The sequence below is a fragment of the Rhizobium sp. PP-F2F-G48 genome, assembly GCF_004342335.1.
Lineage (GTDB): Bacteria > Pseudomonadota > Alphaproteobacteria > Rhizobiales > Rhizobiaceae > Ferranicluibacter.
Genome location: NZ_SLVH01000002.1, coordinates 112,977 through 170,384, shown reverse-complemented (window position 1 = coordinate 170,384; position 57,408 = coordinate 112,977). Strand labels below are relative to the sequence as shown.

The window sequence follows — 57,408 nt, the reverse complement described above, 5'->3', positions numbered from 1 at the left end:
CAACCGCACGTCGCTGTCCGGCAAGCGCGGCATCGGTCTTGAAAAGGCGATGGAGGTCTTTGCCGACCTCAAGACGGAATACGGTTTCCCGGTTCTGACCGATATCCATACCGAGGAGCACTGCGCGCTGGTCGCGCCGACCATCGACATTCTGCAGATCCCGGCTTTCCTCTGCCGACAGACGGACCTGCTGGTCGCCGCCGCAAAGACCGGCCGGACCATCAACGTCAAGAAGGGCCAGTTCCTCGCGCCCTGGGACATGAAGAACGTGCTCGCCAAGTTCACCGATAGCGGCAACCCGAACGTGCTCCTCTGCGAGCGCGGCGCCTCCTTCGGCTACAACACGCTGGTCTCCGACATGCGCTCGCTGCCGATCATGGCGGGCCTCGGCGCGCCCGTGGTGTTCGATGCCACCCATTCGGTCCAGCAGCCGGGCGGGCAGGGCACATCCTCCGGCGGTCAGCGCGAATTCGTCGAGACGCTGGCGCGCGCCGCCGTCGCGGTCGGTGTTGCCGGCGTCTTCATCGAGACCCATGAGGATCCGGACAACGCCCCATCGGACGGTCCGAACACGGTCAGCCTCGACGACATGCCGCGTCTGCTCGAAACGCTGCTTGCCTTCGATTCCATCGCCAAGCGCTGAGGCGCTGCCATTGTAATTTCATGGCCGTCGATTAAGACAGGCCATCCGCCCCCCACCCAAAGACAGGGAAGAGACCATGACAACCATCATCGACATCATCGGCCGCGAAATTCTGGACAGCCGTGGCAATCCGACGGTCGAAGTCGACGTGCATCTCGAAGACGGCAGCTTCGGCCGTGCCGCCGTACCCTCCGGCGCATCGACGGGTGCCCATGAGGCGGTCGAACTGCGCGACGGTGGCTCGCGCTATCTCGGAAAGGGCGTCGAACGCGCCGTTGAGTTCGTCAACGGCGAAATCTACGAAGCCATCGGCGGCCTCGATGCCGAGAACCAGATCCAGATCGACCAGGTCATGATCGAGCTCGACGGCACCGAGAACAAGTCGCGCCTCGGCGCCAATGCCATTCTCGGTGTCTCTCTGGCCGTTGCCAAGGCCGCTGCCGAATCGGCCGGCCTGCCGCTCTACCGCTACATCGGCGGCCCGAACGCCCATTATCTGCCGGTCCCCATGATGAACATCATCAATGGCGGTGCCCATGCCGACAACCCGATCGACTTCCAGGAATTCATGATCGTTCCCGTTGGCGCCGACTCCATCCGCGACGCCGTTCGCATGGGCTCGGAAGTGTTCCATACGCTGAAGAAGCAGCTGTCGGCCGATGGCCACAACACCAATGTTGGCGATGAAGGCGGCTTCGCGCCGGGTCTCGCATCGGCTCCGGCCGCGCTCGACTTCATCATGAGCTCGATCGAAAAAGCCGGCTACAAGCCGGGCGAGGACATGTTCATCGCGCTCGACTGCGCCTCGACCGAGTTCTTCAAGGACGGCAAGTACCACCTGGAAGGCGAAGGCCGCGTGCTGGAGCCGGAAGCCATGGCGGATTACCTCGCGGAACTCGCCGCCAAGTACCCCATCTTCTCGATCGAGGACGGCATGGGCGAAGACGACTGGAACGGCTGGAAGTACCTGACCGACAAGATCGGCTCCAAGGTCCAGCTCGTCGGCGACGATCTTTTCGTCACCAACTCCAAGCGCCTGCGCGACGGTATCAAGATGGGTGTCGCCAACTCGATCCTCGTCAAGGTCAACCAGATCGGCTCGCTGTCGGAAACCCTCGACGCGGTGGAAACCGCGCACAAGGCCCGCTACTCCGCCGTGATGTCGCACCGTTCGGGCGAGACCGAAGACAGCACGATCGCCGATCTCGCCGTCGCCACCAACTGCGGCCAGATCAAGACCGGCTCGCTCGCCCGCTCCGACCGGACGGCAAAGTACAACCAGCTGATCCGCATCGAAGAGCAGCTCGGCCCGCAGGCGCAGTACATGGGTCGCTCCATCCTGCGCGGCTGATTTCCCGCCGTCGCCGTCTCGAGCCCGGGCTTCCGCAAGGAGGCCCGGGCTTTTTCGTTTTCGGGTCGCCGCGGCCCAATGTTCGGTATGGTCAACGCTCGATTAACACATGGCTGCTAGCTTGAAGTGCAATAGCGTAGCAGGGCGTCAGCGTATGTGGACCAAGCATCATCGGAAGCGGAAACTCGGGCGGTTTGCCATGCCGCTCATCACGGTCGCCTTCCTGTCCTATTTCTCCTATCATTCCATCCACGGCGATTTCGGGCTCCGGGCGACGGAAGTCTTCGACCGCCAGCGCGTCGAGCGGCAGGCGACGTTGAAGGAGCTGACCGAGAAGCGCCAGTTGCTTGAAAAGGAAGTCGCCCTGCTCAGCGACGGCTCCATGGAGCGCGACATGCTGGACGAAAAGGCCCGGTTCGGGCTCAATATGTCCCGCGCCGACGAGATCGTCATCTTCCACTGAAAGAGCGATTTAACTCGAATTCAGTTAATCACGATTTTCACAGTTCTTTCAGTCTCTTGCGCTGAATATAAGCCATGCAAATATAGCATTGCTGTTGTCACGCACTTTGCTTATGGTAGCCGCAAAACGCCAACCATAGGGAGGATCGCATGGCATCGCGTCAAAACGCGCCCGTATCCAGCCGCGGCAAATCTGCCGTCAAGGATTTCGCCAACGGCACGATCGTAGAATTCGATCGGGAGGAGGATCTCAAGGCGTATCGGGAGATGCTCCTGATCCGCCGTTTCGAAGAAAAGGCCGGCCAGCTCTACGGCATGGGCTTCATCGGCGGCTTCTGTCACCTCTACATCGGCCAGGAAGCTGTCGTCGTCGGCATGCAGCTGGCGTTGAAAGAAGGCGACCAGGTCATCACCGGTTACCGCGACCACGGCCACATGCTCGCAACCGGCATGAGCGCACGCGGCGTCATGGCCGAGCTCACGGGGCGCCAGGGCGGCTACTCCCGCGGCAAGGGCGGCTCCATGCACATGTTCTCCAAGGAAAAGAATTTCTACGGCGGCCATGGCATCGTCGGTGCGCAGGTGTCGCTCGGCACCGGTCTCGCCTTCGCCAACAGCTATCGCGGCAACGACAATGTCTCTCTCGCCTATTTCGGCGACGGCGCGGCCAACCAGGGCCAGGTCTATGAGAGCTTCAACATGGCGGCGCTCTGGAAGCTGCCGTGCATCTACATCATCGAGAACAACCGCTACGCCATGGGCACGTCCGTCGCCCGCGCGTCTGCCGGCGTCGACTTCTCGCAGCGCGGCGCCGCGATCGGCATCCCCGGCTATCAGGTCGATGGCATGGACGTCCGTGCGGTGAAGGCGGCCGGCGACGAAGCGGTTGCCCATTGCCGCGAGGGCAAGGGTCCGGTCATTCTCGAAATGCAGACCTACCGCTATCGCGGCCACTCCATGTCCGACCCGGCGAAGTATCGCTCCAAGGACGAAGTTCAGAAGATGCGGTCCGAGCACGACCCGATCGAGCAGGTCAAGGTTCGCCTGCTGGAGAAGGGCTGGGCCACCGAGGACGAACTGAAGGCGATCGACAAGGACGTCCGCGACATCGTGGCCGACAGCGCCGATTTCGCGCAGAACGATCCGGAGCCGGATGTATCCGAGCTCTACACCGATATTCTTCTGTGATCCGGGACGAGGGATTGATCCATGCCTATTGAAATTCTGATGCCCGCCCTTTCCCCGACCATGGAAGAAGGCACGCTCTCCAAATGGTTGAAGAAAGAAGGCGACACCGTCGCCTCCGGCGATGTGATCGCCGAAATCGAGACCGACAAGGCGACCATGGAAGTGGAAGCCGTCGATGAAGGCACGATCGGCAAGATCCTGATCGAAGCCGGCACCGAGAACGTCAAGGTCAACACGGCCATCGCCATCCTGCTGCAGGACGGCGAGAGCGCCGATGCTGCGGCCAGTGCGAAGCCCGCCGCCCCGAAGGCCGATGCCGACACGCCGGCCGCGACCTCGAACGACGCCGGCGGCAAGGCCCGCGAATCGGGCGACGAGCCGACAGCGAAGGCCGACAGCAAGGTTCCCGCGGCACCGAAGGTCGATGTCGCGTCCGATCCGGATATTCCGGCCGGCACGGAAATGGTGTCCACGACGGTGCGTGAAGCACTGCGCGACGCCATGGCCGAGGAAATGCGCCGCGATGGCGATGTTTTCGTCATGGGCGAAGAGGTTGCCGAATATCAGGGCGCCTACAAGATCACGCAAGGATTGCTGCAGGAATTCGGCGCACGTCGCGTCGTGGATACGCCGATCACCGAGCACGGCTTTGCCGGGGTGGGCGTCGGTGCCGCCATGGCAGGCCTGAAGCCGATCGTCGAGTTCATGACGTTCAACTTCGCCATGCAGGCGATCGACCACATCATCAACTCGGCTGCCAAGACGCTCTACATGTCCGGCGGCCAGATGGGTGCACCGATCGTCTTCCGTGGCCCGAACGGCGCGGCCGCCCGGGTCGGCGCGCAGCACAGCCAGGATTATGCAGCTTGGTACAGCCATATCCCGGGCCTCAAGGTCATCGCGCCGTACTCCGCCGCGGACGCCAAGGGTCTGCTGAAGGCTGCGATCCGCGATCCGAACCCGATCATCTTCCTTGAGAACGAGATCCTCTACGGTCAGTCCTTCGACGTTCCGAAGCTGGACGATTTCGTTCTTCCGATCGGCAAGGCCCGCATCCACAAGACCGGCAAGGACGTGACCATCGTCTCCTTCGGCATCGGCATGACCTATTCGCTGAAGGCGATTGCCGAGCTCGAGAAGGACGGCATCGATGTCGAACTGATCGACCTGCGCACGATCCGCCCGATGGATCTGCCGACGATCATCGAATCGGTCAAGAAGACCGGCCGTCTGGTCACCGTCGAGGAAGGCTATCCGCAGTCCTCCGTCGGGACCGAGATCGCGACGCGCGTCATGCAGCAGGCCTTCGATTATCTCGATGCGCCCATCCTCACGATTGCCGGCAAGGACGTTCCGATGCCCTATGCGGCAAACCTCGAAAAGCTGGCTCTGCCGAACGTCGGTGAAGTCGTCGAGGCGGTGAAGACCGTCTGCTACAAGTAAGGGAAGCGGGATCATGCCGATCAACATCACCATGCCCGCGCTTTCTCCGACCATGGAGGAAGGCAACCTTGCCAAATGGCTCGTCAAGGAAGGCGACACCGTCAAGTCCGGCGATGTCATCGCCGAGATCGAGACCGACAAGGCGACGATGGAAGTCGAAGCCGTCGATGAAGGCGTCGTCGCCAAGCTCGTCGTTCCCGCCGGCACCGAAGGCGTCAAGGTCAATGCCCTGATCGCGATCCTCGCCGCCGACGGCGAGGATGTCGGCGCGGCGGCCTCCGGCGGCGGTGCGTCCGCACCGAAGGCCGAGGCTCAGCCTGCCAAGGCCGAATCCGGAGCGTCGACGTCGGAAGCACCGGCTGCGGCAAAGGCTCCGACCGCGCCCCAGGGCCAGGCGCCGGCTGCTGCAAAGACCGATGGCGACAAGCGGGTCTTCTCCTCGCCGCTCGCCCGCCGTCTCGCCAAGGAAGCCGGTCTCGACCTCTCTGCCGTGACCGGCACGGGCCCGAAGGGTCGCGTGATCAAGAGCGACGTCGAAAAAGCCGTTGCCGGCGGGACCGGCAAGGCTGCAACGGCCCCATCGGCCGCACCGACGACGGCAGCGGCTCCCGCAGCCTCTGCACCCAAGGGCATGTCCGACGAGCAGGTTCTCAAGAACTTTGCCGACGGCTCCTACGATCTCGTGCCGCATGACGGCATGCGCAAGACGATCGCCAAGCGTCTCCAGGAGTCCAAGCAGACCATCCCGCATTTCTACGTCTCCGTGGATTGCGAGCTGGATGCGCTCCTGGCGCTGCGCGCACAGCTGAATGCCGCCGCTCCCGAGAAGGACGGCAAGCCGGTCTACAAGCTGTCGGTCAACGATATGGTCATCAAGGCACTGGCGCTCGCGCTTCGGGATGTCCCGGATGCGAACGTGTCCTGGACCGAGACCAATATGGTCAAGCACAAGCACGCCGATGTCGGCGTGGCCGTGTCGATCCCGGGCGGTCTCATCACCCCGATCGTTCGTTCCGCCGAGCTGAAGAGCCTGTCGGCCATCTCCAACGAGATGAAGGACCTCGGTGCCCGCGCCAAGGGCCGCAAGCTGAAGCCGGACGAATATCAGGGCGGGACGACTGCGGTTTCCAACATGGGCATGATGGGCGTCAAGAACTTCGCCGCCGTCGTCAACCCGCCGCATGCCACGATCCTCGCGATCGGTGCAGGCGAGGAGCGCGTCGTCGTGAAGAAGGGCGAGATGAAGATCGCCAACGTCATGACGGTGACCCTGTCCACCGACCATCGCGCGGTAGACGGAGCTTTGGGTGCCGAACTGCTGGGCGCGTTCAAGCGCTACATCGAAAACCCGATGGGCATGCTGGTGTAACCCACGCGTCTGGTCCTCCCTTCTGAGGGAGGACCTCTCATCTGTTTTGTCGTGCATGCGCGTGACATTTGGCGATGGCCTCGCCATATCAGAGCATGCTGGTACAATGGATGGGTGTGAAGGAGATCCTCGATGGCGGATGAACCGGAAAGCATGATCCTGCCTTTGTTGCGCGAGATCCGTGCAGAAATTCAGAAGCAATTCACGGAAATGCGGGAAGAATTCACCGAGGTGCGGCAGCGTCTGGACAAGCTGGAAAGCGGCCAGAAGACCATTCGGCAGGCTTTGACCGCGGATACGATGATGTCGAAATTCGTGACCGGGGATTTCGAGGAACGGATTTTCGAACTGGAACGCAAGGTCGAGAAACTGACGAACGGCCGATAGCGACCGGCGGCGGGCATGCCTGCCCTCCGGTTCAATAGGCCATGTGGCGGCGCAGGAATGACGGACGATGAGTAACACCAGAACAGTCCTCTGCTATGGCGACAGCCTCACCTGGGGTTACGATGCGGCCGCACCCGGGCGGCATGCGCTGGCGGATCGCTGGCCGACGGTGCTTGGCAACGCGCTGGGTGAGGGCGTCCATGTCATCGCCGAAGGGCTGAATGGTCGCACGACCGCCTACGACGATCATCTGGCGGATGCGGACCGCAACGGCGCCCGCATCCTGCCGACCGTGCTGCACAGCCATGATCCGATCGATCTCGTGATCCTGCTGCTCGGCACCAATGACATGAAGCCCGTGGTGCACGGGACGGCGTTTGGCGCCGTTCAGGGCATCGAGCGGCTGGTCGAGCTTGTCCGGCATCATGCCTGGTCCTTCGAGGCCGACGCGCCGGACGTTCTGATCGTTGCGCCGCCGGCAGCCTGCGAAACGGCGAATGCTGCATTTGCCGCGATGTTTGCCGGCGCGCGCGAGCAATCGGCGATGCTGGCCTCGCTCTATGCGGATCTCGCCGACGAAACGGGCTGCGGATTTTTCGACGCGGGATCGGTGGCCAAGACGACGCCGATCGACGGCATCCATCTCGATGCGGAGAATACAAGAGCCATCGGACGCGGCCTCGAGCCGATCGTCCGTGTGATGCTCGGCCTCTAACACGAACGGCAGCGCCCGGAGCGCGCCTCGAACACAGGAAACGCAAGGCATGGCTCAGAATTACGACGTGATCATCATCGGCTCCGGCCCCGGCGGCTACATTGCGGCGATCCGTGCCGCGCAGCTGGGCATGAAGGTGGCCGTCGTCGAGCGCGAGCATCTGGCCGGCATCTGCTCCAACTGGGGCTGTATTCCGACCAAGGCGCTCCTGCGCTCCGCCGACGTGCTCCACAGCGCCCAGCATGCGAAGAATTACGGGCTGAAGCTCGAAGGCACGATCTCCCCGGATCTGCAGGCGATCGTCGCCCGGTCGCGCGGCATCGCCGAGCGCATGAACGGCGGCGTCGGCTTCCTGTTCAAGAAGAACAAGGTTGATATCATCTGGGGCGAAGCGAAGCTGACGAAGGCCGGCGAAGTCGTCGTCGGCCCGATCACCAAGCCGATCGTCCAGCCGCAGGGCCCGATCCCGAAGAACACGCTGGGTGAGGGCACCTACACCGCCAAGCACATCATCATCGCCACCGGCGCGCGTCCCCGTGCGTTGCCTGGCATCGAGCCTGATGGCAAGCTGATCTGGACCTATTTCGAGGCGATGAAGCCCGAGAAGATGCCGAAGTCGCTGCTGGTCATGGGCTCCGGCGCGATCGGTATCGAGTTCGCCTCGTTCTACCGGACCATGGGCGTCGATGTGACGGTCGTGGAAGTTCTCGGCCAGGTCATGCCGGTCGAAGATGCCGAAATCTCGACCTTCGCCAAGAAGCAGTTCGACAAGCAGGGCATGAAGATCCTTCTGGAAGCCAAGGTCTCCAAGGTCGAGAAGGGTGCGGACAGCATCACCGCGCATGTCGAGAAGAAGGACGGCACGATCGAGAAGATCACGGCCGACCGCATGATCTCGGCCGTCGGCGTCGTCGGCAACATCGAGAATCTCGGTCTCGAAGCGCTGGGCGTGAAGACCGATCGCGGCTGCATCGTCATCGATGGCTACGGCAAGACCAATGTGCCCGGCCTCTATGCGATCGGCGACGTCGCCGGCCCGCCGATGCTGGCGCACAAGGCCGAGCATGAAGCCGTCATCTGCATTGAGAAGCTTGCAGGCCTGCCGAATGTCCATCCGATGGACAAGCTGAAGATCCCGGGCTGCACCTATTGCAACCCGCAGGTCGCTTCCGTCGGGCTGACCGAAGCCAAGGCCAAGGCGGAAGGCCGCGAGATCCGCGTCGGCCGCTTCCCCTTCGTGGCCAACGGCAAGGCGATCGCACTCGGCGAAGACCAGGGCATGGTAAAGACCATCTTCGACAAGAAGACCGGAGAGCTGATCGGCGCGCATCTCGTCGGCGCCGAGGTGACCGAGCTGATCCAGGGCTTCGTTGTCGCGATGAACCTCGAGACGACCGAGGAAGACTTGATGCATACCATCTTCCCGCATCCGACGATTTCGGAGACGATGAAGGAAAGCGTGCTGGACGCTTACGGCCGGGCTCTGAACGCCTGATCGTGACTTGACCTCGGATGCGCGCGGTCGCATCTGAGGGGCAGCGCATGCACGGTCTGCCGAATGCGGGCCGACACGATGAGGAGCGGGCGGTCTCGCCGGCTCTCAGGTCCTTGCAGGGCGGGCGATAAGCGCGCGGCTGCAAGGCGAGCACCAGAAGCTGATGGCTTGTCCCGCAGAAGGGCTGTCGGAAGCGGAAAGAAAGATCGGACCTATGGTCACCATTCTCGACCGGACACAGAACACGACCGACGCGCCGCGCGTGCGCCACCCGGAAAAGGCCCACAAGCCGGACACCGAGATGCTGCGCAAGCCGGAATGGATCCGTGTGAAAGCGCCGACATCGAAGGGCTATCACGAGACACGCGATCTCGTGCGCTCGCACAAGCTGGTGACGGTCTGCGAAGAGGCGGGTTGCCCGAACATCGGCGAGTGCTGGGAAAAGAAGCACGCGACCTTCATGATCATGGGCGAGATCTGCACCCGCGCCTGCGCCTTCTGCAATGTGGCCACGGGCAAGCCGAATGCGCTCGACATGGCCGAGCCGGAGAATGTCGCCAAGGCCGTCAAGCAGATGGGCCTGTCGCATGTGGTGATCACCTCGGTCGATCGCGACGATCTCGCCGATGGTGGGGCCGAACACTTCGAAAAGGTCATCTGGGCCATTCGCGCCGCTTCGCCGGAAACCACCATCGAAATCCTGACGCCGGACTTCCTGAAGAAGCCCGGCGCGCTGGAGCGTGTCGTTGCGGCGAAGCCCGACGTGTTCAATCACAATATGGAAACCGTGCCGGGCAATTATCTGACCGTCCGTCCGGGTGCCCGCTATTTCCACTCCATCCGCCTGCTGCAGCGCGTGAAGGAACTCGATCCCACCATGTTCACCAAGTCCGGCATCATGGTCGGTCTCGGCGAGGAGCGGAACGAAGTCCTCCAGCTGATGGACGACCTGCGAACCGCCGATGTCGACTTCCTGACCATCGGCCAGTACTTGCAGCCGACCCGCAAGCACCACAAGGTCGAGGCCTTCGTCACGCCGGAAGAGTTCAAGTCCTACGAGACCGTCGCCTACACCAAGGGCTTCCTGATGGTGGCGTCGAGCCCTCTCACCCGCTCGTCGCATCATGCCGGCGACGACTTTGCGCGCCTGCGGGCGGCACGGGAAAAGAAGGTTTTGCTCGCCGCCGAGTAAGGTCTGGGTCCGACCCCACACGTAACCCGGTCGGCGCTGGCGCGGTTAGGGTGGCTCGGCCGGGCCCTTGTGTCCGCGGCCGCATCAATCCCGGCAACTGGAGTTTGGCCGGCCGGCTGGTTAGACGGAAGTCTCAGGGGGCCGGCTATCCTCAGTGTCGTCATAATGCGGAAAGCGGCCGTTCCTTAAAGCTCATCAAACCACTTGGAGGCGAAGATGCCGCATGACCTCCAGACCGTCGCGGACGCTGCCGCGGTAATATCCCGCGCAAACCGCATCTGCGTCATCGGCTGCTCCGGCGGCGGCAAGACGACGCTTGCGCGAGCGCTCGGTGAGAGACTGGCTCTGCCGCATCTGTCGATGGACAAGGAATTCTTCTGGCTTCCCGGCTGGAAGAAGCGCGAAAAGGCCGAGGAGCGGGCGCTCATCGCCGAGGCTGTGACAAGGGAGCGCTGGATCATGGATGGAACGGGGTCGTCGAGCTTCCATCTGCGCATGCCGCGGACCGATGTCGTCCTCTGGCTGCGCCTGCCGCGCTGGCTCTGCCTGATCAGTATGTTTCGCCGGGTTGCCACGAGCTATGGCCGTGTTCGCCGTGATATGGCGCCGGGATGCCCGGAACAGTTTCCCGACCGCGAATTCCTGGCCTATATCTGGAACTTCGAGCGCCAGGTGGCGCCGCTCATCGAGCGGGAGATGGCGCGGCATGGGGCGAACGTGCCGATTTTCACGCTGAAAACGCGCGGGGAGGTTGCCCGCCTCCTTGATCTTGTGTCCGCCGCCAACTAACTGCGTCTTATGCCGCAGTTCGAAACCAGACGCTTGGTGAAGCACTCCCCCGATCAGATGTTCGACCTTGTTGCCGACGTCGAGTCCTATCCGCAATTCCTGCCGTTGTGCGAGGCCCTCACAGTCAGAACCCGCAAGGAGCGCGACGGCAAGGAGTTGCTGCTCGCCGACATGACGGTTGGCTACAAGGCGATCCGCGAGACCTTTACGACGCAGGTGCTTTTGAACCGGGCGGAGCATCGCATCGAAGTCAAATATATCGACGGGCCGTTCCGCTATCTCGACAACCGCTGGACATTCGAGGCGACGCCCGACGGCGGCTGCTCCGTGCATTTCTTCATCGATTACGAGTTCAAGAACCGCATTCTCGGCGCGCTGATGGGATCGATGTTCGATCGTGCATTCCGGCTCTTTGCGGAAGCGTTCGAGAAACGGGCCGACTTGGTCTATACCGGCGCAAACGCCTGATCGACGCAATCCCGAAGCAGAGCGAGTGCGGTCCGGATCGTGGATAGCCGCACCTGATCCCGGCCGATATCGCCGTAACGCATCTCGCGATGCAGGATCGTTCCCTTGCGCGTGGCGGCAGCGATATGCACCAGACCGACCGGCTTTTCCTCCGATCCGCCACCCGGTCCCGCGACACCCGTCACGGCGACCGCAACGTTCGCTTTCGAGTTTCCCAGCGCGCCGCGCGCCATCTCCAGCGCCGTCTCGCGCGAGACCGCGCCGAAGTGCTGGAGCGTGGCAGCGTCGACGCCCAGCATGTCCATCTTCGCCGCGTTCGAATAGGTGACGAAGCCGCGATCGACCCCGCGGGAAGAGCCGGGTATCTCGGTCAGGGCGCCCGCGATCATTCCGCCTGTGCAGGATTCGGCCGTGGCGATCATCCAGCCTTTTTCAGCGAAGCGCTCGAGGACCTGTTCGGCAGATTGCCGGATATCGTCGGGCCAGATGGTCATCGAAAACCGTCGGGGAAGCTGACCGTCGCCGTGGCGATCGCCGCGATGCCTTCGCGGCGGCCGACAAATCCGATCTTCTCGTTCGTCGTTGCCTTGACCGAGCAGCGGTCGAGCGAAATGCCCAGCATCTGCGACAGGGCCTGCCGCATGGCGTCCCGATGCGGACCGATCTTCGGCGCCTCTGCGATCAGGGAGATATCCGCGTTCATGACGACGCCGCCATGCCGCCGGACGATCTCGGCCGCGTGTTCCAGGAAGATCCGCGACGCGGCACCCTTCCACCTGTCGTCGGAGGGCGGAAAGTGATCGCCGATATCGCCTGCGCCGCAGGTCGCGAGCAGCGCATCCGTCAGCGCGTGGAGGGCGACATCGGCATCGGAATGCCCGAGCAGCGACTGGTCGTGGTGCATGAAGATGCCGCAGAGCGTAACGCCATCACCGGGAACGAGCTGGTGTACATCGTAGCCGTTGCCGGTGCGAACATCGATCCTGCGTCCGCTCAGTTTCTCGTCCGCCATCAGTAGATCCTGTCGGGTGGTGAGCTTCACATTGTCCGCCGAGCCCTCGACAAGGGCAACCGGGATTCCCGCCCATTCGGCGATCGAGGCGTCGTCGGTAAAGTCCGACCGCCCGGAACTCGCGGCGGCCTCATGGGCATCCAGGATCTTGGACAGGACAAAGCACTGCGGTGTCTGCGCTGCAAACAGCCTGTCGCGTGACACGGTTTCCTGCACATCGCCGATGGCAGAGGCGCGTTTCAGCGTATCCGTTACGGGGATCGTCGGAAGGACGGCTTCAAAGCCGGCGGAAAGCTTGTCGAGGCATCGGTCGAGAAGATCGGGCGTGATGAAAGGCCGAACCGCATCCTGGATCATCGCACAGTCGACGCCGTGCTCGGATAGGGCCTTGAGACCGGCAAGCACGGATGCCTGACGCGTTGCGCCGCCATGGACGATGGTGACGACAGGGCGCGGCCTGCAGGTGGCGAGCGCGGTTTCGAGCAGAGCTTCGTCGTCCGGATGGATCACGATGACGATCGGGCCGGCCTTGCCCCATGTCGCAAAGGCATCGAGGGTCCAGGCGATGACGGGCCGTCCGCCGATCCGGCGATACTGCTTCGGTCCCTCGGTCGAGGCGCCGGCCCGTTCGCCGCGGCCGGCGGCAACGATGACGACGCCGCATGAAAGTTCGCGTTCTCTCTGCATCTGCTGTAAGACGCCTCCCTGCCGGACCCGGAACTGGTGTGCGCGCTGCCGTGGATCGGCGCGCTGCCGATGACAGCGCGTTTAGCCCGCGCGGACGGGCTTTGCCAGACGAACTGGACGGCGAATGAGGAAATTTGCGGATGTCGCGCGAAAGCGCTTGGCAACGACGATATCTATGTCTAAAAATAGTGCAGAAAAATCATGTGCCTGAAAGATAATCAATTGCAGCAGCCGACATTGTCATCGCCCTTCGCGATCGAAGGGATGTCGTTTCGAAACCGCGTGGTGCTTGCGCCCATGTCCGGCGTGACCGATCTGCCGTTCCGTCAACTGGCGTGGCGCTATGGCGCCGGCCTTGTCGTGACCGAAATGGTAGCAAGTCGCGAGCTTGCTTGCAATGCAGGGGAGAGCTGGGCGCGGCTCAAAAATGCAGGCATCACGCCGCATATGGTCCAGCTGGCCGGGCGTGAAGCGCACTGGATGGCGGAGGCGGCCAAGATCGCTGCCGGAAACGGCGCCGACGTGATCGACATCAATATGGGCTGTCCGGCAAAGAAGGTCACCGGTGGCTATTCCGGATCGGCCTTGATGCGGGATCCGGATCACGCGCTGTCCCTGATCGAGGCGACGGTTCGCGCCGTCGATGTCCCGGTCACGTTGAAGATGCGGCTCGGCTGGGACGAGACGACGCTGAACGCACCCGATATCGCCCGTCGCGCCGAGGCAGCCGGGATTCGGATGGTGACGATCCATGGCCGCACGCGCATGCAGTTTTACAAGGGGCACGCAGACTGGGACGCGATCCGCGCGGTGCGCGACGCGATCTCGCTGCCGCTCGTTGCCAATGGCGACGTGACGACGCTGGACGATGCGACCGAAATTCTCAGGCGCTCTGGCGCCGATGCGGTGATGACCGGGCGCGCATGCCAGGGACGCCCATGGCATGCGGGCGTTCTCGCCGGTGCCTGTGCGGAACCGGACGGGCAGGCGCGTCTCGATGTGATCGCAGAGCATTATGCGATGATGCTCGCCTTCTATGGAATCGAGACGGGGCTTCGCCATGCGCGAAAACATCTCGGCTGGTACATCAATCGGTTCGCCGCCAATGCGCCCGGGCATCGCAAGGCATTGGTGCTGACGGCGACGGATCACAAGGCGGCGCTCTCCAGTCTCCTCGAGCTTCTTCGGGATGGCGAGACGGCGGTTGAAAGGACGATGGCGGCATGAGCGGCAAGATGAGCGACGACACCAAGGCCGCGTTGCCGATGGCGGTGCTGAACGCGATCCAAAATCCGGTGGTCCTCGTCAACGAGTCAGGGCTCGTGACCTTCGCCAACTGGGAGGCGGAAGCCTTCTTCGGCGCGAGCGCCAACCATCTCGCGCGTCACGACATCAGCACCTTCATTCCCTTCGGCAGTCCGCTCCTGACCCTGATCGAGCAGGTGCGCGAGCGCAGGGCGGCGGTCAACGAGTACCGGGTGGATCTGTCGTCGCCACGCCTCGGTGCCGACAAGCTGGTCGATCTCTACGTCGCGCCGGTCCTGTCCGAGCCGGGCAGTGTCGTCATTGTCTTTCAGGAACGCTCGATGGCCGACAAGATCGATCGGCAGCTGACGCATCGTGCGGCGGCCCGGTCGGTCACCGGTCTTGCCTCCATGCTGGCGCACGAGATCAAGAACCCGCTCTCCGGCATTCGCGGCGCGGCGCAGTTGCTGGAAAGCTCCGTCAACGACGAGGACCGGGCGCTGACGCGGCTGATCTGCGACGAAACCGACCGCATCGTGTCGCTGGTCGATCGTATGGAGGTGTTCTCCGACGAACGGCCCGTGGACCGCCATCCGGTAAACATCCACTCCATTCTCGATCACGTGAAGGCGGTGGCGAGGGCGGGCTTTGCCCGTCGCATCCGCATCACCGAAAACTACGATCCCTCGCTGCCGCCGGTCTATGCCAATCGCGACCAGCTCGTGCAGGTGTTCCTCAATCTTGTGAAGAATGCCGCCGAAGCGATCGGCGACAAGCCGGATGGCGAGATCATGCTGACGACGGCCTACCGCCCCGGCATCCGTCTCTCGGTCGCGGGCACGCGGGAGAAGATATCACTGCCGCTCGAATTCTGCGTGCATGACAACGGCCCGGGCGTGCCGTCCGACCTCGTGCCGCATCTGTTCGATCCCTTCATCACCACCAAGACCAACGGCTCCGGCCTTGGCCTCGCGCTGGTGGCAAAGATCATCGGCGGGCACGGCGGCATCGTCGAATGCGACAGCCAGACCAGCCGCACCATATTCCGCGTCCTCATGCCTGCGTCGAAGGGACCGACCGCCGAGGACCCCGAACCCATTGCTGTAAAAGGGAAGACCCGATGACTGGCGCCACGATTCTCGTTGCCGACGACGACGCAGCCATCCGCACCGTGCTCAACCAGGCGCTGAGCCGCGCCGGCTACGATGTCCGCATCACCTCGAACGCCGCGACCCTCTGGCGCTGGATCTCGGCAGGAGATGGCGATCTCGTGCTGACGGACGTCGTCATGCCCGACGAAAATGCCTTCGACCTGCTGCCACGCATCAAGAAGGCGCGCCCCGAGCTGCCCGTGCTCGTCATGAGCGCGCAGAACACGTTCATGACCGCCATCAAGGCGTCGGAAAAGGGCGCCTACGACTACCTGCCCAAACCCTTCGACCTGACCGAACTGATCGCGATCATCGGCCGGGCGCTGGCGGAGCCCAAGCGCAAGCCGGCGAAAATGGACGACGACACGCAGGACGGCATGCCGCTGGTCGGACGCTCCGCCGCCATGCAGGAAATCTACCGCGTGCTCGCCCGTCTCATGCAGACGGACCTGACCTTGATGATCACCGGCGAGTCCGGCACGGGCAAGGAACTGGTGGCGCGGGCGCTGCATGATTACGGCAAGCGTCGCAACGGCCCCTTCGTCGCCATCAACATGGCCGCCATTCCGCGCGACCTCATCGAATCGGAACTGTTCGGGCATGAAAAGGGCGCCTTCACCGGCGCGCAGAACCGCTCGACCGGCCGCTTCGAACAGGCCGAAGGCGGCACGCTGTTTCTCGACGAAATCGGCGACATGCCGATGGATGCCCAGACGAGGCTGCTTCGCGTCCTGCAGCAGGGCGAGTATACGACGGTCGGCGGACGGACGCCGATCCGCTCCGACGTCCGCATCGTCGCGGCAACCAACAAGGATCTGAAACAGTCGATCAACCAGGGCCTCTTCCGCGAGGATCTCTACTACCGCCTGAACGTCGTTCCGCTGCGCCTGCCGCCGCTGCGCGACCGGGCGGAGGATATTCCGGATCTCGTGCGCCATTTCGTTCAGATGGCCGAGAAGGAAGGCCTTGACGTCAAGCGCTTCGAGCAGGAAGCGCTTGAGCTGATGAAGTCGCATCCCTGGCCGGGCAATGTTCGCGAGCTGGAAAACGTCGTCCGCCGGCTGACGGCGCTCTATCCGCAGGAGGTCATCAGCCGGGAAATCATCGAGAGCGAGCTTCGCTCCGACATTCCCGACAGCCCGATCGAGAAGGCGAGCGCGCGCTCCGGCTCGATGTCCATCTCGCAGGCGGTCGAGGAAAACATGCGCCAGTACTTCGCTGGTTTCGGCGACGGCTTGCCGCCCTCCGGTCTCTACGACCGCGTGCTGGCCGAAATGGAGTATCCGCTGATTCTCGCAGCCCTGACGGCAACCCGCGGCAACCAGATCAAAGCCGCCGATCTTCTCGGCCTGAACCGGAACACGCTGCGCAAAAAGATCCGCGAACTCGGCGTCTCCGTCTATCGCAGCTCGCGGAATGCTTGACACCCTCTAGCGACCGTTGCATTTACGCCACATTGTGTTGCTTGGATGACACATGATGTCGACTTGGGCGAAAGCGATGAGTCGGCAGCATTGTCGTTGGGGCAGGGCCTTGGTCTCTCCGAGACCTTGGGACGAGCGGGGCCGGCTGTTGCCGGTGCCCGTCAGTGGGTGGAATACGCATGGCCGAAGGGCTGACACTGCCATTGGCGAACGACGAGACGGGCAATGGCACGGATCGCCGCGCCGCTTTCGCGCTGCCGGGCCTCGTGCTGGCCTCGGGCGCGCTCGCCTGCGCGATCATCTCGCTGCTGGTGCTGCTCGGCCTGACGCCGATCAAGCCGGAAACCAATATCGTCATCGCTTCGGCCGCGATAAACGCGCTGTTCGTCATCGGCCTGTTCTACCTGATCGGCCGCGAAATCCTGCGGCTGCTGCGCGCCCGCAACAAGGGCCGTGCCGCCGCAAGGCTGCATGTGCGCATCGTCGCGCTGTTCTCCATCGTCGCGATCACGCCGGCCATTCTCGTCGCCATCTTCGCTTCGATCACGCTCGATGTCGGGCTCGATCGCTGGTTTTCGTTGCGCACCCAGGCCATCGTCCGCTCCTCCATCGATGTGGCCCAGGCCTATGTCCTGGAGAATGCGAGCTACCTTCAGGGCCAGACCGCGTCCATGGCGACCGATCTGGAGCGCAACCGCCAGCTCTACAGTCTCGATCGCACGGGGTTCGTCGATCTCATGACCCGGCAGGCGCGGGCACGCGGCATGCTGGGTGCCTTTCTTGTGCGCGCCGATGGCAAGGCGATCCTGCAGGCCAACATTCCGACCGACCGGCCGCTCCCGGCCATTCCGGTCGACGCGCTGGCCAGCACCGTCTCGGGCCAGCCGACGCTCATCCCGCCAGGCATCACCAATCTCGTCGGCGCGATCATTCCGCTCGACAACATCGCCGGCGCCTATCTCTACACCGTTCGCACCGTCGATCCCAAAGTGATGAACTCCATGCGGCTGATGGAGGAGAACGTTGCGGAATACCGCAACCTGGCCGCCGGCCGGACCTCGCTTCAGGTCGCCTTCGGGGTGCTTTACCTCGGCTTCGCGCTCATCGTGCTGCTGGCGGCGATCTGGGCGGCGATTGCGGTCGCGGACCGGATCGTGCGTCCCATCCGGCTGCTGATCGGCGCCGCCGACAGCGTCGCATCCGGCAATCTCAACGTCGTCGTGCCCGTCCACACGGTGGATGGCGACGTCGGCAGCCTGTCGCGGACCTTCAACAAGATGATCGTGGAAATCCGCACGCAGCAGCACCAGTTGCTTGAAGCCAAGGACGAGATGGATCATCGCCGCCGGTTTATCGAGGCCGTGCTGTCGGGCGTGACCGCCGCGGTCATCGGCGTCGAGGACGACCGCCGCATCACCATCGCCAACCCCTCGACCGAAGTCTTCCTGTCCCGATCGACCTTCGACATCGTCGGCGAGCGTCTGGCCGACGTGGCGCCCGAGATCGACGAGGTGCTGACGGAGGCGATTTCACGGCCGAGAAACGACTTCCGCAAGCAGATCAACATCATGCGCAACGGCAAGGAACGGACGCTGAATGTTCAGGTGACGCGCGAGGAAACGATCGATACGGCCGAATCCTATGTCATCACGCTCGACGACATCACCGACCTCGTGATCGCTCAGCGCTCGACGGCCTGGGCGGATGTCGCCCGTCGCATCGCTCACGAAATCAAGAACCCGCTGACCCCCATCCAGCTCTCCGCCGAGCGTTTGAAGCGCCGGTATGGCAAGCAGATCAATCCGGATGACCGCGCGGTGTTCGATCAGTGCACGGACACGATCGTCCGCCAGGTCGAGGATATCGGCCGGATGGTCGACGAGTTCTCCTCCTTCGCCCGCATGCCGAAGCCGACGAAGGAGCGCTCCGACCTGCGGGCGATCCTCAAGGACGCGGTCTTCCTGCGGGAAATGGGCAGCAACGACATTCACTTCATCCGCGATTTTGGCGACGAGGCGCTGGATGGTTCGTTCGACGGCCGCATGCTGGGCCAGGCGTTTGGCAACATCATCAAGAACGCGGTCGAATCGATCGAGTCGTTGCCGGCCGATGCGGGACGCGACGAGCTGAAGATCATGATCCGATCGCGTCTTGTCGAAAAGAGCGGCACCTATGTCGTCGATATCGTCGACAACGGCAAAGGCCTGCCGACGGAGAATCGGCACCGAATTCTGGAGCCCTATATGACCATGCGCGAGAAGGGCACGGGTCTTGGCCTCGCGATCGTGAAGAAGATTATCGAGGACCATGGCGGACATCTCGAACTGCACGATGCGCCGCCCGATTTCGACCAGGGTCACGGCGCGATGATTCGCATCATCCTGCCGCCCGCGATCAATCCGGAGGCCGAGCGCAATCGTCCGGGGACATCCGGCGCGCCTGGCGACGGCACCGAGGCCTCCGCCGAGGCTCGCTTGAGGCAATCTGGCTCCGCAGATGCGGAGCATAAAGACGACGACAGACAAAGTAGGGAACTGACCGATGGCCGCTGATATTCTGGTTGTAGACGACGAGCAGGACATCCGCGAGATCGTCTCCGGCATCCTGTCCGACGAAGGCTACGAGACGCGCATGGCGTTCGACAGCGACAGTGCGCTGGCGGCGATCTCCGACCGCGTGCCGCGGCTCGTCTTCCTCGATATCTGGATGCAGGGCAGCCGCCTCGACGGTCTTTCCCTGCTGGACGAGATCAAGAGCCGCCATCCCGATCTCCCGGTCGTGATGATCTCGGGCCACGGCAACATCGAGACGGCCGTGTCTGCGATCCGTCGCGGCGCCTATGATTTTATCGAAAAGCCGTTCAAGGCGGACCGGCTGATCCTGATTGCGGAACGGGCACTCGAAAACTCGAAGCTCAAGCGCGAGGTCACCGAACTCAAGAAGCGCTCCGGCGATCCCGTCGAGTTGATCGGCACCTCCGTTGCCGTTTCGCAGTTGCGCCAGACCATCGAGAAGGTTGCGCCCACCAACAGCCGCATCATGATCCACGGCCCGTCCGGCTCGGGCAAGGAGCTGGTCGCGCGGATGATCCACAAGAAGTCGGCGCGCGCAGCGGGCCCCTTCGTGGCGCTGAACGCGGCCGCAATCACGCCCGACCGCATGGAAATCGCGTTGTTCGGCACCGAGGGCACGCCGGGCCAGCCGCGCAAGACCGGCGCATTGGAGGAAGCCCATGGCGGCATGCTCTATCTCGACGAGATCGGCGAGATGCCGCGGGAAACGCAGAACAAGATCCTGCGCGTTCTCGTGGATCAGCAGTTCGAGCGCGTCGGCGGCTCGAAGCGCGTCAAGGTCGATGTGCGCATCATCTCCTCGACTGCCTACAATCTCGAAAGCCTGATCGCCGAAGGCGCCTTCCGAGAGGATCTCTATCACCGGCTGGCCGTCATTCCGGTTCGGGTTCCCGCCCTTGCGGATCGCCGGGAAGACATCCCGTTCCTGGTCGATATGTTCATGCGCCAGATCAGCGAACAGGCCGGCATCCGCTCGCGCAAGATCGGCGACGACGCGCTGGCGGTGCTGCAGGCCCATGGCTGGCCGGGAAATATCCGCCAGTTGCGCAACAATATCGAACGCCTGATGATCCTCGCGCGCTCCGATGGCCCGGACACGGTCATCTCGGCCGATATGCTGCCGACCGAAGTGGGCGACAGCCTGCCCAAGATTTCCGCGCAGGGCGACCAGCACATCATGACCTTGCCGCTGCGCGAAGCGCGCGAGATGTTCGAGCGGGATTATCTGATTGCCCAGATCAATCGTTTCGGCGGAAATATCTCGCGCACCGCGGAGTTCGTGGGCATGGAGCGCTCCGCCCTGCATCGCAAGCTGAAGTCTCTGGGGGTTTGAGACCCTGCGAAAGCCGGGGCCTACAGTGTCACGGAAACATCGCAGAGGCTTTTTCGACGTTGCGAAAGAGACCTTGATGCGGTACCAGATTCCGCAGCGTCTGAGGGGCAGGCGCACGGGGCAACTCTCGATTTGCAGACCTATCAACCGGTTGTTTTCGAACCGGCAATAAAGAAAGAAGCGGCGCTATGGCGGAACGTTCTCAGAACCTGCAGGACCTTTTTCTCAACACGGTTCGCAAACAGAAGATCTCTCTTACCATCTTCCTCATCAACGGCGTCAAACTGACCGGCGTCGTGACCTCGTTCGATAACTTCTGCGTGCTGCTGCGGCGCGACGGGCATTCCCAGCTCGTTTACAAGCACGCCATCTCGACCATCATGCCGGGCCAGCCCATGCAGATGTTCGAGAGCGAAGAATCCGCATCCTGAACACCGGACTGAAGCCATCACAAAACACAACGATACCCCAGACAGCATCATCCCCGAGACCGAAAAGCACCGCGACGACATGCGGGCGCTGGTCATCGTCCCGGTCGTCAAGAAAACAGGCCGTCAGCAGGCCGAGCAGCCGCATTCGGTTCGCACGGACGAGGCGCGTTTGGAGGAAACGATCGGGCTCGCCCGCGCCATCGATCTCTCCGTCGTCCAGGGTCTGGTCGTGCCGATCGCCCAGCCAAAGCCCGGAACGCTGCTCGGCAGCGGCAAGATCGAGGAAATCGGGCAACTCCTCGACGCCCAGGATGCCGGTCTCGTGATCGTGGACCATCCGCTGACGCCGGTGCAGCAGCGCAATCTCGAAAAGGAATGGAACGCGAAGGTCATCGACCGAACGGGCCTCATCCTCGAGATCTTCGGTCGTCGCGCCTCCACCAAGGAAGGCACGTTGCAGGTCGATCTGGCCCATCTGAATTATCAGAAAGGCCGTCTGGTCCGCAGCTGGACCCACCTTGAGCGTCAGCGCGGCGGTGCGGGTTTCATGGGTGGTCCGGGCGAAACCCAGATCGAGGCCGACCGTCGCCAGCTTCAGGACAAGATCATCAAGCTGGAAAAGGAACTGGAGCAGGTGCGCCGGACGCGCCAGCTTCACCGTTCCAAGCGTCGCAAGGTGCCGCATCCGATCGTCGCCCTCGTCGGCTATACCAATGCCGGCAAATCGACCCTCTTCAACCGGATCACCGGCGCGGGCGTGCTGGCCGAGGACATGCTCTTTGCGACCCTCGATCCGACCTTGCGCCGGATGAAGCTGCCGCAGGGCCGGACCGTCATCCTGTCCGACACGGTCGGGTTCATCTCGGACCTGCCGACACACCTCGTGGCGGCCTTCCGGGCGACGCTCGAAGAGGTGCTGGAAGCCGACCTCATCCTGCATGTCCGCGATGTCTCGGACCCGGACCATGCGGCCCAGTCGGACGATGTCGAGCGCATTCTCGAAGATCTCGGCATTGATGAGAAAGCGCGGTCCGAACGCCTGCTGGAGGTCTGGAACAAGATCGACCGGCTGGAAGAGGAGCCGCATGCGGCGATGCTCGAGAAGGCGGCGCATACGCCCAACACCGTCACCGTCTCGGCCGTGACGGGCGAGGGGGTCGATGCCCTCATGCAGGAAATCAACCGCCGCCTCTCCGGCGTCATGATGGAGACGACGGTCACGCTCCCCGTCGATCGGCTGCAGCTTCTGCCGTGGCTTTACGAACACGCGATCGTCGATCATCGCGAGGACCTCGAGGACGGCTCGATCCGTCTGGATCTGCGCCTGACCGAAACCGAAGCCGGAGAACTCGACCGTCGCCTCGGTCAGGGTCCGAAGCCGGCCGCCGAAGATTGGCACTAAGCCGAACTGGCATGAAGCCGAAGACGTAGCGACAGAGAGGCGCAGCGCAGCGGCCGCGCTTCTCTGCTGGACCCTCAAGATGAGGTTGGTCAGCCCTGACAGTTTCCCGACAGGATGTCGGCCGTACCACACCCACAGCATAGCCTGACGGGTTCCCGCCAGCATCCTGACGGGAGTATACCCTTGAACATCGCGAAACGGTTGCGGCCCGAAATCGGTAGCATTCCGCTCACCCTTATCGTCTCGGCCTATCTTCTCATCGTCACCAACATCACCTTTTGGAGCCGCACGGCGGCTGCGTTCTCGTCCAACAAGACGAGCCTTGTCGCCTTCTCCGCCGCCATTTCGCTGCTGACCATCTGCGTGCTGGTCACGCTTTCGGTACGCTACCTCATCAAGCCTGTTCTCATCCTCTGCGTGCTCGTCGCCGGCGCCGCCTCCTACTTCACCGATACCTATGGCATCGTCGTGGACAAGGCGATGGTGGAGAGCGCCTTCGTGACGACCGGCGCGGAGGCTGGCCATCTGCTGACGCCGCATTTCCTCTTTCACATCCTGGTCTTCGCCGTGCTCCCTGCCGTCATGATCGGCCTCGTGCGGGTCCGGCATCGTCCGTTTCTGCAGAAGGCCGTGCGCAACCTCGCGCTGATCGTCCCGGCACTCGGCGTGGCACTGACGCTGATCAGCTACAATTACGCCGCCATCGCCTACGTCGCCCGCGAGCGGAAGGAAGTCCTCACCGTCTTCAATCCCGCAGCCCCGCTGTCGGCTGCCGTCCGCTATGCCCGGTCCGTCTACATGGACGTCGATCTCGTCGTGGCACCTTTCGGCATCGATGCGCGCGCAGGAGACCGTCTGACGGCCGAGAAGAAGCCCGTGGTCGTCGTGGTCGTTGCCGGGGAAACCGCCCGCGCCGCCAATTTTTCGCTCGATGGCTACGGGCGGGAAACCAACCCGGAGCTGAAAGCGCTGGGCGTCGTGAACTTCCGCAATACGAGCAGTTGTGGCACGGCGACGGCCGTCTCCTTGCCCTGCATGTTCTCCGGCTACCGGCGCACCGAATATACCGAGACCAAGGCCCATACGCGTCAGAACCTGGTCGATGTGCTGACCCATGCCGGCATCAGCGTCTCCTGGTGGGACAACAATACCGGCAGCAAGGGAATCGCCAAGCTGACCGACTACGCCACCAAGGCCGATCGCCAGAACAGCCCGCTCTGTAAGGACGGCGAGTGCCTCGACGCGATCTTCCTCGATGGCCTCGACAGCAAGCTGGCGGCGGTCAACCAGGACACGGTCATCGTGCTCCACCAGTTGGGCAGCCACGGCCCCGGTTACTTCGCACGCTATCCGGAGGAATTCCGGCGCTTCACGCCCGATTGCCGCACGGACGAGCTGATGAACTGCTCACCGGACGAAATCGTCAACGCCTATGACAACACGATCCTCTACACGGACCACATCCTCGCGAGCGTCGCAAAGCTGCTGGCCAAGCATGAGGATACAGTGGCCGGAGCGATGATCTACATGTCGGACCATGGCGAATCGCTCGGTGAAAACGGCATCTACCTGCACGGTGCGCCTTACGCGATCGCGCCGACGGAGCAGACCCACGTGCCCTTCATCTCCTGGTTCTCGCCGTCCTACAGCCGGACCATGGGGCTTGATACCAAGTGCCTTCTCGCCTATTCGGATGCGGCCATGTCGCACGACAACCTGTTTCACACGGTTCTGGGCATGATGAACATCCAGACGGATGTCTATAATCGCGAACTGGACGCTTTTGCGCCCTGCGTGGCCAGAAGCTGAGATGAACAGGAATGCGCTGCAGATGCAGGAGCGAAAGCCCTCACAAAAGACGCCGGGCGATAAGCTGCCGCGAAAGCTGACGGGTCTTCAGCATTTCTTCGCCGCCGCCACCTATTCGCTCGGCGGAGCGAGGCGCCTGCTCGGAGAAGCCGCGTTCCGGCAGGAACTCATCGGCTTTGCCGTGGCCATGATCGCCTTTGCCGTGAGCGGCGCGACATTGTTTCAATATGTCGCGATGATGCTTCTCTTCCTGCTGATGATCGCGTTCGAGGCGTTGAACACCGCGATCGAGGAGATCGTCGATCGCGTATCGCCCGAGATCTCCGAGATGGGACGCAATGCCAAGGATCTCGGCTCGCTCGCCTGTCTCTGCCTGATCCTCGCCAATGCCGGCTATGCGTTCTACGTCGTCTTCCTCTCGCGAGTCGTGAGCGACATGCCGCTGACGGGCCTGTAACGCATCTGCGATAACACAAAGGTGATCTTGAAGGGCTGATCGCGTCCGGTGCACGAGGGGGCTGAAAACCCGGAAATGCGCGGCTTCTCCTGGAGCAAGGAAGGGCGAGCAGCAGGTTTTCATAAAGTTGACCTTTAGGTTCATCTTATCTATACCGCCTCTGCCGGGCGCGTCGCCCGGACACTCTGAGGAGGCCGTCATGAAAATTTCCGTCCGTGCCGCAGGCTTCGTTGCCGCGGCTGCCCTTCTGGCTGCGATGAACCCCGCGCATGCCCAGTCCGAATCCGCCGGTATCGTCGTCTACAATGCTCAGCATGAAAGCCTGGGCGTCGCCTGGGCCGAGGCCTTCACGAAGGAGACCGGCATCAAGGTGACGCTGCGCAAGGGCAGCGACATGGAGTTCGCCAACCAGATCGTTCAGGAAGGCGCCGCATCCCCGGCCGACGTCTTCCTCACGGAAAATTCTCCGGCCATGTCGCTGGTCGATCAGGCCGGCCTGTTCGAACCGGTCGCAAAGGAGACGCTGGCGCAGGTTCCGGAAACCTTTCAGCCGTCGAACGGCCACTGGGTCGGCGTTGCCGCCCGCTCGACGGTCTTTGCCTATGACAAGACCAAGCTGACCGAGGACAAGCTGCCGAAGTCGCTGCTCGATCTCGCAGATCCCGCCTGGAAAGGCCGCTGGGCGGCGTCTCCCGCTGGCGCCGACTTTCAGGCGATCGTCAGCGCGCTCCTGGCACTGAAGGGCGAAGCCGCGACCAAGGAATGGCTTGCCGCGATGAAGACGAACTTCACCGCCTACAAGGGCAATTCGACGGCCATGAAGGCTGTGAACGCCGGCGAAGTCGAAGGCGCGGTGATCTACCACTACTATTACTTCGGCGATCAGGCGAAGACCGGCGAGAACAGCAAGAACGTCGCGCTGCACTTCTTCAAGAACCAGGATCCGGGCGCCTTCGTCAGCATTTCCGGCGGCGGCATCCTCGCCTCCAGCCAGCACAAGACGGAGGCGCAGGCCTTCCTGAAGTGGTTGACGGGCAAGGGCGGCCAGGCCGTCCTGCGGGATGGCACGTCCTTCGAATACGCCGTTGCCAAGGGCGAAGAGTCCAACGCGGCCCTGCCGGCCCTCTCCACGCTGGACTATCCCAAGGTCGATCCGCAGCAGCTGAACAGCAAGTCGGTCACCGACCTGATGACGGAAGCCGGCATCCTCTAAGCGGCGCAACGGCGCGATCCCGGCGCAACATGACGTCTGCGTGACGATTCTAGATTGATTTCATCCACAATCGCCGCAATAGGTCATCGCGACCCGTGCGCGCTTCCTTGGGGAGGCGCGCATCTTCCGTTCCGAGTAAAGGCGCCACCCGTGCCGCATGCCGATGCCAAGTCTTATGATGCCAAGTCTTATGCAGTCGCCCAGGGCGGAACGCCGGGCGGTCTGAAGCGCGCGCAGCGCGAGCGTTCGCGTCTTGCCTATCCCCTGGTCACGCTGCCCGCTTTGCTCGTGGCTCTGGTCAGTCTCATCCCTCTCGGCTTCGTGGCCGTGGTGACGATGCAGACGGGATGGGATCAGGTGGTGGCCCTCGTGTTTCGCGGGCGGGTCGGCGATCTCCTCATCAATACCGCGCTTCTCGAAGCGGCCACGGTGCCGCTCACCATCGTTCTGGCCGTCTCCCTTGCCTGGTTGACGGAGCGGACTGACCTGCCATTCTCACGGCTCTGGGCCTGGCTTGCCGTCGCGCCGCTTGCGGTTCCCGCCTTCGTCCATTCCTATGCCTGGATCAGCCTCGTTCCCGGGCTCAAGGGGTTAGGCGGCGGCGTGCTCGTCTCGGTGCTCGCTTATTTTCCCTTTCTCTATCTTCCGGTCGCCGCACAAATCCGCCGCCTCGATCCCGCCATCGAGGATGCCGCAGCCTCTCTCGGTCTCAGCCCCTGGCGTGTGTTTTTCCGCGCGGTGCTTCCGCAATTGCGGGTCGCGATCTGCGGTGGCAGCCTGCTCGTCGGCCTGCATCTGCTGGCGGAATACGGCCTGTTCGTCATGATCCGCTTCGACACGTTTTCCACCGCCATCGTCGATCAGTTCCAGTCCGCCTTCAATGGTCCGGCCGCCAACATGCTCTCGGGCGTGCTCGTGCTCTGCTGCCTTGCCCTTCTCGGCACGGAAGCGCTGGCGCGCGGCGGCGAGCGCTATGCCCGTGTCGGCTCCGGCGCACCGCGCATGGTGACGCGTCACGCGCTCGGCCGCTGGGTCTGGCCGGCGCTGGCGCTGAACCTCGTGACCGCGGCGCTCGCCATCGGCGTGCCCTTCACGACGCTCACACGATGGCTGGCGATCGGCGGTCTGGAGATCTGGCCGCTGCAGACGGTCGGCAATGCCGTGTTCCAGACCATCCTCCTTGCCGTCATGGGCGGCATGCTGACGACGGTGGCCGCAGCACCCATGGCCTGGCTCTCTGTACGGGCACCGGGCCGCCTCCAGCGCCTTCTCGAGGCCTGCCACTATTATGTTGGCTCGCTGCCGGGCGTGGTCGTGGCGCTGGCGCTGGTCACCATCACCGTCCGGCTGGTTCTGCCCCTCTACCAGACATTCGCGACGCTTCTCCTGGCCTACGGCCTCCTGTTTCTCCCCCGCGCCCTCGTGGCCTTGCGGGCCAGCATCGCCCAGGCACCGGTCGAGCTGGAGCGGGCCGCGATGGCGCTCGGCCGGCCGCCTCTGCAGGCGGTGCGCGTGACGACGATGCGGCTGGCCGCACCGGGTGCTGCCGCCAGCACGGCGCTGGTGGCACTGGGGATCACCAACGAGCTCACCGCCACCCTCATGCTGTCGCCGACAGGTGTCGAAACGCTTGCGACCAAATTCTGGTCGCTGACGAGCGAAATCGATTATGTCGCGGCCGCGCCTTATGCGCTGATGATGGTGGTTCTGTCGCTGCCGCTGACACTGGTCCTTCACCGCCAATCGAGCCGCGCAAGCGGGAGCGCCGCATGAGCCTTCTGTCCATCGAATCCGTCAGCAAAACCTACGGCCGGGACGCCCGTGCGCTGATCGACGTCTCGCTCACCGTTCCCGCGGGTGCGAGAACCGCGATCGTCGGCCCGTCCGGGTCCGGCAAGACGACGCTCCTCAAGCTGATCGCCGGTTTTGAGCGTCCGGACGCCGGCCGCATCACGCTGGATGGCACCCATCTCGCGGGTGAGGGCGTTCACGTGCCCGCCCACAAGCGCGGCATCGGCATCGTCTCGCAGGATGGTGCCTTGTTTCCGCATCTGACCGTCGGCGAGAACATCGGCTTCGGCCTGCCGAAACGGCAGGAGGGGCGCGACAGGCGGATTGCGGCCCTGATGTCCATGGTGGAACTCGACGCGGACATGCTCCAGCGGCGTCCGCATCAGCTCTCAGGGGGACAACAGCAACGCGTGGCGCTGGCACGCGCGCTCGCGCTCGAACCGCGCCTGATGCTGCTCGACGAGCCCTTCTCCGCGCTCGATACCGGCCTGCGCGACACGATGCGCCGCACGGTCGCGCGGATTCTCGCCGCATCCGGAACCACGTCCATTCTCGTGACGCACGATCAGGGCGAGGCCCTGTCCTTTGCCGACCACGTTGCCGTCTTCCGCGAAGGGCGGCTGGTTCAGGCAGGCAGCCCGCAGTCTCTCTATCGAAGCCCCGTGGATCGCCAGACGGCCCTCTTCCTCGGCGATGCCGTCCTGCTGGATGCGGTGGTGACGTCAGGGCAGGCGGAAACGGTGCTCGGGCCCATTCCCGTGCGTGCGACCGACAACTCACACCTTCGCGACAGCTCGGGCCCGCGTTTGCAGGTCATGCTCCGGCCCGAGCAGTTGCGCATCCGCTGGCTCGGCCTCGGGGAGGCCGATCTCGTCAAGGGCGCGCGCGCGCGCGTGCTCGACAGCGAATTCGGCGGCGGTCTCTGCCGTCTGACGGTCGAGGTGGGGGAAGGGCCGTCGCGGGCCGTTCTCGACCTGCGCGTCTCGGGCTTCGATGTCGCAGCACCCGGCGAAACGGTCGCGATCGAGGTCGTAGGACAGGGGCACGTCCTGCCCGGTTGACGGCGCTCACGTTGCCGCTCAGGCGAAGCTTTTCCGGCGCCGCGCGACGGCGGCGGTTTCCTGCACGGCGGGCACCGTTTCCAGAACGCGGCGTGCCGGCAGGATGGCGATGACCTCCGTCCCCTCGCGCAGCTTCGAACGGAGGATGAATTCGCCGTCATGCTTGGCAAGGATCGCCTGCACGATCGGCAGACCGAGACCCGTGCCCTGTTCCGCGCTCTTGATGGCGATCGAGCCCTGACCGAAGGCCGAGAGGACGACGGGGATTTCGTCTTCCGGAATGCCGGGACCATTGTCCTTGATGGACAGATACTGCCCGCCGCCGGCCGTCCAGCCCACCTTGACCGAGATCTGCCCGCCCTGCGGCGTGAATTTGACGGCGTTCGACAAGAGGTTGAGCGTCACCTGGCGCATTGCCTTCTCGTCCACCCAGACGGCGGGCATGCCCTGCTCGAACTGTTCGGTGATGGTGATGCTCTTGGTCCGGGCGCGCAGCTGCACCATGCCGATGCAGTCTTCCGTGATTTCCGCGAGCAGGATGGCTTCCTCGTTGAGATCGTATCGGCCCGCCTCGATGCGCGAGAGGTCGAGAATCTCGTTGATCAGGTCGAGGAGATGCTTGCCGGAGCGATGGATGTCGCCGGTGTATTCCTTGTAGGTCGGGTTGTTCAGCGGCCCCATGACTTCGGTGAACATGACCTCGGAAAAGCCAAGAATGGCGTTCAGCGGCGTGCGCAGCTCGTGCGACATCGATGCGAGGAAGCGCGACTTGGCAAGGTTTGCCTCTTCCGCCCGGCGCCGCGCCTCGTCGGACATCGACTTGGCGACTTCGAGCTCTGCGATCAGATCGTCCTTTTCCGCCTGAACGGACAGGATCTGGATATTGGCGCGACGCATGCGTGCCGTCATGTAGACGAGAAAGGCAAGCGACGTCCCGAGCACGACTGCCAAGGCGACGAGATCGCCGCTCCCGGCCAGCACCGCCTTGGCGGCCAGCAGCGCGACGCAGGGGATGAACGTCACGATCAGCGCATAGCGCAGCAGCACCGTGGCAATGGCGGTCGAGGCGAGGGCGACGAGAAGAGCGATGCCCTTGTAGAGGTCGAAATCCCGCGGCACGCAGGTCGGGCACTCCTGCAGCAGAAACAGCACCCAGACGACGCCCATCAGGATCTGGACCGCGAGGAACCGTCGGCGCCAGTAGACGATGGTCTCCGGCGTCAGATCCTTGCGCAATGCCCGCTTCGCGGCAATCAGGCCGAGAGCATGGACCAGGAGCGCCATGATCAACCAGGCGATGATCTGCAGGTTTTCCGTCAGGTAGAGGCCGCTGACGGCGATCATGATCAGAAGGATCGGCATGGCTGCGGCGCCCTGCACGACCGAGGCGACGTAGAGCGCCAGCATTTCCTTGTCGAAGCCGGAGGCATTCGATGCGCCGGCTTGCAGGCGTTCGCGGTTTGCGCGCACGGCTTTCGACACAGCCTTGTTGCGATGGCTGCGCGATTTGTCGACAATGATCTTGTCGGTCGATGTGCTGACGCCCTGATTCATCTTGTCCGGAAAGTCTGACGGATACCCGGCGATTCTAGGTAGGAATTGTTAAGATCTTGCTTCCTGTCCTCGCTCGGCACGTGATTAACGGCCGGTTACGCCGATGTTTTTCAGCATGAAGACCAGGTCTCTCGTTCGGGATGGCCTGTTGACGGCCTTGTTCCTGGGGCTCGTCTGGCTCGCGGCCGACAGGATCGGCGGGCAGGGGGCCACGACCCTTTCCGGTGCGCCGCGCGTGGTCGATGGCGACACGCTGGCCATCGAAGGCAACCGTATCCGGCTTCTCGGCATCGACGCGCCGGAGCGGGCCCAGACCTGCGAGCGCGACGGCGAGACATGGGACTGCGGACAGGAGGCCCGGCGGCATCTGGCCCGGCTGATCGGCCGGTCGCCGGTCGATTGCAAGGGACGCGCGGATGACCGTTACGGCCGACGACTCGCGGTGTGTGTCACGGGACGGGAGAACATCAACGCCCGCATGGTTGCGGACGGTTTTGCCGTCGCCTTCGGCGATTATACCGCGGAGGAAGCCGATGCCCGCACACGCCAGGCAGGCCTATGGGCCGGAACCTTCGATCGGCCACGAGAGTGGCGCGCCCGCCATGGCGGAATGGCCGAAACACCCCATATCGACACGGATTGGATCAAGGCGCTCCTGCGCCGCATCGAGACCGCGTGGATATCCCGTTGACACCGACCCAAGACGCCATCGATCGCCTTTCCGCGACGATCTCGAAATGTCGACTCTGTCGAGACGCACCAAACTTTGGTGCGCCGCTTCCGCATGAGCCGCGCCCCATCCTGGTCCTGTCCGAAAAGGCGCGGATCCTGATCGCGAGCCAGGCGCCCGGCATGCGTGCCCATGTCAGCGGGGTGCCGTTCGACGATCCGTCCGGCAACCGGTTGCGTGACTGGCTGGGCGTGGACCGGGCGACCTTTTATGATCCGGACAGGTTTGCCATCGTCCCCATGGGGTTCTGTTTTCCCGGATACGACAAGCACGGTGGCGATATTCCACCACGCCGCGAATGCGCACCGACCTGGCGCGAAACGGCGCTGGCCGCGGTCCCGAACGCCTCGCTCATTCTCGTCATCGGCGCCTACGCCCAGGCCTACCACCTCGGCACATCGCGCCAGGCCTCCATGACCGCAACGGTCGCAGACTGGCGGCGGACCTTCGAGCGCAAGGACGGGCCAAAGCTGCTGCCGCTTCCGCATCCGAGCTGGCGCAACACGCCCTGGCTGAAAAAGAATCCGTGGTTCGAGGCGGACCTCCTGCCGGTGCTGCGGGCAGAAATCGAATTGCGGATATCGTGATTATTCGCTCTGGCTTCCCCCTCTTTTGCCGCTATAGAAGGAATATTATTCGAAGGGGGCTATAGAAATGGATCGTCTCGATCGTAAGATCCTGCGACTTCTGCAAGAAGATTCGACACTCGCCGTCGCCGACCTCGCCAAGAAGGTTGGCCTGTCGACCACGCCGTGCTGGCGTCGTATCCAGAAGATGGAAGAAGAGGGCGTCATCCGTGGCCGCGTCGCCCTGCTCGATCCCGCGAAGATCAACACCAAGGTCACGGTTTTCGTGTCGATCCGCACCAATGCCCACTCGATCGAGTGGCTGCGGCGGTTCTCCGAGGTGGTCGGCGAGTTTCCCGAAGTGGTCGAACTCTACCGCATGAGCGGTGACGTGGATTATCTGTTGCGCGTCGTCGTGCCGGATATCGCAGCCTATGATGCGTTCTACAAGCGCCTGATCGCCAAGATCGAGATCCGCGACGTATCCTCGGCTTTCGCCATGGAGCAGATCAAGTACACGACGCAGATGCCGCTCGACTACATGATCCTCGAACAGGCAAAGTCGCAGGAGGACTGAGGTCCGCGAAGGGGACGGAAGCAGGCGCGGGGGCGCCTACTTCTTCTCCAGCCGGGCGAGCAGCGAGGACGTATCCCAGCGACGTCCGCCCATCGCCTGGACCTCGCCATAGAACTGGTCGACCAGCGCGGTTACGGGAAGCTTGGCGCCGTTTCGTCGGGCTTCCGTCAGAACGATATCCAGGTCCTTGCGCATCCAGTCGACGGCAAAGCCGAAGTCATATTGGCCCGCGATCATCGTCTTGTGGCGGTTTTCCATCTGCCAGGATCCGGCGGCGCCCTTGGAAATGACGTCCACGACGGCTTCCATGTCGAGACCGGCGTTCTTGCCGAAATGCACGGCTTCCGCCAGTCCCTGAACGAGACCGGCAATGCAGATCTGGTTGACCATCTTCGTCAGCTGTCCGCTGCCGGCCGGACCCATCAATCCGACCATGCGGGCATAGGCGTCGATCACCGGCTTGGCCCGTTCGAACACCTCGGGCTCCCCGCCGCACATGACTGTGAGCATGCCATTCTCCGCACCCGCCTGCCCGCCGGACACCGGCGCGTCGAGGAAATGCGCGCCGCGCCCCAGGGCGGCCGCGTCCAGCTCCCGCGCCACTTCGGCCGACGCCGTGGTGTTGTCGATGAAGATCGCGCCTGCGCGCAGCGTCTCGAAGGCGCCGTCCTTGCCGGTCGTGACCGACCGCAGGTCGTCGTCGTTGCCGACGCAGCAGAAGACGAAATCCGCGTCCCGCGCGGCCTCGGCCGGGGTTGCCACGGCACGGCCACCGTTTTCCGAAACCCAGGTCTCGGCCTTCGCAGCCGTCCGGTTGTAGACGGTCAGGTCATGGCCGCCCTTGACGGCGAGATGGCGCGCCATGGGATACCCCATGACGCCGAGACCGATGAAGGCGACTTTTGCCACGGGATTCTCCTCAGGCGATCGATGAAGGGAGCGACGACTCACGCCGCAGTGCGCAGCCGCGCAACGACGAGATGACCGGCAATCGGCGCGCCGTCTTCCATGCGCACGACGATCTCCGTGAGATCGACCAGATCGAACCCGGTCGCATCCAGACGTTCCAGCACATAATCGCGCGCATGGGCGAAACGCTGGTGCGGGCCGACCATGAAGCGACGTCCGGCAAAGACCGCGTCCGGCAATGTCTCGCTGGAAAAGATGAACAGCCCACCCGGCTCGATGGTCTCGGCCGCCGCAAAGAACAGGGCTTCGAGCCCGCCGAGATAGGGCAGGACATCCGTTGCCGTGACCAGATCGAACGGCCCGTCTTCGTTGTCCTCGAGATAGTCCACGGCTTCGGCGACGTAGAGCGCGTCGTAGATATCCTTTTCATCGGCAATTTCGACCATGTTTTCCGAAAGATCGACGCCTGTCACGGTTTCCGCCATGTCACGCAACGCGCCGCCGGTCAGGCCCGTACCGCAACCAAGGTCGAGGAGGCTCTTGAAAGGCCCGAGCCCGAGGCTCTGCAGCCGCTGGCGCACCATCATGGGCACGGAGTAGCCCAGCTGTTCGACAAGCACGTCTTCGAAAACATCGGCGTGCTGGTCGAACAGGGTCGTGACATAGGCGTCGGGCGCCTTGTCCGGCGTTTCGCCGTGGCCCATGGAGGCGATGCGCACGGCCGCACCCCCATGATCTTCGGGGTCGAGTGCCAGCACTTCGCCATAAGCAGCGACAGCCGCTTCGACATCGCCGGATTTTTCGAGCGCGAGTGCGCGGTTATAGGCCTCGGCCAAAGCGTCTTCGTCGATCTTCTTCTGCATGGCCGCTTTGTAGGATGGCTCCTGCCGGAAGGCAATCCCGATCCGGCACCGCGACACCCGCGCAGCGTCTGTCGGAGACCGTTCAGTTGATGATGAATTCTCCCTGCAACGCACGCCAGTCGCCGGCCGAGATCAGCTGGCGGTGGACATATCGCACCGAATGCAGCGGTCCATCCAGCGTCTCCCGCCAGAATTTCAGGAATTGCTTCATTTCGGGGAAGTGCGGCGCCAGATCGTAGTGCTGCCAGATGTAGCTCTGCAGGATCGCCTGGCGATCGGGCATTCGGTAGAGGATCTCGGCCGTGGTGAGGCCGTACCCTTTCAGCTGCAGTTCCATGTCAGATGCCATGCGAAACCTCATCTTTGCTGAATGACGGTCTCTAGAATGAAGCGCCCGAATGGTTAAGCAAGTCTTAATGACGGCTGGGTGACAAAAATTATTATGAGATAGCAAGGGCTTGGCAGTATCGGTCAACGAGTGCTGCCATTTGGCAAACTAGCGCTTCAGGTGCCGCGTCAGCCGCTTCTCCAGCCAGGCCCAGAGATTTCGCAGGGCTTCCACCATGATCAGGTAGAAGATCGCGGCCCAGAGATAGGTCTGGTAGTCGAAGGTGCGCGAGAAGGCGCGGCGGGTCTCGCCCATGAGGTCGAAGACGGTGACGATGGCGACGATGGCGGAGGCCTTGATCATCAGGATGATCTCGTTGCCATAGGGTCTGAGCGCCACGATCATCGCCTGCGGCAGGATGATCTTGAAGAAGGCGATGCGTGGCGGCAGGCCGAGCGAGGCGGCGCCCTCGCGCTGGCCGCGGGGCACGCTCTCGATCGCGCCGCGCAGAATTTCCGCCTGGTAGGCGGCTGTGTTCAGCACGAATGTCAGAAGCGCGCAGTACCAGGCCTCGCGGAAGAACCACCACAGCCCGATCTCCGTCAGCTGCGGACGGAAGCTCCCCAAGCCGTAATAGATGAGGAAGAGCTGCATGATCACGGGCGTGCCGCGGAAGAAGTAGACGTAGACGTAGCAGATCCAGTTGGCGATCTTGTTTGTCGACATGCGGCCGAGTGCCACCGGCAGCGACAGGAGCGCGCCGAGGAGGATGGAAGATGAGACGAGGCCGAGCGTGACGCCGAGGCCGGAAAGGTATCCAGGACCGTAGCGCTGGAATTTCTCCAGATCGAAGCCGCCGACGATCAGCATGCCGAGACCGACGAAAACGGCGAGCCAGACGCCGAGAAGAGCGCGGCCGAACAGGCGCGACAGCGTGTAGGGTCGGGCGTCCTGGCGCGGTGCCGGCTGCGGCGGGATCAGATCGGTCGAAACGAAAGCCTGGGTGGAGCGGACACCGTTGGTGGGAATGTCGGTGTCGAGCGCCGGCGGCGCACCTGCGGGCGGAAGCGGAGGCAGCGTGCTCATCGGGCCATCTCCGAACGGCGCGCCCAGCGCTCCAGCGCGGAAAACACGACGGAGGATGCCGCGGCAAGCAGCAGGAACAGGATGCAGGCAAGCCCGAAGAATTCGAAGGCCTGCTTGGTCACGCGGGCGGCGACGCCCGTCTGGCGCAGAATGTCGGGCAGGCCGATGACGGAGACGAGCGCGGTATCCTTCAGAAGCGCCATCCAGAGGTTGCCGAGGCCGGGCAGGGCGATGCGAAAGAGCTGCGGCAGCACGATCAGCCGCATGGTCTTTCCGCGGCTGAAGCCGAGCGCGTCGCCCGCCTCATACTGGCCTTTGGGGATTGCCTTGAAGGCGGATTGCAGGACCTCGGAACAGTAGGCCGAGAAGACCACGGCGAGGGCGACCATGCCGGCGAAAAAGGCATTGATTTCGACTGGACCGGTATAACCGACCCCGGAGAGCACCTGCTGCACGACGATCTGCAGGCCGTAATAGACGATGAACAGCGTCAGCAGCTCCGGCAGGCCGCGAAAGATCGTCGTGTAAATGTCCGAGGCCAGGCGGAGCGACCCTTCGCTCGACTGCTTGCCGAGTGCCACGCAAAAGCCGAGCACGAGGCCGACGGGCAGGGTGGCGATCGCGAGCGATGCGGTGATGAGAAAGCCATAGCCGATTTCATCGCCCCAGCCCGCATCGCCGCAGGCAAGCAGCGTGTTGCCCGCAAACAGTCGGAAAACACCCAGCGGTCCGCACCACGGATCAAGCATGGCGCCGAGCCATGACACGGCGGAGGAAAGCGCGGCCATGATTCCGCTCATTGTCTGATCGTCCCCTTGAGGCGCTTCTTGATGGGCACCTCTTGCTTACGCCCTTGTTGTCAAACAAAAACGGCGGGAGGGCAAGCTCCCGCCGCAGGATTTTGACGAGGCGTCGATTAGCCGCCGTAGACGTCGAAGGCGAAGTACTTGTCGTTGATTTCCTTGTACTTGCCATTGGCGCGGATGGCCTTGATCGCCGCATTGAACTTTTCGCGCAGATCGTTGTCGCCCTTGCGCAGGGCGATGCCGGCGCCGGCACCGTTGATGACCGGATCGATCGGCAGCGTGCCGAGCAGCTTGCAGCAGTCGCCATCCGTGGTCTTCAGCCACTCCGAGAGCACGACGACGTCGTCGATCACGGCATCGATGCGGCCATTGGCGATGTCGAGCTTATACTCGTCGGATGTCGGGTAAAGCTTGAGCTCGGCCTTCTTCATATGCGCTTCGGCATAGTTGGAATGAGTCGTGGAGCCCTGTGCGCCAAGCGTCTTGCCGTCGAGACCGGCTTCGGTCGCCTCGGTGATCGGGCTATCCTTCGGCACGGCGATGGCTGGCGGCGTATTGTAGTATTTGTCGGTGAAATCCACCTGCTGCTTGCGCTCGGCGGTGATCGACATCGAGGCGATGAAGGCGTCATACTTCTTGGCGATCAGGGCCGGAATGGCGCCGTCCCAATCCTGGGTCACGAAGGTGCATTCGGCCTTCATCTCGACGCAGAGCGCCTTGGCGATATCGATGTCGAAGCCCGACAGCGAGCCGTCGGATTCCAGCACGTTGAAGGGCGGGTAGGCGCCTTCGGTGCCGATGGTGATCTTTTCGCCCGCGGCGAGTGCCGTGCTTGCGGTCAGGGCGAAAACGGCTGCAGCGGCAGCCATGGTCAGACGTTTGGCGATAGGCATGTCGATCCTCTCTGTTGGCGCGGTCCCGGCTTGTTCTTGGTGTCCCGGGACATTCGCAAGCGACGGCGAACGGTCGCTTAGACTGCGATATTCCGTCACCCGTTCGCAAATGCAACAGGAAAAAGCGCAGGCGCAGAAAAGCGTCAACAGGCTCTGGCGGTCGGAGGAGGAAAGCCTATGTCCGCCGGGTGAACGCCATATTCATCGCCAATTCATGCGCTTGTTGCTACCGCTCCGACCCCAGGATCGCAGCATGCGTTGCGACCGGCCGGTGAACGGCGTTCGAGCATATACCGGTCCGGCTCATCGGTGCCGGACACAAGAACAAAAACGGGATCTCTCGTAGGAGGAGACACCATGACCATTCGATCCAAGCTTTTTGCAACGGTGGCAATGCCGCTGCTCACAATGACTGTCGGACTGCAGCCGGCCTTGGCCGATGCGCAGATCAAGCCTTTCCAGATGGCCCAGGCTGACGAGGACGAGCTTCTCCGCAAGCGCAAGCCCGTCGACGGGCAGGACGAATCCGCACCGAAGGCGCGTGGCGAACCGTCCGAGAACGGCGAAGGCGGCCAGAACCGCGAGGAGCGCCGCAAGCAGCGCAATTCGGACCAGTCCCAGGGCGGCGAAGAGCCGCAGCGGCAAGCCGAGCCTTCCAACGAAGACAGCCCGCGCCCGAGCCGCGAGGAACGTCGCAAGCAGCGCGACGCCGAGCAGCAGAAGCAGAGCGACGAACAGCCGCAGGCACAGCCCTCCGGCGACGACGCACCGCGCCCCAGCCGCGAAGAGCGCCGCAAGCAGCGTGACGCCGAACAGCAGAAGCAGAACGGCGAAGAGCAGCCGCAGGCGCAGCCTTCTGGCGACGATACGCCGCGCCCGAGCCGCGAAGAACGCCGCAAGAAGGAGCGTGAGGCCGAGCAGCAGAACCAGACCGGCGACGAACAGCCGCAGGCGAAGCCGTCGGGCGAAGAGGCACCGGCTCAAAGCCGCGAGGAGCGCCGCAAGCAGCAGCGCGAGGCAGAGCAACAGAAGAACGAGCAGCAACAGAAAAAGAATGATCAGCAACAGAAGAAGTCTGGCGCTGATGCGAACGACGCGGCCAAGCCCGCTGATTCCGACGCGGCCCGGCCGGCACAGGCAGGGCAGGACGGGGACGTCTCCGACGCCGAACGCAAGCGGCAGCGCGACGAGCGCATTCGTAAGCGCGAGGCGGAGCGCCTGAACGGACAGCAGGACGGTGATCAGCAGGCAAAGCCGGGCGACACGGCAGAGCAGCCCACCGGCGGAGACATGACCGACGAGGAGCGTGCCCGCATTCGTGCCGAGCGCCGCAAGCAGCGCGAGGCCGAGGGTCAGCAGGCCGAGGATCCGGCGCGTCCGCGCGGCGATCGCAATGCCGAAACCAACGGTGACCCCGCCGGCGATGACGGCGCAACGCGCGATCGCCCGGCGCGCGACGTGGTCGACAAGCGGTCGCGCGAGGAGCGCGAGAAGCTGGCACGCGATCCCTCGAAGAGCGACGAGACGGTCGTTCTGCCGGTCGAGAACGGTGCTGCCGTGCTCGACAGCGACAAGGACGCTGACAACCGCGACGGCGATTCGCGCGACCGGCGTCGCCGCGAACGCGAGCAGGTTCGCGAGCAACGCGACAATCAGCCGCCGCCGCGCACCGACGCCGATGCACAGGCCGAATATCGCGAACGTCGCCCGGATCGCGAAGAGCTGAATGCGGCGATCAACGAGCGGGGACGTCGGATCGATCAGGCACCGGAATTCGATGCCCGCGACTTGATCGACGCGCTCACCGGCCAGCGTCCGCGGGTCGAGGAATCGCGCAACAATCGAACCGTCCTCGATTTCGGCGACGAGATCGTCGTGCGGAGCGACGACCGCCCGCGCCTGCGTCGCGACGCCCGCGAGACCTATTACGAGGAACTGCCGCGTGGCCGGACCCGTGAGGTGATCGAGCGCCCGAACGGGATGCGCGTCGTGACGATCTACAATCGCTATGGCGATGTGATCCAGCGCACGCGCATCAATCGCGATGGCGAGGAATATCTGATGGTCTACGCTCCGGAGAGCGACGAAGAGAAGCGCCCGCCGCTCTACGACGTTGGCGAGGATCTGCCGCCGATGCGCCTCACGGTTCCGGTGCGCGACTACATCATCGACACCTCGTCGGAGCCGGATCGCGACTATTACGACTTCCTGGCCGAGCCGCCGGTCGAACGGGTCGAGCGCACCTATTCGCTGGACGAAGTTCGCAACTCCGCGCGTATCCGCGACAAGGTCCGTCGTATCGATCTCGATACGATCACCTTCGCCACGGGCAGTGCAGAGGTGCCGACATCGCAGGCAAAGACGCTGCGGAAAGTGGCTGATGCCATGCTGGAGGTCATCGACAAGGATCCGGGCGAGACCTTCCTGATCGAAGGTCACACCGATGCTGTCGGCTCCGACCAGTCCAATCTCGTTCTCTCGGACGAACGGGCCGAATCGGTTGCGGCACTCCTGACCGATATTTACGAGATCCCGCCGGAAAACCTGGTCACGCAGGGCTATGGCGAGCGCTTCCTCAAGGTCCGCACGACGGACGCTGAGCAACAGAATCGACGCGTCACGATCCGCCGCGTCACGCCGCTCGTGCGTCCCGTCGCGCAGAAATAACGGTTGGCGAAAAGGATGGCGGTCGGTGGCGACCGCCGCCCCGATTTTGCCATCTTAGAGGTCCTGAAGATAAAGAACCCGGCGCCGCTTGCGCCGGGTTCTTGCTGTCTGGACGTCTGATGAAAGCTCTTCTTTTCCTGCCGCTGTTGGCGGCCCTCGGTTTTGCGACGCAGGCCTCGGCGCGTGACGGCCTGCTGGAGCCCAAGCTCCATATCGCTGCCGGCGGCAAGACGCCGCGCGTGGCCTTGACCTTCGACGCCTGCATGGGGCTCGCGGACCAGCGGATCCTTTCCGTGCTGATCGACAACCACATCCCCGCGACGATCTTCATCACGGCACGCTGGCTGAAGCGGAACGCAGAGACATTTGCGATCTTCCGCGCCCATCCCGACCTGTTCGAGCTGGAAAACCATGGCGCAATGCATGTGCCGGCGATCGATCGCCCCGTGCCGGTCTATGGCATCGCATCGGCCGGTTCGGCAGACGCGGTCGAGGCCGAAGTGTCGGGTGGCGCGAATGCGCTGGTCGTGAACGGCGCGCCGCGCCCGCACTGGTTTCGCGGCGCCACGGCGAAGTATACGGCGTCTTCCATTGCCCAGATCAGGGCGCTGGGGTTCGACGTCGCCGGCTATTCGCTGAACGGCGACGACGGTTCCCTGTTGGGAGCGAGGGCGGCGACGCGGCGCATCGCCGGTGCGCACGATGGCGACGTCATCATTTCGCATATCAACCAGCCGACCCATGCGGCCGGGGAAGGCGTTGCGGCGGGCATTCTGGCCCTGAAGGCAAAAGGCTTCACGTTCGTGCGGCTCGATGCCGTTTCTGAAAACGGCAGCAACGCGACCGTCAACTGAAGCGTCGTCTCATCGACGCTTGAGCCCGCAGATCGCCTCGACGAAGTCGGCGATCGAGGCGGTGTCGTCGAGATCGAAGACCGGCAGCGTTGCGTCGGGTACGGCATGGTCAGATGCGATGGCACCGATATGCGGATCTCCGGGCGCCAACGGCTCGCGGTTCTTCGCCTCCAGCCGCCGTGCCTCGATCTTCGGGATCGGCTCGCGCTTGTAACCCTCGATAAGAACGAGATCGCAGGGGGCGAGGCGGGCAAGGATCGCCTCGAAAGACGGTTCCGCTTCGCCGCGAAGCTCGTGCATGATCGCAAAGCGGGTGCCCGACACGATCGTCACCTCATGCGCCCCGGCTTCGCGATGCCGCCAGCTGTCCGCGCCGATCTTGTCGATATCGAAATCATGATGGGCGTGCTTGACGGTCGAGACCTTGTATCCCCGCGCCGTCAGTTCCGTCACCAGCCGGACGGCGAGACCCGTCTTTCCCGAATTCTTCCAGCCGGCGATGCCGAAGATCTTTGGGTTGCTCATCGGTCGTCGGCTCCCTTTCGCGTCAGCATCCGTTCGATCATCTCCACATCTCCGGGCCTGTTCATGTTGATGAAGGGATCGATCTCCGGGGCCGCTACGCCCGTCGTGGTGAAGTCGACGACGACATGCGGGTGTTGCTCGATGAAGCCGCGGACCCGGCGCTTGGCATCGGTCGCGATGAAATGTTCGAGATCGGCGGAGAGCGACGCAGACCAGAGTGCGAAGACGGGATGCAGGGTCCCGTTCGAGCCGGCCACGGCGATGAGGCTGTCGGTCTTCTCCAACGCTTCCAACAGCCTGACGACAAGTGTGGGCGGGAAGAAAGGCGCATCGACCGGCACGGTGACGACGTGCGGAGTGCCCATGGACTGTGCGAGACGCATCCCGGCGAGAACGCCCGACAGCGGACCGAAGCGGCCGGGATGCATCTCCGGAAGGGTTTCCACACCGGCGGCAAAGCCAGGAAGGTAAGAGTCGCCGTTGAAGGCGAGGGCGGTCACCTGCGGTCGCAGGCGGTCCAGCGTGCGGATCGCCAGCGACGTCCCGGCCAATGGAAGGCTTGCCTTGTCCCGCCCCATCCGGCGCGACAGGCCGCCTGCAAGCACCACCCCGAGGATCGCGCGGGAAACGTCGGCTGCCTGGGTGAGGGCCATCGTTCAGGAGACCCTGTCGTCATCGAGGTCACGGGTGCGGGCGGTCATCTCAGCCGCCGGTCACGCTCATGTGCCGTGCGACGGCGGGGCGGTTCTGCGTCCGGTCGATAATGAAATCATGGCCCTTCGGCTTGCGGCCGATCGCCTCGTCGATGACTTGCGACAGAAGCGCATCTTCGGAGGACGCCCGAACAGCCGCGCGCAGGTCGGCGGCGTCGTTCTGGCCGAGGCACATGTAGAGAGTGCCCGTACAGGTCAGCCGGACACGGTTGCAACTTTCGCAGAAATTATGGGTCATCGGCGTGATCAGGCCGAGCCTGCCGCCGGTTTCCGCAACGGTCATGTAGCGGGCCGGACCGCCGGTGGCGTAGGCGTTGTCGGTGAGGGTAAAGATCTCCGCCAGCCGGTCGCGCATCTCCGACAGCGGCATGTAGCGATCGGTTCTGTCTTCCTCGATCTCGCCCATCGGCATGGTTTCGATCAGCGTCAGGTCCATGCCCCGGCCATGCGCCCAGCGGATCATGTCGGGAATCTCACGGTCGTTGAAACCCTTCAGGGCGACCGCATTGATCTTCACATGCAGGCCGGCGCCCTGAGCGGCGTCGATCCCTTGCAGAACTTTGGAAAGGTCGCCCCAGCGCGTGATCTCGCGGAACTTGACCGGGTCGAGCGTGTCCAGCGACACGTTGATGCGCCGGACGCCGGCATCCGCAAGCTCCTGCGCATAGCGCGCCAGCTGGGAGCCGTTCGTGGTCAGGGTCAGCTCGTCCAGCGTTCCCTCTTCGATCTTTCTGCCGAGCGCGCGTACGAGATGCATGATGTTCTTGCGCACCAGCGGCTCGCCACCGGTGAGGCGTAGCTTGCGCACGCCTTTGTCGATGAAGGCGGAACAGATGCGCTCCAGCTCTTCGAGCGTCAGAAGGTCCTTCTTCGGGAGGAAGTTCATGTTTTCCGCCATGCAATAGGTGCAGCGGAAATCACAGCGGTCGGTGACGGAGACACGCAGATAGGTGACCGCCCGGCCGAAGGGGTCGATCATCGGCCCAGTTGAGCCGGCAAGAGCCACCGCCCCGCGCTTCTCGATCGGGCGTCTGTCGATGATGATGGTGTTCACAAGCGTCTCCGTCGTCCTGCCTACAAACATCGTGCCTGGGACGGGATGCGTCAAGGCCGGCGTCGAGGACGGTCTCCGTTCGCGCCATGCAATCGTCGGGCGTGTCGGTTTCCTTGAGGGGGAATCTGCGCTAGGTCTCTGAAAAATCAAGCGGCATCAGGCGCACGACGACACGGGCGCGGAGAGACGGACATGACGAGCGACAGCTGGCCCAAGGAGTTGCGGGTCTCCAAGGATAAACGCACGCTGACGGTGACCTTCAACGACGGTATCGCCGGCGTCCTGCCCGCCGAGATGCTGCGCGTTCTCTCGCCTTCGGCCGAGGTTCAGGGACATGGGCCGGGACAGAAGGTCACCGTGCCCGGCAAGCGCAATGTCGCCATCGCCGCGATGACGCCGACGGGCAATTACGCGGTGCGCATCGCCTTCGATGACGGTCACGACACCGGCATCTTCACCTGGACCTACCTGCGGACGTTGACCAGCGACGGCGCTGCCCTGTTTGCCGCCTACGAGCAGGAGCTGAGCGCCAAGGGCCTCACCCGCGGTCCCGAGCTCCGCAGGCAGGGCGAGGGCGCCCGATGAGCGCGCTCTTCCAGTCGTTGCGCGATCGAGCCGGCTGGATGCGCGATCGGCGCGAGGGCGAAGACGACAAGGTCGCCTTTCCCGAGCTGTTCTTCGACCTCGTCTTCGTCTTCTCGCTCATTCAGCTGTCGCACACGCTGGCCGGGCACTATACGCTGCTGGGCGCGCTGGAAGCGCTGTTGATGATCCTCGCTGTCTGGTGGGTGTGGATCTTCACCACCTGGGTCACCAACTGGCTCGATCCGGATCGAATGCCGGTTCGCGCCATGCTGTTTGCGCTGATGTTCGGCGCGCTTCTGCTGTCGACCGCGATCAATGACGCATTCGGCGACAAGGCCCTGCTGTTTGCCCTGTCCTACGTCGCCATGCAGGTCGGACGCTCTCTTTTCACGGTTTACGCGCTGCATGGCCATAGCCCGGACAATGCGCGGGATTTCCTGCGGATCACCTGTTGGCTGGTCGTCTCCGGCGTGTTCTGGATCGCGGGTGCCCTGATTGGCGGTGAAGCCCAGCTCTTCATCTGGATCGCTGCGCTGACGATCGAATACGTCTCGCCCGCGGTCGGATTTCGGGTTCCCGGCCTCGGCCGGTCCGAGTTCGATGATTGGGACGTGCTCGGTGCCCACATGGCCGAGCGCTGTGCCTTGTTCGTGCTGATCTGCCTCGGCGAAACGATTCTCGTGACTGGCCGCACGCTCGCCGAAATGGAGGTGACGCCGCTCGTCTTCGTTCTCGCGCTTAGCAGCTTCGGTTCGACCGTCACCATGTGGTGGATCTATTTCCGCTTCGGGCAGGAGCGGGCGGCCGCACAGATCGAAAGCGACGAGTCGCCGGGCGAAGTCGCGCGCACCATTTTCACCTACGCCCACATCCCGGTCGTCGCCGGCATCATCCTTTGCGCCGTCGCCGACGAATTCGTGCTCGCCCATCCCTATGGGGCGATCGACGTGAAGACGGCGAGCGCCATCATCGGCGGCCCCATCGTCTTCCTCGCCGGCAATATCTGGATCAAGAGTTCTGTCGCACCGCGCCTGTCGGTCTCGCATCTCGGCGGCATCGGGCTCTACATTCTGGCCGCGCCACTGGCCTTCGTGGTCGAGCCGCATGTTCTGCTGATCATCTCCTTCGTCATTCTCGTCATCGTCGCGGTGTGGGAATATCTGACGCTCAAGGCCGTGCGCTGAACCCGCCCGCCATTATCCGGAACTGGACGATCCATGCCCCTCAAAGTCTATCTCGCCGGTCCCGAAGTGTTCCTGCCCAACGCCCGGGAGATTCTCGACCTCAAAGCCGAAAGGGCGCGGGCGGCCGGGTTCGAGCCGCTGAGCCCCGGCGATCTCGCCATTCCCCCGGTGGAAACGAAATTCGGCATGGGGCTGGCGATCAGCCAGATCAACGAGGGCATGATGCGGGCAGCCGATGCCGTCATCGCCAACCTCACCCCGTTTCGCGGCGTCGCCGCCGATGTCGGCACGGCGTTCGAAGTCGGCTTCATGTGCGCGCAGGGCAAGCTGGTCTATGCCTATACCAACGTCGCCGCGTCCCACTACGACCGTTGCTCGGCCTATTACGGTGGCGATATCCGCGAAACCGCGGACGGCCGGCATCGCGGGCCGGACGGGATCTCCATCGAGAATTTTGACATGGCCGACAATCTGATGCTGGATGGCGGCATCGCCGCGCGCGGCGGCGCGCTTGTGGTGGGAAACGCAGCGCCCGATGCCCTTTACACGGACCTCGACGCCTTTGAGGAATGCCTGCGCCTTCTGGCCGAGCAGCAGGGCACGATCGCCTGATGATGAGCGCGGTGCGCGCTCAGCGGCGATAGAGAAGCCAGTTTCGGCCGGTATCCTTCTTCATCCCGTCTTCGAACAGGGTCGTCCGGTTGCGCCCGGCGTTCTTGGCACAATAGAGCGCCACGTCGGCCTTGTTGTAGAGATCGACCGGATCGTCCGCGAGGGAGGCCTGGCAGACGCCGATCGACAGCGTGATCGGTCCGTAATTGACGCCTGTCTTCGAATTCTTGAACGGCGTGTTGGCCAGAGCCACACGAATGCGGTCCGCGATCTGCATGCATTCCTCGACGGTCTGATCGTTGAGAATGATCGCGAATTCCTCGCCGCCGGTGCGCGCCACGAAAGCCTCGCGTCGCAGGTTCGACCGGATGACCGTGCCGACGGTTGCCAGGATCTTGTCGCCGACCGGATGGCCGAACGTATCGTTGACCTTCTTGAAGTGGTCGATGTCGCAGATCAGCAGACCCGTATAGGTGCGGATCTGATCGGAATTGTAGACTGCGGAAAGCTTCTCGTCGAACGCCCGCCGGTTGGCGAGGCGCGTCAGGGAATCGGTGTTGGCGATCCGCTTGTACTCGTCGAGTTCCTGCCGGATGACATCCATTTCGACCGATTTCAGCGAGACGTTTTCGACCAGTTCCTTGCCCTGGCTCATCGTATCCTCGGTCGCCTGGGTCAGCAGCGTCACCGCGTTGCGCAGGATCTCCGCACCCGCAGCACTCTTGGTGTTGATGTTCATGGCCGCTTCCCCGAGAACCCGGTTGTAGCTCTCGAGCGCGAACTGCTCCTCGCGCATCAGCGCCAGAAGGTCATTCAACTGGGCGGCCAGTTGATTATGGGCCCGCTCGACGCCGGCGGCGTGATGGACATGGGCAAAATACCGGGCGCCGATTTCGTCCAGTTCTTCCTGCGTGGCTTTGCTGCCAAGACCGGCGAGTTCCTTCGTCAGTCGCGGATTGGAGCCGATATAGGCCTCGTAATAGAGTTCGTAATTGCGCGGGATCGGAGCGATCCCCATGATGCGCATCGCAAAGGTCACCTGCGCTGCGATATCCGGTGCTTGTCCCTTGGGTGAAGTCGCAGGCTGCACGGTGCCCTCCTGTTGATGACCTGGGGATCGCCGACGACGCCCTCTACGGCCTGCAATGACGCGCGTCTCCAGGCGCGGTTCTCGAAATCGGAGAGGAAACCGTCCTGCAATACCCTACTCTAGGGTTTAAAAGATGTGGGAAAGTTTAATGAATGTCAGAAACTACGGTTAGCAGAGGCCTTCTTAAGCCGAATGCGGCAGTAAGACCCGCCCCAAACGAAAAACCCCGCTTCGGGTGAAGCGGGGTTCGAGTCTCATAGCGTTTGCCGATGGAGACGTTTGATGGTCAGGCCGGGCTGATCATCGTTTCCGGGCGAACGACGGCATCGAACTCTTCGTTCGTGACGTAGCCGCCGCCGACGGCCTCCTCGCGAAGGGTGGTGCCGTTCTTGTGCGCCGTCTTGGCGATCTTTGCGGCATTGTCATAGCCGATCTTCGGGGCAAGCGCCGTGACGAGCATCAGCGACCGGTCGAGCGCCGCCTTGATGTTGTCTTCGCGCGCCTCGATGCCGGTGACGCAATTGTCGGTAAAGGACACGGCGGCATCGGCGAGCAGCTGGACCGACTGAAGGAAGTTGTAGGCCATCAGCGGATTGTAGACGTTCAGCTCGAAATGCCCCTGGCTGCCGGCGAAGGTCAGCGAGGCGTGATTGCCGAAGACCTGCACGCAGACCTGGGTCAGCGCCTCGCACTGTGTCGGGTTGACCTTGCCCGGCATGATCGACGAGCCGGGTTCGTTTTCCGGCAGCGACAGTTCGCCGAGGCCCGAACGCGGGCCGGAGCCGAGAAGCCGGATGTCGTTGGCGATCTTGAAGAGAGCGGCTGCCGTGGCATTGATGGCGCCATGGCTGAAGACCATGGAATCATGCGCTGCCAGCGCCTCGAATTTATTCGGTGCCGAGGTGAAGGCGATGCCGGTGATCGCGGCGATCTCGTCTGCGACCTTTTCGGCAAAACCGATCGGGGCATTGAGCCCCGTCCCGACGGCCGTGCCGCCCTGGGCGAGTTCCTGCAGTCCCGGCAGGGTCATCTCGATGCGCTTGATCGAGGACGCGACCTGCGCGGCATAGCCGGAAAATTCCTGGCCGAGCGTCAGCGGCGTTGCGTCCTGCGTGTGGGTGCGGCCGATCTTGATGATGTGATCGAAGGCCTTCACTTTCACTTCGAGCGCTGCATGCAGGTGCTTCAGTGCCGGCAGCAGGTCGTGAACGACGCGTTCGGCACAGGCGATGTGCATGGCCGTGGGGAAGGTGTCGTTGGAAGACTGGCTCATATTCACGTGGTCGTTCGGATGCACGGGCTTCTTGGAGCCCATCACGCCGCCGAGCAGTTCGATCGCGCGGTTCGAGATGACCTCGTTGGCGTTCATGTTCGATTGCGTGCCGGAACCCGTCTGCCACACGACGAGCGGGAAATGGTCGTTGAGCTTGCCATCGATCACCTCCTGGGAGGCGCGGACGATCGGCTCGCCGACGGCGGGGCCGAGGCGTCCGAGCGCCATGTTGGCCTTGGCCGCCGCCTGCTTGACGATGCCCAGCGCGCGCACGATGGACAGCGGCTGCTTCTCCCAGCCGATCTTGAAATTGCCGAGGGACCGCTGGGCCTGAGCGCCCCAATAGCGATCGTTTGCGACCTCGATCGGGCCGAATGTATCTGTTTCCGTACGGGTGCCTGTCATCGTCTCTTCCCTGATTCGCCTGATGCAGCACTGCGGAGCGCCGCAAGATCCTCGGAGCCGGCCTCGACAAGGCCCGGCTGGGGTCTTCTGTGGCCCAGGTGCCGCCCGATTGTAAAGGGGCAGAGGAGGGGCGCCGGGCGTACAATCGTTTGAATGATGCGCGCACCATGAGGCACGGGTATGCGAGTCGCGGCCGAGGCATCGGGGGTTGCATTCTGTGCCTTTTGTAACACAGATCTGATGTCTCTTCGGAAGCCAGGCAAGTGTGCGGAAAAGTTTTCATTCCGATGCTGCAAAAAGCGCGCGGCGAAAAGCAAGAACTATCAGTTTCTTGGGCAGTTTCAGGTCACGTCCGACCTCCATTTTTCGCGCGTTTCTTGCCCGATGACAGCGTGCGCGTTTCCTTTTCATTCACCAACATTTCTTATAAGTCGGATGCTTGGTGACATGAACGGCATCGGGCGCCACCCGCCATGAGGCGGCACTGCGATACGGAAAGTTCGGCTATGACATTGAAGAAGACAGCAGCGATCGTCACCCTCATGTCCGGGTGCACCCTGACCACGCTTAACGTCGGTCAAGCCGACGCCATGACGCTGATGGACCTGTTCCGTCGCAACCGTGCGCCAGAAACCTTCCAGACGATGCCGGAGACAGCGCCGGCACCCGCGCAGGAGCAGCCTGCACGGCGCAGCGCCTCCTCTTCGCCGGCACCGCGCGTCGTCGGCCCGAAATATTATACGTATAAGGCCGAGGCTCCGCGCCGGATCGAGACCGACCGGCTGGTCGATCCGGTCGTTACCGGCTCGCTTCGTCCCGAACTGGTGTCGACAGGCGATACCACCCTCTTAAGCGATGCGCGCCCCTATATGCCCTCCGTCACGGCCTATGCGGCCCCCGAGGTCGCCAAGACGATCGAGGCCTATTACGCGGGAACCGACGCCCTGATCTGGATCGACGCCAATGGCGTCAACGACCGCGCCCGTGCCGCCATGGCCGTGCTTGCGAATGCCGGCAGCATCGGGCTCGATCCGCAGGATTACGCCGTCGCCCTTCCGATGGAAACGCCGGATGCCACGGATATGGCGGCGCGCGAAAAAGCCCTCGTCTCGTTCGAGATCCGGCTCAGTGCCGCCGTGCTGACCTATGTGCAGGATACGGTGCGCGGCCGCATCGATCCGAACGCGATCTCCGGCTATCACGATTTCAAGCGCAAGGACGTGAACCTCGCCGGCAAGATGCGCGTCATCGCGGCCAGCCATGATGTCGCGGCATTCCTCGCCACGCAGACGCCGGCCAATGCCGAGTTCACGGCGCTGCGCGATGAGTTGAAGCGACTGGAAGCGTCCGCCGACGGTCAGCCACGCATCGAGATCCCGGAAGGCACGCTTCTGAAGCCCGGCATTTCCGATCCCGGCCTGCCCGCCGTGATTGCCGCGATCAAGGCAAAAGGCTCCGACACCCTGAGGGCCGAGCATGCCGTGGCACTCGGCGCCTATCAGGGCAGCGAAGCCTACACGCCGGATCTCGTGGCGCTGGTCGAAGGCTTCCAGAAGGAGAACGGCCTGAAGCCGGACGGCGTCGTCGGCCGTGCGTCGATCCGGATCCTGAGCGGCGGCGACAGCAATGCCGACAAGATCGCCAAGCTGCGCATCGCCATGGAGCAGGCCCGCTGGCTTCCGGCCGATCTCGGCAGCCGCTACGTCTTCATCAACCAGCCGGCTTTCACCGCGTCCTACCATGATGACGGCGTCGAGCAGTTCAATATGCGCGTCGTCGTGGGCTCCAAGACGAACCAGACCTATTTCTTCGAAGACGAGATCCAGACCGTCGAGTTCAATCCCTATTGGGGTGTGCCGCAGTCGATCATCATCAACGAGATGCTGCCGAAGCTGCGCAGCGATCCCGGCTATCTCGATCGCCTCGGCTATCAGGTGGAAGTCGGCGGCCGCCCCGTCTCGTCCTACGATGTCGATTGGTACGGCTCGACCAAGTCCGTCTCCGTTCGCCAGCCGCCGTCCGACGACAATGCGCTCGGCGAGCTGAAGATTCTGTTCCCCAATGCGCATGCGATCTACATGCACGACACGCCGTCGAAGAGCTTCTTCAAGAAGGACATGCGGGCGCTCAGCCATGGTTGCGTCCGGCTCGCCGATCCGCGCCGCATGGCCGCTGCGGTGCTCGGAACGACGGTCGATGACGTCGCCCGACAGATTGCCGGTGGCCGCAACAAGGGCGTCTCGGTTCCCAGCCGCATCCCCGTCTACGTCGCCTACTTCACGGCGTGGCCGGACAAGGATGGCCGCGTCGCCTACTTCGACGATGTCTACGATCGGGACATGTACATGAACCGCGCCTTCGACGCGACACGCCAGGTCCGCCGTATCGAGGGCTGAGCCCGCGCGTTCTGATCACGGATGCCATCGCCCCTATCGAAGCCAGTCTCTCCCGGGAGGCTGGCTTTTTTATTGTCGATGGAAAAGTCGACCTGTGATGCCCTGCGTGAAAACGAAGGAAAACGGGCGACCCGCAACGAAAAAACCGCGGGCTTGAGGCCCGCGGCTTGTGCTCTCAGTTTCTGAAGCCCGATGGCTCAGCGCTTGGAAACGGGAACGTAGTCGCGCTTCGGTTCGCCGACATAAAGCTGGCGCGGACGGCCGATGCGCTGCTCCGGATCCTCGATCATTTCGTTCCACTGTGCGATCCAGCCGACGGTGCGTGCCAGAGCAAACAGCACGGTGAACATGGTCGTGGGGAAGCCGAGCGCCTTCAGCGTGATGCCCGAGTAGAAGTCGATGTTCGGGTACAGCTTCTTCTCGATGAAGTAGGGGTCCGTCAGCGCGATGCGCTCGAGTTCCATGGCGACCTGCAGGAGCGGATCGTCCTTGTGGCCGAGTTCGGCCAGAACCTCATGCGTCGTCTTCTGCATGATCTTGGCGCGCGGGTCGTAGTTCTTGTAGACGCGGTGACCGAAGCCCATCAGGCGGAAGGGATCGTTCTTGTCCTTGGCCTTGGCGACATATTCCGGAATGCGATCGACCGAGCCGATTTCCGCCAGCATGTTCAGCGCCGCCTCATTGGCGCCGCCATGTGCCGGGCCCCAGAGGCAGGCGATGCCGGCCGCGATACAGGCAAACGGGTTTGCGCCCGAGGAGCCGGCGAGACGAACCGTCGACGTCGACGCGTTCTGCTCATGGTCGGCATGGAGGATGAAGATCCGGTCCATGGCGCGTGCGAGCACCGGGTTGACCTTGTACTCCTCGCAGGGGACGGCAAAGCACATGTGCAGGAAGTTCGACGCGTAATCGAGGTCGTTCTTCGGGTAAACGAAGGGCTGGCCGATATGGTACTTGTAAGCCATGGCGGCGAGCGTCGGCATCTTCGCGATCATGCGCAGGCTTGCGACCATGCGCTGGTGCGGATCGGTGATGTCGGTCGAGTCGTGGTAGAAGGCCGAGAGCGCGCCGACGCAGCCGCACATGACGGCCATCGGGTGGGCGTCGCGACGGAAACCGGTGAAGAAGCGCGACATCTGTTCGTGCACCATGGTGTGGTGCGTGACGCGGTGATCGAAGTCGATCTTCTGCGCCTTCGTCGGCAGTTCGCCGTAGAGCAGAAGATAGCAGACTTCGAGGAAGTCGCCCTGTTCCGCGAGCTGCTCGATCGGAAAACCGCGGTGCAGAAGGATGCCCTCGTCACCGTCGATATAGGTAATCTTCGACTCGCAGGATGCGGTCGACGTGAAGCCCGGATCATAGGTGAACTGACCGGTCTGCTTGTAGAGCGTGCCGATATCGACCACTTCCGGGCCGATGGAACCGGACCGCACGGGCAGTTCGACCGATTTATCGTTCACCGTGACCGTTGCGCTTTTGCCTGCCATAGAGCGATCCTCCGTTTGCACCGAAACGGCACGAAATCGTGCCGCAATTCATCGTTGTTGCCTCAGTGCTACCGCATTTGATACCCCCTGCCAAGCGCTCGGGGACATCCGTTTTGCGATGCAGCATAATCATTTCGCGACGCGATAGTTGCATGGATTGTCGGCAGTTCCAATCGCGCCTGCTTAGGAAAGCTGCGGGTTCCAGTGCTCGTCGCCCGACATGATGAAGAAATAGGCACAAACTCAAAATTGAAACCCGCCGCGTTTTCTGCGACACTTTTCTCGGGTTGGCAGAGGGGCATGGCATGTGATGCGCAACGTGCCTGAGACTCCAACCGATGTCCGCCAGCGGAGCGCCGAGCATGTTGCCTGGGAGCCCGCTCCGGCGGACCGTCCCATAGCCTTCGTCTCCCCGGAAACGCGGCGCAGGGCGAAATTTCTGTTCCCCGCAATGCCGTCTCGCAGCCGGTGGCTTGCCAAGATCCGACCGCAACCGCGCACGTGGCCGGACAGGTTTCGCGCCTCCTGGGAGGAGGAGACGGCGTTCGGGCACCCGTTTCTCTTCCTGCCACTGCTGATCGCGCTCGGCGCAATCCTCTGGTTTTCAGCGCGCGATCCGCCCGGCGTGCTCATTCTCACAGTGCTGTCATGTGTTTTTTGCATAGCCAGCATCGCACTTCTGTCCCGGCCGGGTTTGCTCTGCGCCGGCATCATCGTGGCAACAAGCCTGCTGCTCGGCGCGACCTTCGCCGCCTTCGAGACCGAGGGATCGCCGACCATCCTGCTGGATTCGCCGGTGACGACGACCCTGACGGGCCGCATCCTCAGTCGGGAGATCTCCGGGAGGAACGCCTACCGCTATATCGTCGCGCTGCAACGCACGGAGGCGCCGACGCTGCGGCGCCCGCCCGCCACCCTCACGCTGATGGTCCGCAACGGCGGGCCGGCAAATGTCGGGGAGACGATCAGGGGACGCGCGCGCCTGTCGCCGCCGTCCGGCCCCGCGCTTGCCGGCCTCAACGATTTCGGCTTCGACAGTTTCTTCAAGGGGATCGGTGCCGTTGGCTATGCCTATGGCAAGCCGGAGATCCTTTCGGGTGCCGGAAGCAAGTCAGCCGGGCAGGGCAGCGCGATCGACACAGCATGGGCAGGACTTGCCGTCTGGCGCGAAGCGATCGGCATCCGGATCCGGGCGACGATCCCGGGCGATGCCGGCGCGATCGCTGCCGCCCTCGTCACCGCCGAGGAGCGGGCGATCGGCCGCGACAGCATCACGGCTCTGCGAAATTCCGGCCTCGGCCATGTGCTGGCGATCTCGGGGATGAACATGGTGCTGGCGGCCGGGACCCTGCTCGTCGGCTTACGGACCGGGCTCAGCCTCGTGCCCGGCCTCGCCCATCGGGTGCCGATCAAGAAGATCGCTGCCGCCGGGGCTCTCGTCATGGTGTGTTTTTACATCCTGATCTCCGGCGGTGCCGTATCCGCGGTCCGCTCCTGGATCATGATCGTCATCATGCTTGTGGCCGTGTTCTTCGATCGACCGTCGATCAGCCTGCGCAATGTCGCCATGGCGGCGCTCGTCATCCTGACCGTGGACCCGTCCGCCGTCTCCGGCCCCGGTTTCCAGATGTCCTTTGCCGCGACGCTCGCGCTCGTCGCCGGCTATGCCCGCTGGCGCGAGCGCAAGGCGACGGCTGGCCGCCGGAGCGGGAACGACAGGTTTGCCGGCATTCGCAGTTTCCTCGCGGGGTTGTTTTTGAGCTCCCTGATGGGGGGCGTTTCCACGATGATCTACTCGGCGGCCCACTTCAATCAGCTGCCGGCCTATGGTCTCCTCGGCAACATGCTCGCCATGCCGGTCATCGGCATCGTCGTCATGCCCGCGGGACTGATTGCGATGCTGTTGATGCCGTTCGGCCTCGATACCCTGCCGCTGAACGTCATGGGCTACGGAATTGAGGTCATGCTGGCCGTCGCGCGTTTCGTCTCGTCGCTCGGCGGGCAGGTTTCGACCGGACGGCTGCCGCAGTCCGCCTTCGCGCTGATCGCGATCGGTGGCGTCGTTTGCTGCCTGTTGCGCACACGGCTGGCCTTGGCGGGGCTCGGTCTTGTCGCGGCCGGTCTCTGCATCGCCTTTCTTGCGCCGTCAGAACGCCCGGCCCTCGTCATCGCCGAGGACGGGCGCCTGGCTGCGCTCATCGACGGCACGGCAGGTGCCAGCAATCGTAGCCGGCCACCCGCCTTCATCTACGGCCAGTGGACGCGGGCGCTGCGTCTCGAAAGTCATGTTGCGCCCATCTCACGGGCCGATCTCGCTTTGCCCGAGCCGCCAGCGCAGGAGCCGGCGCCGACAGCCGAAACGCGCAGGCGGCCGGCCTTTCCGACCGCCGCAGCACGAGCGTCCCTGCAGCGTCTGATCGGCGAGGGAACGCCTGGCCGCTTTTCCTGCGTCCCCGACCAATGGTGCGCCACGACGTCTCGGGAGGGCTGGGTCATCGTGACGGTCGAGGATCGGCGGCTCATCGGTTCCGCCTGCGATGTCGCCGATATCGTCGTGACCTCCGCAAACCCCGTCTTCTCCACCTGCCGGTCCGGAGCCCTTCTCGCGTCCGCGCGCATGCTCCGGCGGACGGGCGCGCTCGAACTCTACGCGGATCCCGCAATGCCGGGCGGGCGGCGGATCGTCCCGGCGATGGAGGGGCTGAGCCGTCCCTGGCAGCGTCATCGCGCCTATGACTGGCGCCGCGACGCCTATGACGACGACGCGCCTTCGAGCGAGGGGTCTGTCGAACCGATCACCGACGAAGAATCATGACAAAATTACTCTAGAAATCTTGCCTTACCCGTCTTGGGTGACATATGAGAGCACGACGACGTCACCGAGGTGACGAAACCGGCTCCGGCCGGCGACCGAAATCATCCTCCGCCTGGCGGAAGGGATGAACCGCTTGAGATGGACGGATCATGTCGAACCGCAAAACTTCCTCGTTCTTCCTTGCCGTCGCGTTGATCGGGGCGGCCACCCTGCCGCTGTCGGCCATCGCGCAGACAGCCACACCGCCGGCGCCATCGGTGGACGCGCCGCCCGCGGCACAATCGACGCCATTGAGCGAGCAGGCGACGCCCCCTTCGGCGTCTGAAACGGGCCCCACCGCGCCGGCGACAGCCGAGCCGTCGGCAGCGCTGCCGGATGCCACGGCCGTCGAGGGCGCAGATCCGGCTCTGCCGCACGATCTGTCGCCGGTCGGCATGTTCCTGGCCGCCGACTATGTGGTGAAAGGGGTGATGATTGCGCTGGCGCTCGCTTCGGTGGCCACCTGGTCGATTCTTCTCTTCAAGGTTTTCGAACTGTCGGCGGCCAAGGCGCGCCTTCGCCAGGCGCTTGCCCATTTCTCCGACGCGACCGGATTGCGGGACGCATCGCAGAGCGGTGATGTCCGCAGCGGGCCGGCCGTTGCCATGCTGACGGCGGCGGGACAGGAGCTGAGCAAGTCCGAACCGATTCTCGATCTGGTACCGGGCGAGGGCGTCAAGGAACGGGTTGCCTCGCGCCTTCAGCGGATCGAGGCGGGCGCCGGCAAGAAGATCGCGGCCGGCACGGGCGTGCTTGCGACGGTGGGCTCCATCTCCCCCTTCGTCGGCCTGTTCGGCACGGTTTGGGGCATCATGAATTCCTTCATCGGCATCAGCCAGGCACAGACGACCAACCTTGCCATCGTGGCCCCGGGCATCGCAGAGGCACTGCTGGCGACGGCGATCGGTCTCGTCGCCGCCATTCCTGCCGTCGTCATCTATAACTACTTCGCGAGGTCGATCGCCGGCTATCGGCTCATCCTGGCGGACACGGCCGCGGCCGTCGATCGCCTTGTCAGCCGCGATCTCGATTTCCGTCTGGCGCGCCGATCCGCGCCCCGGTTCTCCGACACGATCAAGCAGGGCGACATGCCCGCCGCACGGGTGAGGTAGGCCATGGCAACGCGACTTGGCGACAGCGGCGGCGGCGATCTCGAGGAGAACGCCGAGATCAACGTCACCCCCTTTATCGACGTCATGCTGGTGCTGCTCATCATCTTCATGGTCGCGGCGCCGCTGGCCACCGTGGACATGAAGGTGGATCTTCCGCAGTCCGCGGCAAAGCCGACACCCCGAAGCGATGACAAGCCGGTGTTCATCACCTTGAAGTCGGACCTGACGCTGGCGCTCGGCAACGAGACGACGGACGAGACACGCTTCGCGGCCGATCTCGACGGCATGACCGAGGGCAACAAGCAGACGCGCATTCTGCTGCGGGCGGACAAATCGGTCGATTACGGCGCACTGATGAACCTGATGAACCGGATCCAGCAGGCCGGTTACAGCAAGATCGCGCTCGTCGGCCTGGAGGGCGCTCCGCCCGCACCATGATGTGTCGGTGGCCTCCGCGGATCGTTCGGAGGCCCGGCGATTTGTCCATCCCTGCATTCGCCGCTTGAAACACGCGATGTGGCGATTTATGAGCTTTGCGAGGCAGCCCGCCATTGCGGCGGACGCAGGCCGCCCGGAGAGTGATCTAAAGGGTGGCCATCAATGCGGATCGAAGAGGCACGCGCGATGGATTTCGAAGCAGCACGTATCAAGATGGTCGACAACCAGGTCCGCACCACGGATGTCACCTCTCATACGGTCCTTTCCGCCTTCCTCGCTGTCCCCCGCGAGGCTTTCGTTCCAGAAAACCGCAAGCAGCTCGCCTATATCGATACGGATATCCCCGTTTCGCAAGCCGACGGCGGGCGTTATGTGATGGAACCGTCGCCGCTGGCAAAGCTGTTGCAGCTTGGCGAGATCGCCAAGACCGACTCCGTGCTCGAGATCGGCTGCACGACGGGCTATACATCCGCGCTCCTCTCCCTTCTCGGCAAGGACGTCACGGCGCTGGACAGCGACGCGGAGCTTGCCGCGCAGGCAAAGGCCAATCTGTCGAGCCTCGGTTACGCCAATGTCGAGGTCGTCACGGGACCGCTCGAAGCCGGTTATCCGTCGAAAGCACCTTACGACGTGATTTTCGTCAACGGCGCGATTGAGGTCGTGCCGGAAGCGCTGACGTCGCAGCTCCGGGACGGTGGCCGCCTCATCGCGGTGGTCGGCTTCGGCAATGCCTCGCGCGCCAAGGTGTTCATGCGC

Annotated in this window: 52 protein-coding genes (2 of these 52 running past the window's edge); 37 read left to right on the top strand and 15 right to left on the bottom strand. The window is 63.5% G+C overall.

All coding sequences use genetic code 11. From position 1 onward, the window contains the following. From kdsA to C8J36_RS05290, 12 genes are all read left to right on the top strand, one after another. A protein-coding gene (gene kdsA, locus C8J36_RS05345; protein WP_132533303.1) for a 3-deoxy-8-phosphooctulonate synthase crosses the window boundary here: on the top strand, positions 1–643 show its 3' portion. It extends 197 nt beyond the left edge of the window; only the last 643 of its 840 coding nucleotides appear in the window; its start codon lies off the left edge, out of view; it ends in the stop codon at positions 641–643. A gap of 76 nt (positions 644–719) precedes the next feature. After that, entirely contained in the window at positions 720–1,994 is a 1,275-nt protein-coding gene (gene eno, locus C8J36_RS05340) for a phosphopyruvate hydratase (protein ID WP_062596521.1), read from the top strand. 154 nt (positions 1,995–2,148) lie between these two features. Beyond that, positions 2,149–2,457 carry a septum formation initiator family protein gene (locus tag C8J36_RS05335; RefSeq protein WP_132533301.1) on the top strand — a complete coding sequence of 103 codons (309 nt, stop codon included), beginning with the start codon at positions 2,149–2,151 and terminating at the stop codon, positions 2,455–2,457. Between the two features lie 149 nt (positions 2,458–2,606). Then, on the top strand, positions 2,607–3,644 hold the full coding sequence (gene pdhA, locus C8J36_RS05330; protein WP_132533299.1) for a pyruvate dehydrogenase (acetyl-transferring) E1 component subunit alpha: 1,038 nt from the start codon (positions 2,607–2,609) through the stop codon (positions 3,642–3,644). A gap of 21 nt (positions 3,645–3,665) precedes the next feature. Further along, positions 3,666–5,087 carry a pyruvate dehydrogenase complex E1 component subunit beta gene (locus tag C8J36_RS05325; RefSeq protein ID WP_062596518.1) on the top strand — a complete coding sequence of 474 codons (1,422 nt, stop codon included), beginning with the start codon at positions 3,666–3,668 and terminating at the stop codon, positions 5,085–5,087. A gap of 13 nt (positions 5,088–5,100) precedes the next feature. Further along, positions 5,101–6,456: a pyruvate dehydrogenase complex dihydrolipoamide acetyltransferase gene (locus tag C8J36_RS05320; RefSeq protein ID WP_132533297.1), complete on the top strand. Its 1,356-nt coding sequence runs from the start codon at positions 5,101–5,103 to the stop codon at positions 6,454–6,456. A 132-nt stretch (positions 6,457–6,588) separates the two neighbouring features. Then, positions 6,589–6,843 (top strand): hypothetical protein, encoded by a 255-nt coding sequence (locus C8J36_RS05315; RefSeq protein WP_132533295.1) that lies wholly within the window; start codon positions 6,589–6,591, stop codon positions 6,841–6,843. 67 nt (positions 6,844–6,910) lie between these two features. Beyond that, on the top strand, positions 6,911–7,558 hold the full coding sequence (locus C8J36_RS05310) for an SGNH/GDSL hydrolase family protein (RefSeq protein WP_132533293.1): 648 nt from the start codon (positions 6,911–6,913) through the stop codon (positions 7,556–7,558). Between the two features lie 49 nt (positions 7,559–7,607). Continuing rightward, positions 7,608–9,053, top strand: a complete 1,446-nt coding sequence (lpdA, locus tag C8J36_RS05305; protein ID WP_132533291.1) for a dihydrolipoyl dehydrogenase — start codon at positions 7,608–7,610, stop codon at positions 9,051–9,053. A gap of 214 nt (positions 9,054–9,267) precedes the next feature. Next, on the top strand, positions 9,268–10,245 hold the full coding sequence (lipA, locus tag C8J36_RS05300) for a lipoyl synthase (RefSeq protein WP_062596513.1): 978 nt from the start codon (positions 9,268–9,270) through the stop codon (positions 10,243–10,245). A 216-nt stretch (positions 10,246–10,461) separates the two neighbouring features. After that, positions 10,462–11,034: an AAA family ATPase gene (locus tag C8J36_RS05295; RefSeq protein WP_132533289.1), complete on the top strand. Its 573-nt coding sequence runs from the start codon at positions 10,462–10,464 to the stop codon at positions 11,032–11,034. Positions 11,035–11,043: 9 nt separating this feature from the next. Beyond that, positions 11,044–11,502 carry a type II toxin-antitoxin system RatA family toxin gene (locus C8J36_RS05290; protein WP_132533288.1) on the top strand — a complete coding sequence of 153 codons (459 nt, stop codon included), beginning with the start codon at positions 11,044–11,046 and terminating at the stop codon, positions 11,500–11,502. Here C8J36_RS05290 and C8J36_RS05285 read toward each other — a convergent pair. Next, positions 11,481–11,996 (bottom strand): CinA family protein, encoded by a 516-nt coding sequence (locus tag C8J36_RS05285; protein ID WP_132533286.1) that lies wholly within the window; start codon positions 11,994–11,996, stop codon positions 11,481–11,483. The two genes, C8J36_RS05290 and C8J36_RS05285, sit on opposite strands and share 22 nt — an antisense overlap. Beyond that, positions 11,993–13,201 carry a bifunctional 2-C-methyl-D-erythritol 4-phosphate cytidylyltransferase/2-C-methyl-D-erythritol 2,4-cyclodiphosphate synthase gene (locus tag C8J36_RS05280; protein WP_132533284.1) on the bottom strand — a complete coding sequence of 403 codons (1,209 nt, stop codon included), beginning with the start codon at positions 13,199–13,201 and terminating at the stop codon, positions 11,993–11,995. The genes C8J36_RS05285 and C8J36_RS05280 overlap by 4 nt, the downstream gene beginning before the upstream one ends. A 201-nt stretch (positions 13,202–13,402) precedes the next feature. Between C8J36_RS05280 and dusB the strand changes: the two genes are divergently transcribed. The 12 genes from dusB (at position 13,403) to C8J36_RS05220 (ending at position 29,091) form a co-directional block, all read left to right on the top strand. Then, positions 13,403–14,428: a tRNA dihydrouridine synthase DusB gene (dusB, locus tag C8J36_RS05275; protein WP_132533282.1), complete on the top strand. Its 1,026-nt coding sequence runs from the start codon at positions 13,403–13,405 to the stop codon at positions 14,426–14,428. Further along, entirely contained in the window at positions 14,425–15,570 is a 1,146-nt protein-coding gene (locus C8J36_RS05270) for a nitrogen regulation protein NR(II) (protein WP_132533280.1), read from the top strand. The genes dusB and C8J36_RS05270 overlap by 4 nt, the downstream gene beginning before the upstream one ends. Continuing rightward, a complete protein-coding gene (gene ntrC, locus C8J36_RS05265; protein WP_062468130.1) occupies positions 15,567–17,021 on the top strand; it encodes a nitrogen regulation protein NR(I) in 1,455 nt (484 codons plus the stop codon). The genes C8J36_RS05270 and ntrC overlap by 4 nt, the downstream gene beginning before the upstream one ends. Positions 17,022–17,200: 179 nt before the next feature. Continuing rightward, a complete protein-coding gene (locus C8J36_RS05260; RefSeq protein WP_132533278.1) occupies positions 17,201–19,573 on the top strand; it encodes a PAS domain-containing sensor histidine kinase in 2,373 nt (790 codons plus the stop codon). Continuing rightward, positions 19,563–20,927, top strand: coding sequence for a sigma-54 dependent transcriptional regulator (locus C8J36_RS05255; RefSeq protein ID WP_062596507.1), 1,365 nt, complete (start codon positions 19,563–19,565; stop codon positions 20,925–20,927). Before C8J36_RS05260 ends, C8J36_RS05255 begins: the two co-directional genes overlap by 11 nt. Positions 20,928–21,115: 188 nt before the next feature. Continuing rightward, positions 21,116–21,358, top strand: a complete 243-nt coding sequence (gene hfq, locus C8J36_RS05250) for an RNA chaperone Hfq (protein WP_018325164.1) — start codon at positions 21,116–21,118, stop codon at positions 21,356–21,358. Positions 21,359–21,437: 79 nt separating this feature from the next. Beyond that, on the top strand, positions 21,438–22,760 hold the full coding sequence (gene hflX, locus C8J36_RS05245) for a GTPase HflX (RefSeq protein ID WP_132533276.1): 1,323 nt from the start codon (positions 21,438–21,440) through the stop codon (positions 22,758–22,760). A gap of 183 nt (positions 22,761–22,943) precedes the next feature. Next, a complete protein-coding gene (locus tag C8J36_RS05240) occupies positions 22,944–24,569 on the top strand; it encodes a phosphoethanolamine--lipid A transferase (RefSeq protein ID WP_245506467.1) in 1,626 nt (541 codons plus the stop codon). Positions 24,570–24,591: 22 nt separating this feature from the next. Further along, entirely contained in the window at positions 24,592–25,026 is a 435-nt protein-coding gene (locus C8J36_RS05235; RefSeq protein ID WP_062596726.1) for a diacylglycerol kinase, read from the top strand. 199 nt (positions 25,027–25,225) lie between these two features. Continuing rightward, positions 25,226–26,239 carry an iron ABC transporter substrate-binding protein gene (locus C8J36_RS05230; RefSeq protein ID WP_062596504.1) on the top strand — a complete coding sequence of 338 codons (1,014 nt, stop codon included), beginning with the start codon at positions 25,226–25,228 and terminating at the stop codon, positions 26,237–26,239. A 222-nt stretch (positions 26,240–26,461) separates the two neighbouring features. Then, entirely contained in the window at positions 26,462–28,012 is a 1,551-nt protein-coding gene (locus C8J36_RS05225) for an iron ABC transporter permease (RefSeq protein WP_245506483.1), read from the top strand. Then, the gene (locus C8J36_RS05220; RefSeq protein WP_132533272.1) at positions 28,009–29,091 is read left to right on the top strand and encodes an ABC transporter ATP-binding protein; all 1,083 of its coding nucleotides are present in this window, start codon (positions 28,009–28,011) and stop codon (positions 29,089–29,091) included. Before C8J36_RS05225 ends, C8J36_RS05220 begins: the two co-directional genes overlap by 4 nt. Before the next feature lie 18 nt (positions 29,092–29,109). Here C8J36_RS05220 and C8J36_RS05215 read toward each other — a convergent pair whose 3' ends face one another. Next, entirely contained in the window at positions 29,110–30,645 is a 1,536-nt protein-coding gene (locus C8J36_RS05215; protein ID WP_132533270.1) for a HAMP domain-containing sensor histidine kinase, read from the bottom strand. 115 nt (positions 30,646–30,760) lie between these two features. Between C8J36_RS05215 and C8J36_RS25255 the strand changes: the two genes are divergently transcribed. From C8J36_RS25255 to C8J36_RS05200, 3 genes are all read left to right on the top strand, one after another. Continuing rightward, the gene (locus tag C8J36_RS25255) at positions 30,761–31,336 is read left to right on the top strand and encodes a thermonuclease family protein (protein ID WP_245506466.1); all 576 of its coding nucleotides are present in this window, start codon (positions 30,761–30,763) and stop codon (positions 31,334–31,336) included. Positions 31,337–31,353: 17 nt separating this feature from the next. Continuing rightward, complete coding sequence (locus tag C8J36_RS05205) at positions 31,354–31,962, top strand: uracil-DNA glycosylase family protein (protein WP_245506482.1); 609 nt, start codon at positions 31,354–31,356, stop codon at positions 31,960–31,962. A gap of 67 nt (positions 31,963–32,029) precedes the next feature. Next, complete coding sequence (locus tag C8J36_RS05200; RefSeq protein ID WP_062596499.1) at positions 32,030–32,518, top strand: Lrp/AsnC family transcriptional regulator; 489 nt, start codon at positions 32,030–32,032, stop codon at positions 32,516–32,518. A 36-nt stretch (positions 32,519–32,554) separates the two neighbouring features. Here the strand turns inward: C8J36_RS05200 and C8J36_RS05195 are convergent, their stop codons facing one another. The 6 genes from C8J36_RS05195 to C8J36_RS05170 form a co-directional block, all read right to left on the bottom strand. Continuing rightward, the gene (locus C8J36_RS05195; RefSeq protein WP_132533265.1) at positions 32,555–33,427 is read right to left on the bottom strand and encodes an NAD(P)-dependent oxidoreductase; all 873 of its coding nucleotides are present in this window, start codon (positions 33,425–33,427) and stop codon (positions 32,555–32,557) included. Between the two features lie 38 nt (positions 33,428–33,465). Beyond that, positions 33,466–34,290, bottom strand: coding sequence for a methyltransferase domain-containing protein (locus C8J36_RS05190; RefSeq protein WP_132533263.1), 825 nt, complete (start codon positions 34,288–34,290; stop codon positions 33,466–33,468). A gap of 82 nt (positions 34,291–34,372) precedes the next feature. Then, entirely contained in the window at positions 34,373–34,639 is a 267-nt protein-coding gene (locus tag C8J36_RS05185; protein ID WP_062596496.1) for an aspartate-semialdehyde dehydrogenase, read from the bottom strand. A 147-nt stretch (positions 34,640–34,786) separates the two neighbouring features. Beyond that, positions 34,787–35,704, bottom strand: coding sequence for an ABC transporter permease (locus tag C8J36_RS05180; protein WP_132533261.1), 918 nt, complete (start codon positions 35,702–35,704; stop codon positions 34,787–34,789). Beyond that, a complete protein-coding gene (locus tag C8J36_RS05175; protein WP_132533259.1) occupies positions 35,701–36,504 on the bottom strand; it encodes an ABC transporter permease in 804 nt (267 codons plus the stop codon). The genes C8J36_RS05180 and C8J36_RS05175 overlap by 4 nt, the downstream gene beginning before the upstream one ends. Positions 36,505–36,620: 116 nt before the next feature. Further along, entirely contained in the window at positions 36,621–37,403 is a 783-nt protein-coding gene (locus C8J36_RS05170) for an ABC transporter substrate-binding protein (RefSeq protein ID WP_062596494.1), read from the bottom strand. Between the two features lie 357 nt (positions 37,404–37,760). Here C8J36_RS05170 and C8J36_RS05165 point away from each other — a divergent pair, with 357 nt between their 5' ends. Next, on the top strand, positions 37,761–40,070 hold the full coding sequence (locus tag C8J36_RS05165; RefSeq protein WP_132533257.1) for an OmpA family protein: 2,310 nt from the start codon (positions 37,761–37,763) through the stop codon (positions 40,068–40,070). 119 nt (positions 40,071–40,189) lie between these two features. Further along, the gene (locus tag C8J36_RS05160) at positions 40,190–40,924 is read left to right on the top strand and encodes a polysaccharide deacetylase family protein (protein ID WP_132533255.1); all 735 of its coding nucleotides are present in this window, start codon (positions 40,190–40,192) and stop codon (positions 40,922–40,924) included. A 9-nt stretch (positions 40,925–40,933) separates the two neighbouring features. On the opposite strand, the gene mobB is transcribed toward C8J36_RS05160, so the two are convergent. The 3 genes from mobB to moaA are packed head-to-tail and all read right to left on the bottom strand — an operon-like array spanning position 40,934 to position 43,141. Continuing rightward, positions 40,934–41,449, bottom strand: a complete 516-nt coding sequence (gene mobB, locus C8J36_RS05155) for a molybdopterin-guanine dinucleotide biosynthesis protein B (RefSeq protein WP_132533253.1) — start codon at positions 41,447–41,449, stop codon at positions 40,934–40,936. Further along, positions 41,446–42,102: a molybdenum cofactor guanylyltransferase MobA gene (gene mobA, locus C8J36_RS05150; protein WP_132533251.1), complete on the bottom strand. Its 657-nt coding sequence runs from the start codon at positions 42,100–42,102 to the stop codon at positions 41,446–41,448. Before mobA ends, mobB begins: the two co-directional genes overlap by 4 nt. Positions 42,103–42,151: 49 nt before the next feature. Continuing rightward, complete coding sequence (gene moaA / locus C8J36_RS05145; protein WP_245506481.1) at positions 42,152–43,141, bottom strand: GTP 3',8-cyclase MoaA; 990 nt, start codon at positions 43,139–43,141, stop codon at positions 42,152–42,154. A gap of 267 nt (positions 43,142–43,408) precedes the next feature. Here moaA and C8J36_RS05140 point away from each other — a divergent pair, with 267 nt between their 5' ends. Genes C8J36_RS05140 through C8J36_RS05130 form a run of 3 tightly spaced genes read left to right on the top strand, consistent with a single transcriptional unit; the run spans position 43,409 to position 45,597 of the window. Continuing rightward, on the top strand, positions 43,409–43,801 hold the full coding sequence (locus tag C8J36_RS05140) for a DUF971 domain-containing protein (protein ID WP_132533247.1): 393 nt from the start codon (positions 43,409–43,411) through the stop codon (positions 43,799–43,801). 38 nt (positions 43,802–43,839) lie between these two features. Continuing rightward, positions 43,840–44,985 (top strand): low temperature requirement protein A, encoded by a 1,146-nt coding sequence (locus C8J36_RS05135; protein WP_132533903.1) that lies wholly within the window; start codon positions 43,840–43,842, stop codon positions 44,983–44,985. A gap of 33 nt (positions 44,986–45,018) precedes the next feature. Then, positions 45,019–45,597 carry a nucleoside 2-deoxyribosyltransferase gene (locus tag C8J36_RS05130; RefSeq protein ID WP_132533215.1) on the top strand — a complete coding sequence of 193 codons (579 nt, stop codon included), beginning with the start codon at positions 45,019–45,021 and terminating at the stop codon, positions 45,595–45,597. Positions 45,598–45,616: 19 nt separating this feature from the next. On the opposite strand, the gene C8J36_RS05125 is transcribed toward C8J36_RS05130, so the two are convergent. Then, complete coding sequence (locus tag C8J36_RS05125; RefSeq protein ID WP_062596487.1) at positions 45,617–46,687, bottom strand: GGDEF domain-containing protein; 1,071 nt, start codon at positions 46,685–46,687, stop codon at positions 45,617–45,619. Between the two features lie 286 nt (positions 46,688–46,973). Further along, positions 46,974–48,365 (bottom strand): class II fumarate hydratase, encoded by a 1,392-nt coding sequence (gene fumC / locus C8J36_RS05120; protein WP_132533213.1) that lies wholly within the window; start codon positions 48,363–48,365, stop codon positions 46,974–46,976. 506 nt (positions 48,366–48,871) lie between these two features. On the opposite strand from fumC, the gene C8J36_RS05115 reads away from it, so the two are divergent. After that, positions 48,872–50,761 (top strand): murein L,D-transpeptidase, encoded by a 1,890-nt coding sequence (locus C8J36_RS05115; protein WP_132533211.1) that lies wholly within the window; start codon positions 48,872–48,874, stop codon positions 50,759–50,761. A gap of 197 nt (positions 50,762–50,958) precedes the next feature. Here the strand turns inward: C8J36_RS05115 and gltA are convergent, their stop codons facing one another. Continuing rightward, positions 50,959–52,248: a citrate synthase gene (gltA, locus tag C8J36_RS05110; RefSeq protein ID WP_062596484.1), complete on the bottom strand. Its 1,290-nt coding sequence runs from the start codon at positions 52,246–52,248 to the stop codon at positions 50,959–50,961. Between the two features lie 319 nt (positions 52,249–52,567). Here gltA and C8J36_RS05105 point away from each other — a divergent pair, with 319 nt between their 5' ends. The 4 genes from C8J36_RS05105 to C8J36_RS05090 all read left to right on the top strand — a co-directional run. Further along, positions 52,568–55,063: a ComEC/Rec2 family competence protein gene (locus C8J36_RS05105; protein WP_245506465.1), complete on the top strand. Its 2,496-nt coding sequence runs from the start codon at positions 52,568–52,570 to the stop codon at positions 55,061–55,063. Positions 55,064–55,212: 149 nt separating this feature from the next. Further along, positions 55,213–56,214: a tonB-system energizer ExbB gene (gene exbB / locus C8J36_RS05100; protein ID WP_132533209.1), complete on the top strand. Its 1,002-nt coding sequence runs from the start codon at positions 55,213–55,215 to the stop codon at positions 56,212–56,214. Positions 56,215–56,217: 3 nt separating this feature from the next. Further along, on the top strand, positions 56,218–56,652 hold the full coding sequence (gene exbD, locus C8J36_RS05095; protein WP_132533207.1) for a TonB system transport protein ExbD: 435 nt from the start codon (positions 56,218–56,220) through the stop codon (positions 56,650–56,652). A 186-nt stretch (positions 56,653–56,838) separates the two neighbouring features. After that, positions 56,839–57,408, top strand: the 5' portion of a protein-coding gene (locus C8J36_RS05090; RefSeq protein ID WP_132533205.1) for a protein-L-isoaspartate O-methyltransferase. It continues 90 nt past the right edge of the window; only the first 570 of its 660 coding nucleotides appear in the window; the start codon lies at positions 56,839–56,841; its stop codon lies off the right edge, out of view.

What these genes read in the sequence shown, in the direction of transcription:
- eno (WP_062596521.1), top strand. Translation starts at nt 720, where the DNA reads ATGACAACCATCATCGACATCATCGGCCGCGAAATTCTGGACAGCCGT.
- C8J36_RS05335 (WP_132533301.1), top strand. Translation starts at nt 2,149, where the DNA reads ATGTGGACCAAGCATCATCGGAAGCGGAAACTCGGGCGGTTTGCCATG.
- pdhA (WP_132533299.1), top strand. Translation starts at nt 2,607, where the DNA reads ATGGCATCGCGTCAAAACGCGCCCGTATCCAGCCGCGGCAAATCTGCC.
- C8J36_RS05325 (WP_062596518.1), top strand. Translation starts at nt 3,666, where the DNA reads ATGCCTATTGAAATTCTGATGCCCGCCCTTTCCCCGACCATGGAAGAA.
- C8J36_RS05320 (WP_132533297.1), top strand. Translation starts at nt 5,101, where the DNA reads ATGCCGATCAACATCACCATGCCCGCGCTTTCTCCGACCATGGAGGAA.
- C8J36_RS05315 (WP_132533295.1), top strand. Translation starts at nt 6,589, where the DNA reads ATGGCGGATGAACCGGAAAGCATGATCCTGCCTTTGTTGCGCGAGATC.
- C8J36_RS05310 (WP_132533293.1), top strand. Translation starts at nt 6,911, where the DNA reads ATGAGTAACACCAGAACAGTCCTCTGCTATGGCGACAGCCTCACCTGG.
- lpdA (WP_132533291.1), top strand. Translation starts at nt 7,608, where the DNA reads ATGGCTCAGAATTACGACGTGATCATCATCGGCTCCGGCCCCGGCGGC.
- lipA (WP_062596513.1), top strand. Translation starts at nt 9,268, where the DNA reads ATGGTCACCATTCTCGACCGGACACAGAACACGACCGACGCGCCGCGC.
- C8J36_RS05295 (WP_132533289.1), top strand. Translation starts at nt 10,462, where the DNA reads ATGCCGCATGACCTCCAGACCGTCGCGGACGCTGCCGCGGTAATATCC.
- C8J36_RS05290 (WP_132533288.1), top strand. Translation starts at nt 11,044, where the DNA reads ATGCCGCAGTTCGAAACCAGACGCTTGGTGAAGCACTCCCCCGATCAG.
- C8J36_RS05285 (WP_132533286.1), bottom strand. Translation starts at nt 11,996, where the DNA reads ATGACCATCTGGCCCGACGATATCCGGCAATCTGCCGAACAGGTCCTC.
- C8J36_RS05280 (WP_132533284.1), bottom strand. Translation starts at nt 13,201, where the DNA reads ATGCAGAGAGAACGCGAACTTTCATGCGGCGTCGTCATCGTTGCCGCC.
- dusB (WP_132533282.1), top strand. Translation starts at nt 13,403, where the DNA reads ATGTGCCTGAAAGATAATCAATTGCAGCAGCCGACATTGTCATCGCCC.
- C8J36_RS05270 (WP_132533280.1), top strand. Translation starts at nt 14,425, where the DNA reads ATGAGCGGCAAGATGAGCGACGACACCAAGGCCGCGTTGCCGATGGCG.
- ntrC (WP_062468130.1), top strand. Translation starts at nt 15,567, where the DNA reads ATGACTGGCGCCACGATTCTCGTTGCCGACGACGACGCAGCCATCCGC.
- C8J36_RS05260 (WP_132533278.1), top strand. Translation starts at nt 17,201, where the DNA reads ATGGCCGAAGGGCTGACACTGCCATTGGCGAACGACGAGACGGGCAAT.
- C8J36_RS05255 (WP_062596507.1), top strand. Translation starts at nt 19,563, where the DNA reads ATGGCCGCTGATATTCTGGTTGTAGACGACGAGCAGGACATCCGCGAG.
- hfq (WP_018325164.1), top strand. Translation starts at nt 21,116, where the DNA reads ATGGCGGAACGTTCTCAGAACCTGCAGGACCTTTTTCTCAACACGGTT.
- hflX (WP_132533276.1), top strand. Translation starts at nt 21,438, where the DNA reads ATGCGGGCGCTGGTCATCGTCCCGGTCGTCAAGAAAACAGGCCGTCAG.
- C8J36_RS05235 (WP_062596726.1), top strand. Translation starts at nt 24,592, where the DNA reads ATGCAGGAGCGAAAGCCCTCACAAAAGACGCCGGGCGATAAGCTGCCG.
- C8J36_RS05230 (WP_062596504.1), top strand. Translation starts at nt 25,226, where the DNA reads ATGAAAATTTCCGTCCGTGCCGCAGGCTTCGTTGCCGCGGCTGCCCTT.
- C8J36_RS05220 (WP_132533272.1), top strand. Translation starts at nt 28,009, where the DNA reads ATGAGCCTTCTGTCCATCGAATCCGTCAGCAAAACCTACGGCCGGGAC.
- C8J36_RS05215 (WP_132533270.1), bottom strand. Translation starts at nt 30,645, where the DNA reads ATGAATCAGGGCGTCAGCACATCGACCGACAAGATCATTGTCGACAAA.
- C8J36_RS25255 (WP_245506466.1), top strand. Translation starts at nt 30,761, where the DNA reads ATGAAGACCAGGTCTCTCGTTCGGGATGGCCTGTTGACGGCCTTGTTC.
- C8J36_RS05200 (WP_062596499.1), top strand. Translation starts at nt 32,030, where the DNA reads ATGGATCGTCTCGATCGTAAGATCCTGCGACTTCTGCAAGAAGATTCG.
- C8J36_RS05190 (WP_132533263.1), bottom strand. Translation starts at nt 34,290, where the DNA reads ATGCAGAAGAAGATCGACGAAGACGCTTTGGCCGAGGCCTATAACCGC.
- C8J36_RS05185 (WP_062596496.1), bottom strand. Translation starts at nt 34,639, where the DNA reads ATGGCATCTGACATGGAACTGCAGCTGAAAGGGTACGGCCTCACCACG.
- C8J36_RS05180 (WP_132533261.1), bottom strand. Translation starts at nt 35,704, where the DNA reads ATGAGCACGCTGCCTCCGCTTCCGCCCGCAGGTGCGCCGCCGGCGCTC.
- C8J36_RS05175 (WP_132533259.1), bottom strand. Translation starts at nt 36,504, where the DNA reads ATGAGCGGAATCATGGCCGCGCTTTCCTCCGCCGTGTCATGGCTCGGC.
- C8J36_RS05170 (WP_062596494.1), bottom strand. Translation starts at nt 37,403, where the DNA reads ATGCCTATCGCCAAACGTCTGACCATGGCTGCCGCTGCAGCCGTTTTC.
- C8J36_RS05165 (WP_132533257.1), top strand. Translation starts at nt 37,761, where the DNA reads ATGACCATTCGATCCAAGCTTTTTGCAACGGTGGCAATGCCGCTGCTC.
- C8J36_RS05160 (WP_132533255.1), top strand. Translation starts at nt 40,190, where the DNA reads ATGAAAGCTCTTCTTTTCCTGCCGCTGTTGGCGGCCCTCGGTTTTGCG.
- mobB (WP_132533253.1), bottom strand. Translation starts at nt 41,449, where the DNA reads ATGAGCAACCCAAAGATCTTCGGCATCGCCGGCTGGAAGAATTCGGGA.
- mobA (WP_132533251.1), bottom strand. Translation starts at nt 42,102, where the DNA reads ATGGCCCTCACCCAGGCAGCCGACGTTTCCCGCGCGATCCTCGGGGTG.
- moaA (WP_245506481.1), bottom strand. Translation starts at nt 43,141, where the DNA reads ATGATCGACCCCTTCGGCCGGGCGGTCACCTATCTGCGTGTCTCCGTC.
- C8J36_RS05140 (WP_132533247.1), top strand. Translation starts at nt 43,409, where the DNA reads ATGACGAGCGACAGCTGGCCCAAGGAGTTGCGGGTCTCCAAGGATAAA.
- C8J36_RS05135 (WP_132533903.1), top strand. Translation starts at nt 43,840, where the DNA reads ATGCGCGATCGGCGCGAGGGCGAAGACGACAAGGTCGCCTTTCCCGAG.
- C8J36_RS05130 (WP_132533215.1), top strand. Translation starts at nt 45,019, where the DNA reads ATGCCCCTCAAAGTCTATCTCGCCGGTCCCGAAGTGTTCCTGCCCAAC.
- fumC (WP_132533213.1), bottom strand. Translation starts at nt 48,365, where the DNA reads ATGACAGGCACCCGTACGGAAACAGATACATTCGGCCCGATCGAGGTC.
- C8J36_RS05115 (WP_132533211.1), top strand. Translation starts at nt 48,872, where the DNA reads ATGACATTGAAGAAGACAGCAGCGATCGTCACCCTCATGTCCGGGTGC.
- gltA (WP_062596484.1), bottom strand. Translation starts at nt 52,248, where the DNA reads ATGGCAGGCAAAAGCGCAACGGTCACGGTGAACGATAAATCGGTCGAA.
- exbB (WP_132533209.1), top strand. Translation starts at nt 55,213, where the DNA reads ATGTCGAACCGCAAAACTTCCTCGTTCTTCCTTGCCGTCGCGTTGATC.
- exbD (WP_132533207.1), top strand. Translation starts at nt 56,218, where the DNA reads ATGGCAACGCGACTTGGCGACAGCGGCGGCGGCGATCTCGAGGAGAAC.